56 protein-coding genes and 2 tRNA genes (1 of these 58 running past the window's edge) are annotated in these 57671 nt (G+C 51.2%); 33 read left to right on the forward strand and 25 right to left on the reverse strand.

Annotation, left to right across the window (positions count from 1 at the left end; genetic code table 11):
- Positions 1-125: 125 nt before the first annotated feature.
- Positions 126-202: transfer RNA gene (locus J5224_RS12930), tRNA-Asp, on the forward strand.
- A gap of 172 nt (positions 203-374) precedes the next feature.
- The gene (locus J5224_RS12935; protein ID WP_264625765.1) at positions 375-1166 is read left to right on the forward strand and encodes an endonuclease/exonuclease/phosphatase family protein; all 792 of its coding nucleotides are present in this window, start codon (positions 375-377) and stop codon (positions 1164-1166) included.
- Positions 1167-1233: 67 nt separating this feature from the next.
- On the opposite strand, the gene mltD is transcribed toward J5224_RS12935, so the two are convergent.
- Together mltD and gloB are read right to left on the reverse strand one after the other, a co-directional pair.
- Positions 1234-2613, reverse strand: coding sequence for a murein transglycosylase D (mltD, locus tag J5224_RS12940; protein WP_264625766.1), 1380 nt, complete (start codon positions 2611-2613; stop codon positions 1234-1236).
- 71 nt (positions 2614-2684) lie between these two features.
- Positions 2685-3440 carry a hydroxyacylglutathione hydrolase gene (gene gloB / locus J5224_RS12945; RefSeq protein WP_264625767.1) on the reverse strand — a complete coding sequence of 252 codons (756 nt, stop codon included), beginning with the start codon at positions 3438-3440 and terminating at the stop codon, positions 2685-2687.
- Positions 3441-3643: 203 nt separating this feature from the next.
- On the opposite strand from gloB, the gene J5224_RS12950 reads away from it, so the two are divergent.
- Positions 3644-4366, forward strand: coding sequence for a class I SAM-dependent methyltransferase (locus J5224_RS12950; protein ID WP_264625768.1), 723 nt, complete (start codon positions 3644-3646; stop codon positions 4364-4366).
- A gap of 5 nt (positions 4367-4371) precedes the next feature.
- Here the strand turns inward: J5224_RS12950 and rnhA are convergent, their stop codons facing one another.
- A complete protein-coding gene (gene rnhA / locus J5224_RS12955; RefSeq protein WP_264625769.1) occupies positions 4372-4836 on the reverse strand; it encodes a ribonuclease HI in 465 nt (154 codons plus the stop codon).
- 57 nt (positions 4837-4893) lie between these two features.
- Here rnhA and dnaQ point away from each other — a divergent pair, with 57 nt between their 5' ends.
- The 15 genes from dnaQ to J5224_RS13030 all read left to right on the forward strand — a co-directional run bounded on the left by dnaQ (position 4894) and on the right by J5224_RS13030 (position 19226).
- Positions 4894-5628: a DNA polymerase III subunit epsilon gene (dnaQ, locus tag J5224_RS12960; protein WP_264625770.1), complete on the forward strand. Its 735-nt coding sequence runs from the start codon at positions 4894-4896 to the stop codon at positions 5626-5628.
- A 134-nt stretch (positions 5629-5762) separates the two neighbouring features.
- Positions 5763-5839: transfer RNA gene (locus J5224_RS12965), tRNA-Asp, on the forward strand.
- 920 nt (positions 5840-6759) lie between these two features.
- Positions 6760-7008 carry a Flp family type IVb pilin gene (locus J5224_RS12970; protein ID WP_264625771.1) on the forward strand — a complete coding sequence of 83 codons (249 nt, stop codon included), beginning with the start codon at positions 6760-6762 and terminating at the stop codon, positions 7006-7008.
- Between the two features lie 214 nt (positions 7009-7222).
- Positions 7223-8062 (forward strand): hypothetical protein, encoded by an 840-nt coding sequence (locus J5224_RS12975; protein WP_264625772.1) that lies wholly within the window; start codon positions 7223-7225, stop codon positions 8060-8062.
- A 50-nt stretch (positions 8063-8112) separates the two neighbouring features.
- Positions 8113-9516 (forward strand): type II and III secretion system protein family protein, encoded by a 1404-nt coding sequence (locus J5224_RS12980; RefSeq protein ID WP_264625773.1) that lies wholly within the window; start codon positions 8113-8115, stop codon positions 9514-9516.
- 37 nt (positions 9517-9553) lie between these two features.
- A complete protein-coding gene (locus J5224_RS12985) occupies positions 9554-10702 on the forward strand; it encodes a hypothetical protein (RefSeq protein WP_264625774.1) in 1149 nt (382 codons plus the stop codon).
- Between the two features lie 68 nt (positions 10703-10770).
- Positions 10771-12048 carry a CpaF family protein gene (locus tag J5224_RS12990; RefSeq protein ID WP_264625817.1) on the forward strand — a complete coding sequence of 426 codons (1278 nt, stop codon included), beginning with the start codon at positions 10771-10773 and terminating at the stop codon, positions 12046-12048.
- Positions 12045-12947, forward strand: coding sequence for a type II secretion system F family protein (locus tag J5224_RS12995; RefSeq protein ID WP_264625775.1), 903 nt, complete (start codon positions 12045-12047; stop codon positions 12945-12947). The genes J5224_RS12990 and J5224_RS12995 overlap by 4 nt, the downstream gene beginning before the upstream one ends.
- 7 nt (positions 12948-12954) lie before the next feature.
- Complete coding sequence (locus tag J5224_RS13000; protein ID WP_264625776.1) at positions 12955-13803, forward strand: type II secretion system F family protein; 849 nt, start codon at positions 12955-12957, stop codon at positions 13801-13803.
- Positions 13791-14966, forward strand: a complete 1176-nt coding sequence (locus J5224_RS13005; RefSeq protein WP_264625777.1) for a tetratricopeptide repeat protein — start codon at positions 13791-13793, stop codon at positions 14964-14966. The genes J5224_RS13000 and J5224_RS13005 overlap by 13 nt, the downstream gene beginning before the upstream one ends.
- A gap of 155 nt (positions 14967-15121) precedes the next feature.
- Positions 15122-15547 carry an A24 family peptidase gene (locus J5224_RS13010; protein WP_264625778.1) on the forward strand — a complete coding sequence of 142 codons (426 nt, stop codon included), beginning with the start codon at positions 15122-15124 and terminating at the stop codon, positions 15545-15547.
- Positions 15548-15563: 16 nt separating this feature from the next.
- Positions 15564-16058, forward strand: coding sequence for a TadE/TadG family type IV pilus assembly protein (locus J5224_RS13015; RefSeq protein WP_264625779.1), 495 nt, complete (start codon positions 15564-15566; stop codon positions 16056-16058).
- A gap of 1 nt (position 16059) precedes the next feature.
- Positions 16060-16686, forward strand: a complete 627-nt coding sequence (gene tadF, locus J5224_RS13020) for a tight adherence pilus pseudopilin TadF (protein WP_264625780.1) — start codon at positions 16060-16062, stop codon at positions 16684-16686.
- Between the two features lie 22 nt (positions 16687-16708).
- Positions 16709-18511 (forward strand): TadE/TadG family type IV pilus assembly protein, encoded by a 1803-nt coding sequence (locus J5224_RS13025; protein ID WP_264625781.1) that lies wholly within the window; start codon positions 16709-16711, stop codon positions 18509-18511.
- 25 nt (positions 18512-18536) lie between these two features.
- Positions 18537-19226 carry a hypothetical protein gene (locus tag J5224_RS13030; RefSeq protein WP_264625782.1) on the forward strand — a complete coding sequence of 230 codons (690 nt, stop codon included), beginning with the start codon at positions 18537-18539 and terminating at the stop codon, positions 19224-19226.
- Positions 19227-19307: 81 nt separating this feature from the next.
- Here J5224_RS13030 and nrdF read toward each other — a convergent pair whose 3' ends face one another.
- From nrdF to J5224_RS13065, 7 genes are all read right to left on the reverse strand, one after another.
- Entirely contained in the window at positions 19308-20270 is a 963-nt protein-coding gene (gene nrdF, locus J5224_RS13035; RefSeq protein ID WP_264625783.1) for a class 1b ribonucleoside-diphosphate reductase subunit beta, read from the reverse strand.
- 24 nt (positions 20271-20294) lie between these two features.
- The gene (nrdE, locus tag J5224_RS13040; protein ID WP_413544675.1) at positions 20295-22436 is read right to left on the reverse strand and encodes a class 1b ribonucleoside-diphosphate reductase subunit alpha; all 2142 of its coding nucleotides are present in this window, start codon (positions 22434-22436) and stop codon (positions 20295-20297) included.
- On the reverse strand, positions 22436-22840 hold the full coding sequence (gene nrdI / locus J5224_RS13045; protein WP_264625785.1) for a class Ib ribonucleoside-diphosphate reductase assembly flavoprotein NrdI: 405 nt from the start codon (positions 22838-22840) through the stop codon (positions 22436-22438). Before nrdI ends, nrdE begins: the two co-directional genes overlap by 1 nt.
- Positions 22841-22849: 9 nt before the next feature.
- The gene (gene nrdH, locus J5224_RS13050) at positions 22850-23086 is read right to left on the reverse strand and encodes a glutaredoxin-like protein NrdH (protein WP_264625786.1); all 237 of its coding nucleotides are present in this window, start codon (positions 23084-23086) and stop codon (positions 22850-22852) included.
- A gap of 281 nt (positions 23087-23367) precedes the next feature.
- Complete coding sequence (gene speD / locus J5224_RS13055; protein ID WP_264625787.1) at positions 23368-24162, reverse strand: adenosylmethionine decarboxylase; 795 nt, start codon at positions 24160-24162, stop codon at positions 23368-23370.
- A gap of 29 nt (positions 24163-24191) precedes the next feature.
- Positions 24192-25046 (reverse strand): polyamine aminopropyltransferase, encoded by an 855-nt coding sequence (gene speE / locus J5224_RS13060; protein WP_264625788.1) that lies wholly within the window; start codon positions 25044-25046, stop codon positions 24192-24194.
- A 132-nt stretch (positions 25047-25178) separates the two neighbouring features.
- Positions 25179-25526 (reverse strand): YacC family pilotin-like protein, encoded by a 348-nt coding sequence (locus tag J5224_RS13065; RefSeq protein WP_264625789.1) that lies wholly within the window; start codon positions 25524-25526, stop codon positions 25179-25181.
- A 295-nt stretch (positions 25527-25821) separates the two neighbouring features.
- Between J5224_RS13065 and J5224_RS13070 the strand changes: the two genes are divergently transcribed.
- Together J5224_RS13070 and J5224_RS13075 are read left to right on the forward strand one after the other, a co-directional pair.
- Positions 25822-27372, forward strand: a complete 1551-nt coding sequence (locus J5224_RS13070) for an ABC transporter permease (RefSeq protein WP_264625818.1) — start codon at positions 25822-25824, stop codon at positions 27370-27372.
- Positions 27369-28445, forward strand: a complete 1077-nt coding sequence (locus J5224_RS13075; RefSeq protein ID WP_264625790.1) for an ABC transporter ATP-binding protein — start codon at positions 27369-27371, stop codon at positions 28443-28445. Before J5224_RS13070 ends, J5224_RS13075 begins: the two co-directional genes overlap by 4 nt.
- Positions 28446-28449: 4 nt before the next feature.
- Here J5224_RS13075 and J5224_RS13080 read toward each other — a convergent pair whose 3' ends face one another.
- Positions 28450-28758, reverse strand: a complete 309-nt coding sequence (locus J5224_RS13080) for a hypothetical protein (protein ID WP_264625791.1) — start codon at positions 28756-28758, stop codon at positions 28450-28452.
- A 276-nt stretch (positions 28759-29034) separates the two neighbouring features.
- Between J5224_RS13080 and hpt the strand changes: the two genes are divergently transcribed.
- Entirely contained in the window at positions 29035-29571 is a 537-nt protein-coding gene (hpt, locus tag J5224_RS13085; protein WP_264625792.1) for a hypoxanthine phosphoribosyltransferase, read from the forward strand.
- Between the two features lie 192 nt (positions 29572-29763).
- On the opposite strand, the gene can is transcribed toward hpt, so the two are convergent.
- Positions 29764-30405, reverse strand: coding sequence for a carbonate dehydratase (gene can / locus J5224_RS13090; protein ID WP_195315906.1), 642 nt, complete (start codon positions 30403-30405; stop codon positions 29764-29766).
- Positions 30406-30519: 114 nt separating this feature from the next.
- On the opposite strand from can, the gene J5224_RS13095 reads away from it, so the two are divergent.
- Positions 30520-31473: an ABC transporter ATP-binding protein gene (locus J5224_RS13095; protein WP_222157840.1), complete on the forward strand. Its 954-nt coding sequence runs from the start codon at positions 30520-30522 to the stop codon at positions 31471-31473.
- The gene (locus J5224_RS13100) at positions 31470-32240 is read left to right on the forward strand and encodes an ABC transporter permease (protein ID WP_264625793.1); all 771 of its coding nucleotides are present in this window, start codon (positions 31470-31472) and stop codon (positions 32238-32240) included. Before J5224_RS13095 ends, J5224_RS13100 begins: the two co-directional genes overlap by 4 nt.
- Positions 32241-32273: 33 nt before the next feature.
- On the opposite strand, the gene panD is transcribed toward J5224_RS13100, so the two are convergent.
- The 9 genes from panD to thpR form a co-directional block, all read right to left on the reverse strand.
- Positions 32274-32654 carry an aspartate 1-decarboxylase gene (gene panD, locus J5224_RS13105; RefSeq protein WP_264625794.1) on the reverse strand — a complete coding sequence of 127 codons (381 nt, stop codon included), beginning with the start codon at positions 32652-32654 and terminating at the stop codon, positions 32274-32276.
- Between the two features lie 34 nt (positions 32655-32688).
- A complete protein-coding gene (gene panC / locus J5224_RS13110; RefSeq protein WP_264625795.1) occupies positions 32689-33543 on the reverse strand; it encodes a pantoate--beta-alanine ligase in 855 nt (284 codons plus the stop codon).
- Positions 33544-33602: 59 nt separating this feature from the next.
- Complete coding sequence (panB, locus tag J5224_RS13115; RefSeq protein ID WP_264625796.1) at positions 33603-34397, reverse strand: 3-methyl-2-oxobutanoate hydroxymethyltransferase; 795 nt, start codon at positions 34395-34397, stop codon at positions 33603-33605.
- Positions 34398-34495: 98 nt separating this feature from the next.
- Positions 34496-34987: a 2-amino-4-hydroxy-6-hydroxymethyldihydropteridine diphosphokinase gene (gene folK, locus J5224_RS13120; RefSeq protein WP_264625797.1), complete on the reverse strand. Its 492-nt coding sequence runs from the start codon at positions 34985-34987 to the stop codon at positions 34496-34498.
- Positions 34984-36387: a polynucleotide adenylyltransferase PcnB gene (gene pcnB / locus J5224_RS13125; protein WP_264625819.1), complete on the reverse strand. Its 1404-nt coding sequence runs from the start codon at positions 36385-36387 to the stop codon at positions 34984-34986. The genes folK and pcnB overlap by 4 nt, the downstream gene beginning before the upstream one ends.
- Positions 36388-36630: 243 nt before the next feature.
- Entirely contained in the window at positions 36631-37488 is an 858-nt protein-coding gene (gene gluQRS, locus J5224_RS13130) for a tRNA glutamyl-Q(34) synthetase GluQRS (protein WP_264625820.1), read from the reverse strand.
- 101 nt (positions 37489-37589) lie between these two features.
- Positions 37590-38045: an RNA polymerase-binding protein DksA gene (dksA, locus tag J5224_RS13135; RefSeq protein ID WP_196905643.1), complete on the reverse strand. Its 456-nt coding sequence runs from the start codon at positions 38043-38045 to the stop codon at positions 37590-37592.
- 180 nt (positions 38046-38225) lie between these two features.
- Positions 38226-38957: a DNA/RNA nuclease SfsA gene (sfsA, locus tag J5224_RS13140; RefSeq protein WP_264625798.1), complete on the reverse strand. Its 732-nt coding sequence runs from the start codon at positions 38955-38957 to the stop codon at positions 38226-38228.
- Between the two features lie 4 nt (positions 38958-38961).
- The gene (gene thpR, locus J5224_RS13145) at positions 38962-39504 is read right to left on the reverse strand and encodes an RNA 2',3'-cyclic phosphodiesterase (RefSeq protein WP_264625799.1); all 543 of its coding nucleotides are present in this window, start codon (positions 39502-39504) and stop codon (positions 38962-38964) included.
- Positions 39505-39638: 134 nt separating this feature from the next.
- Here thpR and hrpB point away from each other — a divergent pair, with 134 nt between their 5' ends.
- The 5 genes from hrpB (at position 39639) to fhuB (ending at position 48659) form a co-directional block, all read left to right on the forward strand.
- Positions 39639-42101 (forward strand): ATP-dependent helicase HrpB, encoded by a 2463-nt coding sequence (gene hrpB, locus J5224_RS13150; protein WP_264625800.1) that lies wholly within the window; start codon positions 39639-39641, stop codon positions 42099-42101.
- A 149-nt stretch (positions 42102-42250) separates the two neighbouring features.
- Positions 42251-44728: a bifunctional glycosyl transferase/transpeptidase gene (gene mrcB / locus J5224_RS13155; RefSeq protein ID WP_264625801.1), complete on the forward strand. Its 2478-nt coding sequence runs from the start codon at positions 42251-42253 to the stop codon at positions 44726-44728.
- A 214-nt stretch (positions 44729-44942) separates the two neighbouring features.
- Positions 44943-45770 carry a Fe3+-hydroxamate ABC transporter ATP-binding protein FhuC gene (fhuC, locus tag J5224_RS13160; RefSeq protein WP_264625802.1) on the forward strand — a complete coding sequence of 276 codons (828 nt, stop codon included), beginning with the start codon at positions 44943-44945 and terminating at the stop codon, positions 45768-45770.
- Between the two features lie 2 nt (positions 45771-45772).
- Positions 45773-46687, forward strand: a complete 915-nt coding sequence (fhuD, locus tag J5224_RS13165; RefSeq protein WP_264625803.1) for a Fe(3+)-hydroxamate ABC transporter substrate-binding protein FhuD — start codon at positions 45773-45775, stop codon at positions 46685-46687.
- Positions 46671-48659, forward strand: coding sequence for a Fe(3+)-hydroxamate ABC transporter permease FhuB (gene fhuB, locus J5224_RS13170; RefSeq protein ID WP_264625804.1), 1989 nt, complete (start codon positions 46671-46673; stop codon positions 48657-48659). Before fhuD ends, fhuB begins: the two co-directional genes overlap by 17 nt.
- Positions 48660-48835: 176 nt before the next feature.
- Here fhuB and hemL read toward each other — a convergent pair whose 3' ends face one another.
- A complete protein-coding gene (gene hemL / locus J5224_RS13175) occupies positions 48836-50116 on the reverse strand; it encodes a glutamate-1-semialdehyde 2,1-aminomutase (protein WP_264625805.1) in 1281 nt (426 codons plus the stop codon).
- A gap of 157 nt (positions 50117-50273) precedes the next feature.
- Here hemL and clcA point away from each other — a divergent pair, with 157 nt between their 5' ends.
- Positions 50274-51671 carry a H(+)/Cl(-) exchange transporter ClcA gene (gene clcA, locus J5224_RS13180; protein WP_264625806.1) on the forward strand — a complete coding sequence of 466 codons (1398 nt, stop codon included), beginning with the start codon at positions 50274-50276 and terminating at the stop codon, positions 51669-51671.
- 92 nt (positions 51672-51763) lie between these two features.
- Positions 51764-52111 carry an iron-sulfur cluster insertion protein ErpA gene (erpA, locus tag J5224_RS13185; protein WP_264625807.1) on the forward strand — a complete coding sequence of 116 codons (348 nt, stop codon included), beginning with the start codon at positions 51764-51766 and terminating at the stop codon, positions 52109-52111.
- 84 nt (positions 52112-52195) lie between these two features.
- On the opposite strand, the gene J5224_RS13190 is transcribed toward erpA, so the two are convergent.
- From J5224_RS13190 to mtnN, 3 genes are read right to left on the reverse strand one after another with little or no spacing between them, the layout of a single operon-like run.
- The gene (locus J5224_RS13190; RefSeq protein WP_264625808.1) at positions 52196-52453 is read right to left on the reverse strand and encodes a hypothetical protein; all 258 of its coding nucleotides are present in this window, start codon (positions 52451-52453) and stop codon (positions 52196-52198) included.
- Between the two features lie 18 nt (positions 52454-52471).
- Positions 52472-53293, reverse strand: coding sequence for a vitamin B12 ABC transporter substrate-binding protein BtuF (gene btuF, locus J5224_RS13195; RefSeq protein WP_264625809.1), 822 nt, complete (start codon positions 53291-53293; stop codon positions 52472-52474).
- Positions 53293-53994, reverse strand: coding sequence for a 5'-methylthioadenosine/S-adenosylhomocysteine nucleosidase (mtnN, locus tag J5224_RS13200; RefSeq protein ID WP_264625810.1), 702 nt, complete (start codon positions 53992-53994; stop codon positions 53293-53295). Before mtnN ends, btuF begins: the two co-directional genes overlap by 1 nt.
- 129 nt (positions 53995-54123) lie before the next feature.
- Between mtnN and dgt the strand changes: the two genes are divergently transcribed.
- The 3 genes from dgt to J5224_RS13215 form a co-directional block, all read left to right on the forward strand.
- On the forward strand, positions 54124-55635 hold the full coding sequence (gene dgt / locus J5224_RS13205; RefSeq protein WP_264625811.1) for a dGTPase: 1512 nt from the start codon (positions 54124-54126) through the stop codon (positions 55633-55635).
- Between the two features lie 202 nt (positions 55636-55837).
- Entirely contained in the window at positions 55838-57271 is a 1434-nt protein-coding gene (gene degP, locus J5224_RS13210) for a serine endoprotease DegP (RefSeq protein ID WP_264625812.1), read from the forward strand.
- Positions 57272-57476: 205 nt separating this feature from the next.
- Positions 57477-57671, forward strand: partial view of a CdaR family transcriptional regulator gene (locus J5224_RS13215; RefSeq protein WP_264625813.1) — the 5' portion only. Its footprint extends 963 nt past the window's final position; 195 of the gene's 1158 nt are visible here — the first part of the coding sequence; its start codon is at positions 57477-57479; its stop codon lies beyond the right edge, outside the window.

Genomic DNA, 57671 nt, shown 5'->3' on the forward strand with positions numbered 1-57671 from the left:
GCCGAACTCAGAAGTGAAACGCCGTAGCGCCGATGGTAGTGTGGGGCTTCCCCATGTGAGAGTAGGGAACTGCCAGGTTTTTATATCGATTATCAGACGGTGTCTGGTAATGAAAAAGTATCGGTGGAGCGGTAGTTCAGTCGGTTAGAATACCTGCCTGTCACGCAGGGGGTCGCGGGTTCGAGTCCCGTCCGTTCCGCCACTAAAAAGAAAAGCCCTGAGCAGTTGCTCAGGGCTTTTTACTTTGTGCTGTAGCCGACTCATTCTGTAAAAATCTGTTATGCAGTGCAAGTCTTACTGAATATCCCTGTCACTCAGGCCATTCTTTGCTTAAAGTAATAGCGTGTAGCACTGAAGAGACAAGCAGGTTCGTTGTGCGAAAGAAAACCTATGCGGTGAGGTACAGTGCGGGGCAACCCGTCGAGAGAATTTTTTCTTCTGGCGTACAGTATCCTGTCATGCAGGCACTGCCAGAGGAGCCGCTGCTTGAACAAAACGACGTGCTGCGTGTGTTGGTGTGGAATATCTATAAACAGCAGCGCCTGCACTGGCTTTCGGTATTACAAAACTTTGGTAAAGATGCGCATCTCGTTTTACTGCAAGAGGCGCAAAGTACGCCTGAGCTGATTCGCTTTGCAACGGCGAATTATGTTGCTACCGATCAGGTTCCTGCCATTGTTCTCCCCCAACACCCTTCTGGTGTGATGACGCTGTCTGCGGCACAACCGTTATATTGCTGCCCGCTAAGAGAGAGAGAGCCTCTGTTGCGCCTGTCTAAATCGGCGCTGATTACGGTTTATGCCTTGCAGAGCACTCAGCAACTGATGGTGATTAATATCCACGCCATTAATTTCAGCATTGGTGTTGAAGTCTATGGCAAACAACTGGATGCGATTGGTGAGCAGGTCAAACGTCATGCTGGGCCAGTGATTATGGCGGGTGATTTTAATGCCTGGAGCCGGCAGCGTATCAACGCGCTTTATCAATTTGCCAGTGAGATTGCTTTGCGCGAGGTTCGTTTTGTCGACGACCAGCGGCGTCGAACGTTCGGCCGCCCGTTAGATTTTGTTTTTTATCGGGGGTTACACGTCATGCAATCTTCTGTTTTGGTTACCCAGGCTTCTGACCACAATCCGTTGTTGGTTGAATTTCAGTTGCCTGCATGAGGTTAAAATACTAAGAAAAAAGCCACGGTGGTTAACCATCGTGGCTTTTTTATAGGCTATGCAGTACTTAAGAATCTGGTGATGTTGCCGTATTCACGAACAACGTTAACCGATCTCCAGGCTGAATATTTGCCTTTTTATTGATGACGGAATTCCAGCGCATAACATCTGCGATATCTACCCCGTGACGTTTGGCGATACTCGCGAGAGAGTCTCCTTTACGCACCTGATAGGTAATGGAATTACTGTTACCTTTTTTACTGCCCGCAGAGGCTTGAGCCACCTGAAGTGATTGACCAACCTTGAGCGCGTTAGCGCTGGTCAGGTTGTTCCACTTGCGCAGGTCCTGCGCGCTGACCTTCAGTTTCGCCGCAATACCTGACAAGGTATCGCCTGAACGAACCTTGTATTCCGTGCTTGCAGATAGCTGCGCCAGTTTAGTGGGTTGCACAGCAGCGATATCGCCATCCGCCAACGAATCCTTCAACTGCTCAACATGTGCCTTAGGCACCATTATGTAATGTGGCCCGTTCGGAGCAGTCACATCACGTTTGTAGCCTGTGTTGTAGCTCTTCAGTTTTGTTAGCGACAAGCCTGCCATTTCAGCCGCTTGCGTTAACTCCATCTGTTGACCCAGGTCTACCTGCGCCAGTGCCCGACTTTCGTTGGGCTTAGGTAACTCAATGCCGTATTTTTTGCTGTTCTTAAGAATATCGCTTAAGGCCAACATTTTTGGGACATAAAGTGACGTTTCACGTGGTAACGCCAATGCCCAGTAACTCGTTGATCTGCCTTTCGCCTTATTTGCTTTTACTGCTTGCAATACACGACCTTCACCGCTGTTATAGGCGGCGATGGTAAGTAGCCAGTCACCATCAAACATTGTGTTGAGGCGCTGCATCATGTCTAAGGCAGCCGTCGTTGATGCAACAACATCGCGACGACCATCATACCACTGGTTCTGTTTCAAACCGTAGTTACGCCCAGTGCCTGGCACAATCTGCCAGAGCCCTGCGGCATTGGCGGATGATGTGGCCTTGGGATCAAAAGCGCTCTCCACTATGGGTAGCAGTACCAGTTCCATCGGCATTTTGCGCTGCTTAATCTGCTCGACTATCCAGTACATGTACGGCTCTGCCCGTAATGTTACATCGTGGAGATAGCTCTTATTTTTTAAGTATCGTGTTTTTTGCTCGCGGATCCGGACGTTATCCGGAACCTCCATCTTCAGCTCGTCGCTAATGAAGTTCCACAGGTCGCGCTGCGCTAGGCCATTATTATCCAGCCAGCGTGCGGATGTCTCTCGACTTCCCGTGTACTTTCCTGCTTCACCTTGACCTGCTGAAGACAGACTCTGCCCATGTTGTTTCGGTTGCGAGGTGTCTTGATAGACCCCTTGGCAACCTGCCAACAAGACTGAGGCGATAATAATCGCTTGAGCCTTCATATGTGTGTCAATAGTTTGCTTAAAAGACGAGCAATAATACTTTGATTAGCCGATCAGCACAACAAAAACCTTCAGAAGCAATCTTTCTTGCTACGTAATTGGGCGAAAACTTGCCAATCCTCTATGTTACCGGGTTTTATTTTTAATTTTTCTTTTAAATCAATATCATAACACCTTAGGAAAAGGTTGATTTTTCGTTCAAGACCAAGGGTGGTTGGCAGCGTTGATTGAGATTTATCTCGTAATAGCCTGATTTTAGAAAGGTAAGCGGCAATATTGCATTCTTCAGGCCAGATAGTGTGAGCAAACTCCAAATTTGACAGGGTGTACTCATGTGCGCAGCAAATTTGTGTTTCATCGGGGAGCTTTGATATTTTATCAATTGATTCATGTAGTTGCTTCGGTGTTCCTTCAAAAATGCGTCCACATCCAGCCGAAAACAGCGTATCTCCACAGAACAAATAGGGGGCGGAGTAGTACGAAATATGACCTAAAGTGTGACCTGGCACGGAAAATACGGAGAAATCCGAATTGAGTAACTGAATGTGATCGCCGTCGCGCAAAATGCGTGTTGCTCCGCGTTGCGCTGTCTCTTCGGGTCCATAAACTGGCAAGTCGGGATAAGCCTTCTGAATGTCAGGCACCCCCGCTACATGGTCACTGTGATGGTGGGTGAGTAAAACGGCTACCGGTGTGAGTTGGTGTTTACGTAGCGCTTGCAATACTGGTTCTGCTTCACCGGGATCGACAATGACACAACGGTGCTGTGCGTCATGTAATAGCCAAATGTAGTTGTCCGAAAGCGCGGCAATACTGATAAGATTCATGCGATACCCCATTTATACACGTCATACTTCAAGCTGCATGTGCGTTGGCTGTGTTCACTCACCTGAACCATTTACCTGAGTAAGCATATCGGGATGGATGAACCTCATTTGTCCTTCACTTGCCGCCTTCCTGCAACTTGAATTATTTAGGGTATATTACGTGGTCTGAGATTGCTATTGAGTCTGAGGGAGAATACTACTATATGAAGCCAGCGCATACGCCTCAGGCTTATTCTTCACCAGCGTGTTGGGAGGATATCCCTTGGGGCGCACATTACCAGCAGGCGCTTGAACATGCGTTGGCGGCATGGTGGCCGCGTGTGTTCGGTTTCCACTTACTGAAAGTCGGCGCGCTCAGCAACGCGATTGCGACGGACGCGTGTGCTATTTCTCATCAGGTCAACGTTAACCCGTGTGTTGCTGATGATGTGCATGTCTTGGCCGATGCTTACCAACTGCCCTTTTCTGAGAAGTCTATCGATGCCTGTTTACTGGCGCATACGCTCTCCTATTCGTCGGATCCACACCGTGTTTTACGCGAAGTGGATCGGGTATTGATCAATGATGGATGGTTGTTGCTGAGTGGGTTTAATCCCATAAGTCTGCTCGGCGCTGGAAAACTGACGCCCGGCCTTCGTCAATGCCAGCCCTATTGTGCGCGTATGTTTACGCAGATGCGTATGATCGATTGGCTCAGCTTGCTCAATTATGAAGTGTTGTATCAGGGAACCTTCCACGTGGTGCCGTGGAAGATACCGCAGATGATAACAACATCAGCGCCTTTAGGCTGCCTGATGCTTCTTGTTGCGCGTAAACGTACCATCCCGCTTACCATGTCCCCCTTGCGCCAGAGGTTCAACAAGCTACCGGTGCGCAGAGCCGTAGGGGCAACCAAGAGCTATCGCAAAGGATACCGACCGCTCTGAGCGTGTTATTCCGGCTGATACCCGGTATCGTCCTGCGTCGGGTGCGAGGCTGCCTGGCGTGCCAGCTCATCGCATTTCTCGTTTTCAGGATGTCCCGCATGGCCCTTAACCCACTCCCAACGCATCGTATGCCGCTGAATGGCGGCATCCAGGCGCTGCCAGAGATCGATATTCTTAACCGGCTTTTTGTCAGCGGTTTTCCAGCCTTTAAGTTTCCAATTGTGGATCCAGCGCGTGATACCCTGCCGCACATATTGGCTATCGGTACTCAGTACCACCGTACACGGCGTGGTCAATGCTTCCAGAGCGGCAATTGCCGCCATTAACTCCATGCGATTATTGGTCGTCAGGTGATAACCTGCACTCAAGGTTTTTTCGTGCTGCTTGTAGCGCAGTACCACGCCATAACCACCCGGGCCGGGATTTCCCAGACAAGAACCATCGGTGAAAATTTCTACCTGCTTTGTCATCTCTGGTAGACTCTGCCTTAATCATAAAAACCGTAAGTCTGACATAAAACGAAAGCGATGAGCACTGCAATTACACGACAGATCGTTCTGGATACCGAAACCACGGGGATGAACAGGCTCGGCGTCCATTATGAAGGCCATAAAATCATTGAGATTGGTGCGGTGGAGGTCATTAATCGCCGCCTGACGGGACGCCATTATCATGTGTATATCAAGCCTGATAGATTGGTTGATCCGGAAGCGTTCATGGTCCACGGCATCAGCGATGAATTTCTACAAGATAAACCTGCCTATGCTGAGATAGCAGAGGAATTTATTGAGTTCATTCGCGGTGCGGAACTGGTTATTCATAATGCCGCGTTTGATATCGGCTTTATGGACTACGAATTTCGGATGCTAAATCGGGATATCCCGAAAACTGAGACTTTTTGCAAGATCACCGATAGCCTCATGGTCGCGCGCAAGCTGTTTCCTGGTAAAAGAAACAGTTTGGATGCATTGTGCGACCGTTATCAGATAGATAACAGCAAACGAACGCTGCACGGGGCGTTGCTCGACGCCGAAATCTTGGCCGATGTCTATCTGGCCATGACGGGGGGACAAACCTCTTTGGCGTTCGCCATGGAGAGTGACACGCAGCAGGTGAGTGCAGAAAGTGAGAGCGTGCAGCGCATTACACGCCAAACGTCTGCTTTGCCCATCATTTATGCCAGCCCGGAAGAGCTGGCCGCGCATGAAACACGCCTCGATCTGATTGCCAAAAAAGGGGGCAGTTGCCTGTGGCGCCAATAATTATCGTCCGATTGATGATGATTGCAGCATGACGCTGGAATTATAAACAAACAGTAGTAATTGATTATAAAAAGCATTGACGCCATACCCAGATCACCTTAGTATTCATCCCGCTCGCAAGGGCATGTTAATGGGGAGCGGTAGTTCAGTCGGTTAGAATACCTGCCTGTCACGCAGGGGGTCGCGGGTTCGAGTCCCGTCCGTTCCGCCAATAACTAGAAAATGCTGATATAAGTTCGCTTATATCAGCATTTTTTTTTGCTTTTTCGATACGTGCCGAATTTATCAACAGTAAAGAGAGCGAAATTGTATAGTATTCCTTTCGTTGAAAATGCTAAGTATTAGCCACGATACTCGCTTTTAACGCTGGGAAGATGAAATCTGTTCATGAGATCGTCTTAATGTGTGGATTCACCACCGTGTCAGATATTATCGATTATAAGAATGTTGAACGGATAATTTATATTATATTTTCTCAGTTTATGCTATCACTCATTTACTGAATATCATATGCGTTATCCTCTATCCGTTTTTATCATTATGTTTGAATGCTAATAAATTCACAATAAAACAATGTATTATCCATGATAGAATGGCCTGGTGTCACATAAAAAACATGCGTGTGGTTGTTCATCCTCTCATTTCTCTGCTTGTCCGCTTATTTTTATTCATCGTTTTATTAACGAGATCGGTATTTTATTCTTTTATCTTTAAGTTTTTGGTGTGAACTTCTAAATGTTGAACTCTCATTCATTTAATGATGATCTGATGTAGATAGGTGGTTTTTTTAATGTTTTTATGAATGAATATCTGTCTGATTTGATTTTGTTAGTTATTCTTATAACGTATTTAAAGAATGGCTATGTTTATTGTTCTTTGTTTTGTCGGTGTGCTTTTTAGAAGTAAGAAAAATCTTATTATTATTCTGGGTTTGCTAGTGTTTTGTTAATTGATAGGCTATGGCGATTGTTATCGTGCTTTTCTTTGGCAATATGACCATTGTTAATGGTGAAAAATGGATGCTATAAAATCACCGCTCAATAATGAGTGTTAAAGAGCGCTAAGTCGAAAGTAAGACGCTAAGACTAAGACGCGGTGAAATAATAGTGTTAATAAATGGAGAAGATAGGTATGCATTCTTTAGCAAGCTTTGTTCAAGGGAAATCAATCGAAGGTTATGTGTATTTTACTGAGGCTTTGCGTAATTTTAAAAACGACCAACGGGGAGTGACCGCTGTTGAATATGCTATTGTGGCGGCGGGGGTTGGTGGTGTGGTTGCCGTTGCTTTCGGAAAAGAAGGAACATTTACGGTGATGCTAAATAATATTTTTGGTAGCTTGCAAAAGGTTGTGACAGAAAAAATTCTACCCAAACAGTAACCTTGAAATGTCAATTATCATATGGATGAAAGCTTAAAAAAGGCCGATTGACTAGTTTGTTAAAGAAGGCGCTCTATATACATAAAGATATAGGGCCCTGTTTTTCATACACTGATTTTTTTGCCGTACATAGATTGTTTTAATTATTTATTATCAATGATGTTCTGTAAGGGTTTTTATATCAAGCTGAGAGTGAGGTTGGGTTGCAATTAAAATGAAAAAGAGTGCACTGATTATTTACATATTAATGATTCTGATAGGTGTTATCGGTATTTTATTCTATATGAAATCCGAACATACGCCGACACCAGGATCGGGGGAAATGCAGGGGTATTCTTTAACTGAAACCATTGTCGTGGCCGTTGCCCAGCGCGATCTGGCTGCCAACAGCATTCTGGAGAAAGATGATTTCCAATTGAGAAATATATCTGCATCACCCGAAAGTACGGATATGCAGTTCAATATAAAAGAAAATGACCTTATTCATTGGGCACTGAAAAACGCAGTAGCCAAAGGCAGCTACCTTCAACCTACCTCGTTGGTTGAGCCCGGCAGTGATGATTATATTACCATGTTTATAGCGCCTGGAAATGTGCTTTATCCTTTTGATTTGGATGCCTCTGATAATTATTTGCTCACCAATTTAAAGCCAGGAGCCAGTGTGGATATCTATCTTTCATACGGACTCCGCCAAGACGATGACGGGAGTGAAGAGATTATTTCTCCTGCACGATCGATTCGCGATACACGGCTTAAACCTTTGATGATCAATAGGCGGGTGTTGGCGATCCGACGGGTAAGCGGGGATGAAAAAGAGAAGACTCATGAAAGCAGAAGCCAGCTCTTGGTTGAACTGAGAGATGCAGAAATCAAGTTGCTAAAGGGATTAGAAGGAAACGCCAAGATACTGCTATTTCCCACGGTCAGAAGCCCCATTGACTTGCGTTCGAGAGACAGTGAAACGCTTTCCGGCAAAGAGGCAACATGGCCCGTCAGCGGTGCTCCCTTGTTTGATGGACCTCGCTCGCGACCAACAAACGAGTGGCGCGGTTAACAGGCCTTTTTAGGACCTGATTGGGAAATTTTAACAGAGGAAAAAGGTTGATGATGAAGCGCTTCTCATTTCACGTTAGTTTAATGCTAACACTGATTTTATCGTTCCCGTTAATTGCCATGGCCGAACAGTTATTTTTAAAACCAGGGCAATCAAAAACATTACGGACTAAAAACCATGTAAATACCGTATTTATCTCAGACCCCTCCGTAGCAGACTATAAAATATTGAATGAAAATACCATTGTACTGTATGCGAAAGGTCAGGGTATTTCGGAAGTCACTGCTTACGATTCTGACACCAAAATTTTAGCTGATTTACAAATAAATGTTGATTCATTTTTGGGTGATATCAATCAGCGTATTGCACTTGAATTTCCCGGTAGTCAAGTGGTCGTTAAAAGTTTCATTAGCGGTGAAGGTAAATCTTATATCCTGACGGGGACTGTGCCCGATGAGGAAACCCGTGGGGCGGTATATCAGTTAGTGGGCAGTGTCGTAGGGAAAGAAAGCCGAGACCTGAAGGTAAAGTATAATGCTACTGATCGGGAAAGCGCAGAAGTTTTTTTTATGACAAACAAAATTTATAACAATGTAATCAATAGATTGCAATTGCCCTCATCCAATCAAGTTAACGTAAAGCTCAGCGTTGTTGAGGTGAGTAAAAAGTTCACAGACACATTAGGGATTGAATGGAGTAATTTAACCCTGAGTGGACTCATTAAAGGCAGTGGGGCTGTTAATGATCCTGGCGTTTTCAGTTTGATTGGTCTTAAGCGTGGATTCGACGCAGAAAATATCAGTACCACAATCAGTGCTGTTAATAATGACAGTTTGGCTCGGGTTCTCGCTCAACCTAATCTCACCGTATTGTCCGGCGAAGTGGCCAGTTTTTTAGTCGGTGGTGAAATTCCGCTTTTAGTGCAAGGTAAAGAGGGTACAACCATACAATATAAAGAATATGGTATTCGATTAAATGTTGCTGCTAAAGTTGAAAAGAAACAGAAAATAAAATTATTGGTTTCTAATGAAATTAGCAGTGTCTCAGGAAGTTATGCATACAATAATTACAGCATACCTCAGATAAAAACACGGCGTTCCAGTTCTACGATCGAACTGGCTGATGGCGATAGTTTCGTAATTGGGGGCTTACTTAATGAAGAGGATGTTGAATCCCTGACCAAGGTCCCTTTCATTGGCGACATCCCTATTCTTGGGGCGCTAGCGCGTAAATCTCACACGGAAAGAAATAAAACAGAATTGGTGGTCTTTGCGACTGTCGAGCTGGTTAAACCCGTATCTGCGGCATCACGACAGAAAATTCAGTTACCTGAATATCACCGTAGCTCATCCGTTCAACTGTTTTTTAATAGTGGTGTGGATAAAAATACCCGAGAAGGGCGGCTTGCCAGTGATGCGCGTAATTTTATGGCTCGTGGTGGTTTTGCCAAATAGTCACGATAAACCAGAGTGCTAAACATTGGAGTTTCGCATGAAATTATTTTTTGATACTAAATCGAATAATAAAAATACAACAGTGACTTCACAGAAGAAAAAGTTTACACAGCCTATTTTAATTATTTCACCACGTCCTGATGTGATGTCAGATATTATTAGTCAGTTGTTAATGCATCATTTGGCAGATGTCATACCACATGAAGCGGATTTTTTTACTATGAATGATAATCCAGCAGCCAGTGATGCCATTGCGGTCATTGTTGATATTGGCGACGTGGACAATGTTGAACTGATTATACAGATGGTTGCGCTTCTTATCCCTGTGTCGGCAAAACCGATTCTTGTGGGCAATAATGATTCAATCCGCTTTGCACAGGCGTTGATGATGGCAGGAGCCAACTATCGGCATATTGGATCGCAGTTAGCGCAGTTGCCCGATCTGATTCGTGACCCTATTCCGGCCGCACATAACCGATCGATGATGAAAATCAGCATTCTGGGATGCAAGGGCGGGGCCGGAGCATCCACCGTGGCATATCAGCTTTTCAAGGCTGCGGGAATGTTGACCTCAATACCCATGCTGTTAGTGCAGGGGAGCAGTGGCAGCCGGGATTTGGATTTATTGTTAGCGAAAGCGTTACCCAGTGACGGCAGTATTGTTGATCTTACCGCGCATCAGTCGGTAAAAATGGAAACGTGCGATACCGCATGGCTGTATGAGGATACTGCATTTAATCGTTATAACCTGGCCTTCTTTGATCATGGAATTCATACACACGTCGAACAGCAACTGGAACAGGTATTTATGCAGTCCCATGTCATCGTGCTGGTGATTTCACGGGCGTTGGCCTCATTGCGTGTGGCAAAAAATATACTTGAAGCGCATAAACGTTTCTTGCTGGCAAATCCACTAAGAGAAGTGCGTATTTTGCTGTGTTTAAACGAGAGTCATCCCAAAAGTACCGATGAGCTTGCTAATGCTGACATTGAAGAGTATCTCGGGATCGCTATTTTTAGCATTAATGCCTACAACGTTCACCGTAGTCCACTCTCTTCAGAGAGCCCATTTTATCGACTTGCTGCTCATTTGTTAGGCAAGTCGTTGGACCCTAAGCCTTCCCGTAAACTCCTGTTTGCCCTACCGACTTTCCGTCGTACTGCGCGTCAAAATGCAGCCGTGTGATTTGATATCAGCGAGATAGGGAATGGAACAGGTAAAAGGAGAAAAAGGCGGTGAATAGCGAAACTGAAATGACCAGTACACTGCTCTATTTTCGTGAGCAGGTGCTTAAGAATATAGATATTGAGCGCATCGATGAGTTAAAAAATCAACGCGATGCGCTGTTGCGAGAAGTTAATGACGCCATCCAACGTGTAATGAATAACACCGGGCAATATCTTTCAAGCCGCGTTTGTAACTGCTTAAGCGAGCTTATTGCTGATGAGATTACGGGGTATGGACCGCTGCGTGAGCTGATGGAGGATGAAAGCGTCAGCGACATTCTGGTTAACGGACCTGAACGTATTTTTGTCGAGCGCGCGGGAAAGTTGGAATTAGTCGATAAACGTTTTATCAGCAACGAGCAGTTGATTGATATTGCCCGCCGGCTAGTTGCACGTGTGGGGCGCCGCGTTGATGACTCGCAACCGCTGGTCGATGCGCGCATGCCTGATGGTAGTCGCCTGAACGTTGTTATTGCGCCTGTTGCGCTGGATGGCGCTTCGATCTCAATTCGTAAGTTTGGTTCCGGGCAGAGAACGCTGGCCAACCTGATTGAGTACGGCAGCATGAATGAAATGATGGCTAACTTTTTGGTCATCGCGAGTCGCTGTCGCGTCAACATTATCGTTTCAGGCGGAACCGGGTCTGGGAAAACAACGCTGCTAAATGCCATGTCCCAGTATATCGATGAAGGTGAGCGGGTACTGACGTTAGAAGATGCCGCTGAGCTACGTTTACAGCAACCGCATGTTGTCAGGTTGGAGACCCGCATGGCCGGTGCCGAGAACCAAGGCCAGATTACGATGCGTCATCTCGTCGTTAATGCACTGCGTATGAGACCCGATCGCATCATTATCGGGGAGTGCCGGGGAGAAGAAGCGTTTGAAATGTTGCAGGCAATGAATACCGGCCACGATGGCTCCATGTCAACCTTGCATGCCAACTCACCGCGCGATGCTTTGGCGCGTCTGGAAAGTATGGTGATGATGTCAAGTGCAGCGCTTCCTCTTGCGGCAATCCGCCGCAATATCGTATCGGCCATCCATATCATTGTTCAGGTATCGCGTTTGCCTGATGGCTCTCGGAAGGTCATTAACATTACCGAAGTGATGGGGATGGAGGGCGATAACATTATCTTGCAAGATATTTTTAGCTACTCCGCTCAGGCTGAACGTACTGAAACGGGCGATATTCAGGGATGCTTTACCTCTTTTGGTTTATTGCAGCGTTCAGCCGTATACCAACAGGCGATAATCCATAATATGCAAGAGCCTTTGAAGCAACTGTTTGGAAGTAAATTACCATGATCTTTATTTTCATAAGCATGCTTCTGCTGGGGTTGTTGCAACTCGTGTTAGCGCTCAAGAAGAGAAAAAATATCCGGCGATTGCGTCATATTGCAACCGTACCGACAGCCAACAGGCTAACCCATCTACTCCAGCAACACCTATTATGGCAACGGTTAGTGGTGCTTTTCAGTGATGTTCCACGGTATTTAATAGGTAAGGAGTATAACCTGGCGTTAAAAAATGGTTTGGTTGTCTTCTTTGTCCAGGGAGTAAGCATTTATAGCAGCCTAACGTATTTACATCTTGATGTACTTATTGTGTCACCGCTCATGTTGCTATTGACTCTGTATGTGCTTTATCAACGGAGTAAAAAAGTGGCTCGAACCGTATTTGAAACTGCTTTTTCAGAGGCCTTGAACATTATTAATAGCGTCATTAGCGCTGGGAATTCAGTAACGCTCGGTATTGAACAGTGTGGTGATAAGATTGTAGGTACACTTGGCGAGGAATTTAGACGAATATCTCAGCGTCTTGAGATCGGTGAGGAGGTTGAAAATGTTTTGATGGAGTCGTATCGACGTTTACCTTACAGAGAGTATTATTTTTTTATTGTTACTGTCTTGGTGAATATGAAAGGGGGAGGGCAAATAAAGGATGTCATGACGCGATTGGCTCTCATGATCTCCAATGGAAGAATTATTGAAAGAAAAAAAATGGCCATGACGTCTGAAGTAAGAATGTCTGTAAAAATACTAACGGCTATCCCCATTTTATTCTTGTTCTTTATAAAATACACGTCTCCCGAAAATTTTTCTATATTGCTTTATGACCCAGTGGGTAAAGTTATACTTTATTATGCAATGGGTAGCATCTTCTCAGGCTTTTTTATCCTTTGGTTAATGATGAATAAACTATAGGTGCGTTATGTTTTATCTTTTTTCTTTGCTAATGATCGCGCTAGGCTTGGGTGGATTTTCTATTCATTATTTAAAAGATAGGAATAAAAACAAATCGTTGGCACTACTGAATGTACATAAGCACTTATTGACTGAGAAGGTAAACCAGGATGACATATCTCATATTGAAACGATTTTAATAAAGTCGAGTCGTTTAATTCTGATTACTGCATTGTTAGATAAAAATGTGATACTAAAAATGCTAACCGCCGTTACGCTTGGTGGAATGTTATTTTTGCTGAATGTAAGTGGTATCCTCCAGGTATCAGTGAATGTTTTACTCATTTGTTTTTTAATCCTGAGTGTGTCAGTCATTATTTTACCTGATGTGATCAAAAAGCGTATTATCGTAAAACGGTTAAAAAACATATCAAACGATTTACCCTTTATTATTGATATGATGGCGGTTTGTATTCAGTCTGGAATGACGGTTGAAAAATCCATGCGATATATTAGTGAAAACACTAAGCATGTTAATAGGGATATTGCCAGAATTCTGGAGCGTGTCATGCTAAAAACAGAGGTTAGTGGAATCAATGCCGCGTTGGAACAACTTTATCAAGAGATAGCCAGTAATGAAGTGAGAATGTTGTGTACAACATTACAGCAGAGCATAAATTTTGGCTCATCCATTTATAAAATGTTAATTGCTTTAGGCAAGGAAATGAGAGATATACAGTTACTCGATATGGAAGAAAAAGTGGCAAGCTTATCTGCCAAAATGACCATGCCGATGATTGGATTTATTATGTTTCCATTGTTGGCAATAATTGTTGGGCCAGGTTTAATAGGGATGATGGCATTATGGGGAAGTTAGTTTATGTTTTATCGTTACTTTCGATTTTTTTTCTCTCAGGATGTGTTACCCAAAACGGAAATAACAATGCTATTAATGAGGAGCAGAAGGAGTTTATTCTTGCCAAAATGAATGATTATCAAGGGTTAATTAGGTTGTATCGTGAAAAACTAAACCGAAAAGAGAATGAAAAAACACGATATGTTTTGGCGAAATATTATCACTCCGCTATGGATTATGAATCATCAAGGCATTATTTAGCCCCCTTGTTGGCTAATAATCCCGACGAGGATGTGCTGCTGCTTGAAAGCAAGAATTTGCTGGAGCAGGGACATATCTCTGAAGCGCTTGGCCGTGTTAAGGCGGCTTTGAATAAAAACCCTGAAAATGGTGATGCGTTGAACACGCAAGGCGTGTTGCTGGCGCAGCAGGGCGATTATCTTGCCGCCAAGGCATCGTTTGATAAAGCCCGAACGCATTTTGTTGATGAAGATAAAGTGATTAATAACCTGGCGATGCTGGCCATTATGCAAGAGGATTATCCTACTGCGCGGGATTATCTGGCACCCTTGTATTCGCGAGGGTATACGGGCGAAAACCTGTTACATAATTTAGTATTTGTACTGGTGAAATTGCGCGATTTTGAGGGAGCGGAGGCGGTGCTGCATCGTGCGAAGAACGCTGATGTCAGTGATGGTTTACTTGAGTCGTTATCAAAAATCAAACCTCGCTCCCAACGCCAGTTACAGCAACGCGAATTGCTGGCTAAACAAGATGTGTCGATAAAAAAAGGGCAGGATGAAGAAGGCACTACGTCCACATTACCGTTATCAAAAGAACGAAATAACGAGATTATTGCGGTTCGAGCGGGACAACATGAAAAATATTTCCGCATGACAATGGAGTCACGGGAACGAATGGCCATTAAAAAGCTAGTCGATAGAGAGCTTGACCAGTTAGTTTATGAGTTACAAGGCGTGACGGCGAGTGATGATATATTGCGAGTAGGGAATGGTTTGATGGCTGACGGCAACGTAAAGTCAATTTCAATCATTCACAAAGATAAAAATACCATTTTGGTTACGTTCTTATTAAAGAAAAATATTGATAAGGTGAAGGTATTCCATCTTGCCGCTGAAAAATCAGCCCCAGAGAGATTGATATTTGATTTTTATCACGGCTAGTTTTTAGTTTGGTGTTTTTTTTCATATTCACTGCGTTATACGTATCGACTGGTTTTTATTATATTAGGTTAATTACCGGATCGTCTGCCGATTCATTATACTATACTATTTCGTAGGCTATAAACGCATATGGTATGTTTAAGGGATTAAGTAAAGTGAAACTAGAAGGGATGCTTGCAATGACCATCAGTGTAATATTGACATTCGTCTGTTATACGGATATTCGTTATCGGAAAATTACCAATGCGACGACATTGCTCATTTTTTCTCTTTCACTTTTATTAACTTTTCACCATCTTGAAGAATGCTCTTTACCATTACTGTTGCTATTGTTTGGTGTCGGTTTTGTTTTCTCTATAGTCGGTGTGATCGGTGCAGGTGATGTTAAACTGGTATGTGCATTATCAACGGGGCTTTCAACGACAGATATAGGTAATTTTTTATTTTTGATGGGAATGACGGGGATTCCACTCACGTTGCTTACGTGTTTATATTATAAGCTATTCTCAAAAAATAACGTCATTACTATACCCTATGGTGTTGCTATTTGCTCTGGCTATTGGTTGTTGTGGGCAGTGTAAGTAAAAGGAATGAAAATTGAACAACAAGAGAGAAAGTGTGTTGTTATGGTATCGTTCAAGCAATGGAAGTGCTGCACTTGAGTTTTCTTTACTCTTTATTCCCTTTGTTATGGCATTTCTTTTTCTCGCAGAGCTGTGTCGGGTGGTTTATATTTCATCAGCTCTGGATTTGGTACTGGCTGAGTCCAGTTATAGTGCATCGCTTCGTCAGTCTGATAGAGATTATAACGCTTATTTTAAGAAGGCTTTGAATATGCGTTTAGATGTATGGCCATTATTTACCAAAGAAAATATTATAAGTACGTCTGTAAAATATTGTGATGACATTGCTGCATTAATTGAGAATGACAAACATTGCTTATCCCCCAATGCAGTTGGAAAACCGTTGGCATTGTATCTCGTGAATATTCATTATCGGCCTCTCTTCTTTCTGTTTCCGAAAGTGATGGTTGAACAGCAATGGAAGAGAAAGGTTGCTTTTGTTCAGGAATTTCAGCGAGGAGAATTGTAATATGTCTTCGCTTTGCAGAAATGGAAAATGGCTGTCTGAGATAAAAAGTGAGAAAGGAAGTGTAGCGATTGAGTTTTTTTTCTACTTTCTTTCTGTCGTACTACTCTGTTTTTTATTGGTTGATTACGGTCGATATTTTTTAAACAAAGGCTATATGGAACGTATCAATCATTCTCTTGCCACAGTGCTGCGTGAACGCACTGTACTTTATCATGGGAAGGAGAGGTTAACACAGGATGATGTCAATCAGTTAGATTTATTGGCAAAGATGCTTTTGGCTGAATCTCACATTGGGGAAAAGTATAATCTTTATGTGGATGCTATCTATTTTGATGAGGGTGTCAAAACAGAGAAAAAAATGAAAGGTAAGCCCATATCCTTTACTGTGCTTCATGTGACCGATAGCAGTTGCCCAAAGTCCGCGTTTGCAGCGGATTTGACTAAACGTATTCCTCTTTCCCCTTTTTCTCATGCTGGTACTGGGTCGACGCGAACTGAGCATTGGCTACCTGTTTATCAAGTCACTCTTTGTACTCAAGGTCAGTATAGCGTGTTAATGAAAATATTACGTGCCATTGATCTATCTATAGGAAATATCTCTGTGAGTAACGCGGTAATTCCTCGGTAAGTTTCTCGGAGTTCGATAAGTCATGAAGATAAAACATGCTGTTGATTTCTTTCTGTTGGTATTCCGCAGAGAGTCTGGGGCAATGACATTGCTGTTTGCTATTATGTTTCCAATGTTATTGATGTTTTTTTCTTTAGCACTCGATGGAGCACATTTTCAGGCAAACCGTGCCCGATTGGCCGATGCGATGAATCAGGGGGTGTTAGCCATCGCGATAAACGATCGCTGTGATTACGTCATGGATAAAGAGTGTGCTGTTAAGCATGGAAATGAGACAGCCAATAAAACGATTCTTAGCCACTATCTGAACTATTATTTGCCCAATGTAAGGTTTACTGATAACGATATGGAGGTTATTGTCAGTCTGAATCGTGATAATGAAAAATTAACCTCAATTGATTATAATGCATCAGGGATTGCGACATTACATCCTATCTTTAAAAAATACAACGAAGTTGGATTTAGTGATAATGTCCTCGTTCGAGCAGACAGTTCCGCCGGTACAGTAAGAAAATCGATGGAACAGAAAAGTCTCCCTACGGATTTTGTTTTTGTTGTGGATGTTTCTTCCTCAATGGGGCTGGATATTAATGGTAAAAGTACAAAGGTTGAAAATGATAAAAAATATACTATTTTAAAAAATGCTGTTGTGAGATTTTCTAAAACCATTCTTAATAGTAACGAGAAAAATGCTATTGGTATCGTTCCTTTTAATGTCGGCGTTCCTGTTAAATTGAATAAAAAAGACATTTTTGGTGGCAAAGAAACTGGGTGTTCTTTTGTTGGTAAGCTTAAAAAAAAGTATGAGGGGGTTAGAAATAAAAAAGTCGACTTTAATTTTTGGTATAACAAAAATTTCAATGAGAAAAATAAGGATTTCAATCAGCAGGATGAGATTATCACCTCTTATTACAAATCAATCGTCTCACCTGCTTTGAGGCTTACCATGGAGCAAATGGTTAATGATAAGAAGTGGTGCGCTGAAATTTATAATATAAATGGTTCCTACAGTTGTGATGCTGATTCTCGCGCTAATCTTCGGGCGCACCCTGAAGAATTTACTCTTTATTATAATAAGGCAGAAGAATTATCCACACTGGCAGAAAAATATTTCAATGTTGTAAATGTTGAAACTATTGATTTCGATGAAACTTTGAAGGATGACTATTTGTTCTCTGATAAATCAGTTACTACTTATACTTACTTTCCTTATCATGGTAATGATGGGATGTTTCACAATATGTGTTTTGATCATTGGCATAGTGTACTACTACCAAAATATGATGATGTAAATGATATTAAAATTATAAATAAAATAATGGATTATACTGATTTTATGCGAAAAAGAGAGTCTCCTTCCTCTTATTTGATTGAGTTAACCAGCAGTGCTGAGGTTATCTCGAATTTTAAGGAGATGAAGTTCCATGGGGGGGAGACCGACACCAGTAGTGGTTTGTTGCGGTCGCTACCTGTTATCGCAAAGGGGAATAACCCTAGAAAAGTCATTATTATGGTTACTGATGGGGAAGATAGCAGTGAGCCGCAAAAGTTGGCTACAGCACTTCATAAGAAATACCATATTTGCAAACGAATCAAAGAGGGGTTATTAAATCACAATAAACTTCATAAGACGGTTGAGGTGGATATGTTTTTTATTTCACTGGCGAAAAATGGGGTTGATGGTGACGAGGTTAAATTTTGGCGCGAATCCTGTGTTGGAGACGATAATGCCTTTGTTGTTAGTGATTATCAAAGTCTGATGAATATACTGGCAAAGATCGCTAAAAAAGAGCAAATAAACTTTATCGATAAAAGTGATTTTTAATCGATAAAGTTTATTTGGGAGGAATATGAGGACAATAGTCATTGCGGATGCACTCTATTATCGTTATGTAGGGCTAAGCGCTCTTTTTTATAAAAAATTCGACGGCAATCCTGATGTGGATGTGTTCGATCACTACAATGAGAAAAAGCTAACGCGCAGAGGGGAATACCGTAATGCGCTGGTCATTGGTAATCAAACCATGCATGAGATGGAGAGAACCAATCGATTATTGCTCGCCAATAACAGCGATATCATCGTTTATCGTATTTTTTTTTCCGATATGATCAAACTGCGGCGCTTGAAGCGACATTTGGTGCTGAGTCCTTATTGTATCGTGGTGTCTTCAGATATCGCCAATCGTGATTTATTTATGCTAAGCCATTCTTGGCTGGGGTGTTTAGATAAAGAGAAATTCGCTTATGTCAGGTTTAATTCACACGAGCGACAACTGTTACTGTATTGGGAGGCGATAACACAGGGTCATATTCCTGATGGGCTTAAGGATATTGCCTACTCCGTTGTTAGCCGTTTAAAGCGAAAGCTGGATATTCGCAGTGAATACTCCCTCTATCTGCTGTGGCGGATAACGCATCTGGGGATTTTTTCTTTGAACAATTTTTCAATCAGCAGTAACTGCAGCCGGGGCAGGGCACCTGTATCGAGTAAACCCTCGGCTACGCCCCGGATTCCCCACGGCTATTTTTTTCTGCGCTAAACCTATTGCGTTGTGCGCCTATTGCGTTGTGCTGAAGGGATGAGGGCCGGGGAGCATCGCTCCCGGGCCGCGTTCTGTCGCTTAAAAATCCCAGTCATCATCTTCGGTATTAACTGCCTTGCCAATGACGTATGAAGAGCCTGAACCGGAGAAGAAATCGTGATTTTCATCCGCATTGGGTGATAATGCGGAAAGGATTGCCGGATTGACATCGGTCATGTTGGCAGGGAACAGCGCTTCATAACCAAGGTTCATTAACGCTTTATTGGCGTTGTAATGCAGAAACTTTTTCACATCCTCAGTCCAGCCCACACCGTCGTACAGCGCTTCAGTGTAAAGGATTTCGTTGTCATAGAGATCCTGCATTAAATCAAAGGAGTAGTCCTTTATCTGTTGTTGTCGCGCAGCGTCAGCGGTGGCGAGACCTTGCTGGAATTTATAGCCAATATAATAGCCGTGCACGGCTTCATCACGGATAATCAGGCGAATCAGATCGGCGGTGTTGGTCAGTTTGGCACGGCTGGACCAGTACATCGGTAAATAAAAGCCGGAATAGAACAGAAAAGATTCGAGAAATACGCTGGCGACCTTTTTCATCAGGGGATCGCTGCTGCGGTATTGCTCAAGAATCAGTGTGGCTTTTTTTTGCAGCGTGGCGTTTTCTTCACTCCAGCGATAGGCATCATCCACTTCGTTGGTGAGGCAAAGCGTCGAAAAAATCGAACTGTAAGAACGGGCGTGCACTGCTTCCATAAAGCTGATGTTTGACAGCACCGCTTCCTCATGCGGGGTGACGGCATCGGGCATCAAGGTGGGAGCGCCCACGGTGTTTTGTATGGTGTCTAGCAGCGTAAGCCCAGTAAAAACGCGGATGGTCAACTGGCGCTCCTGGGGAGTTAGTGTGCTCCAGGAGGGAATGTCGTTCGATAGCGGCACTTTCTCCGGTAGCCAGAAGTTACTGGTCAGACGATTCCACACTTCCAAATCCTTGTCGTCTTCGATTTTATTCCAGTTGATCGCTTTTACGCGAGTGAGCAGAGTCATCGTTAAATTCCTTCGAGAAACCTATCAGAGCGCACAGGAAACACAGCCTTGCACTTCAGTACCTTCCAGTGCCATCTGGCGTATGCGCACGTAATAGATGGTTTTAATACCTTGTTTCCAGGCATAAATCTGTGCCTTGTTGATATCTCGGGTGGTGGCGGTATCGCGGAAAAACAGCGTTAACGACAGCCCTTGATCGACGTGCTGAGTGGCGGCGGCATAGGTGTCGATGATTTTTTCCGGGCCTATCTCGTAAGCATCCTGGTAGTAATCCAGGTTGTCATTGGTCATGTACGGGGCTGGGTAGTACACGCGACCAATCTTGCCCTCCTTGCGGATCTCAATACGCGACACGATGGGATGAATGCTGGAGGTGGCGTGGTTGATGTATGAGATCGATCCAGTGGGTGGCACCGCTTGTAAATTCTGGTTATACAGCCCGTGCGCCATCACGGAATCGCGTAACTCGGTCCATGCTTGCTGTGAAGGAATAACAATTTGCGCCGTCTTGAACAGTTCGCGTACACGTTCCGTTTCCGGCTGCCAGGCGCGTTCGATGTATTTACTAAAATACTCACCGGATGCATAGGTCGATTGTGCAAATCCAGCAAAGGTGCGCCCACGCTCAATCGCCAGTTGGTTAGAGGCGCGCAGTGCATGATATGCCACGGTGTAGAAGTAGACGTTGGTAAAATCGATGCCTTCCGGTGAGCCATAAAAAATTCGCTCGCGAGCCAGATAGCCGTGCAGGTTCATTTGTCCAAGGCCAATGGCGTGGGAGTCGTCATTGCCTTTAGCGATGGAGGGCACAGAACGGATGTGGCTCATATCAGAGACCGCCGTCAAGGCGCGAATGGCGGTTTCCACCGTATTGCCAAAATCAGGTGAATCCATGGTTTTGGCGATGTTCAACGATCCCAGATTACACGAGATATCCTTGCCGATGTGGCGATAGCCTAAGTCATCATCGTACAGGCTGGCTTCGTTGACTTGAAGGATCTCCGAGCACAGGTTGCTCATGGTGATTCGGCCATGAATCGGGTTGGCGCGATTCACCGTATCTTCAAACATCATGTAGGGGTAGCCAGACTCAAACTGTATTTCGGCCAGAATCTGGAAGAACTCACGCGCCTTGATTTGCGATTTACGGATGCGCTTATCGTTTACCATTTCATGGTACTTCTCACTCACGCTGATTTCCGAGAAGGGCACGCCATACACCTGTTCCACATCGTAGGGAGAGAACAGGTACATCACCTGGTTGGCTTTCGCCAATTGGAAGGTGATGTCCGGGATCACAACGCCAAGAGAGAGCGTTTTGATACGAATTTTCTCATCGGCGTTTTCACGCTTGGTATCCAGAAAACGCAAAATATCAGGATGGTGCGCGTTGAGGTAGACCGCTCCTGCACCTTGCCGAGCACCCAATTGGTTGGCATAGGAAAACGCATCCTCCAGCATCTTCATGATGGGGATGATACCGGAGGACTGGTTTTCAATACGTTTGATCGGTGCGCCAGCTTCGCGGATGTTGGTCAAGGTAAAGGCAACGCCGCCGCCGCGCTTGGAGAGTTGCAACGCTGAATTGATGGCGCGCCCGATAGACTCCATGTTGTCTTCAATACGTAACAGAAAACAGGAGACCAACTCACCGCGCTGTTTTTTACCGCAGTTGAGAAAGGTTGGGGTCGCGGGCTGAAAGCGGCCGCTGATGATTTCATCGACCAGCGCGCTGGCAAGCTGGGTATTCCCCTTGGCCAATGCCAAAGCAACCAGACAGACCCGATCCTCGTAACGTTCCAGATAGCGTTTGCCATCAAAGGTTTTCAGCGTATAGCTGGTGTAATATTTGAACGCGCCCAGGAAGGTTTGGAAACGGAATTTGTGCGCATAGGCTTGCTGAAACAGGCTCTTGATAAAGCTGAATTGATACTGTTCCAACACGTCAGCTTCATAGTAGCCTTCTTCCACCAGATAGCGCAGTTTCTCCTCCAGATTGTGGAAGAACACCGTATTCTGGTTTACGTGCTGAAGGAAATAGCGCCGTGCTGCCAGCCGGTCTTTTTCAAACTGAATGTGCCCGTCAGCGTCATAGAGATTCAGCATGGCATTGAGCGCATGGTAATCGAGCGTGTTGTCGCTTTTTCCCTGCGCGGGGGCGTTGATTACGGATGTTGTTGCCAAAATTGGGTTACTCCTTTGCGCACATTGATGACATCTTCCGGTGTGCCGAGCAGTTCAAAGCGATACAGGTACGGCACCTGGCATTTCTGCGCGATAATGTCGCCAGCTAGGCAATACGCGGTGCCGAAGTTCATATTACCTGCGGCAATCACGCCGCGCAGACCGGCCCGGTTGTTGGCGTCGTTGAGGAAGCGAATGACTTGGTGCGGCACGGCACCTTTGCTGCTTCCTCCGCCGTAGCTGGGTACAACCAGAATGAACGGTTGTGCCACGTTGAGTACCGGCTGGTCTTCTGCTATCGGAATGCGCAGAGCGGGCAGACCCACGCGAGCGATAAACCGATGCGTGTTTTCCGATTGGCTGGAAAAATAGACCAGTGGATTCATTGCGCCCCCTTACTGCAACTGCGCTGAGCGCAATGCACCGATCTTATCCGGGCGAAAACCGCTCCAGTGATCGTCCTCTGTCATCACCACCGGTACCTGTTGATAGCCCAATGCCCTTACCCGCTGTAATGCCTGCTCATCTTCCGTCAGGTCGATAAGCTGATAGGTGATACCTTGTTTATCCAAAGCACGGCACGTCGCATTGCACTGAACACAGTGCGGTTTAGTGAAAATGGTAATGCGCATGATTCGTATTTACCTTTTGGGTTAAAGTCAGTATGGTAAAGCGGCCTTGTGACACCCTTGCGCTGCCGCCTTTCTGCGAAACGCGCCTCATCGATAACCGTGGCGTGATTAAATACTAGATGTAGATGTTTTTAATTTCAACCATACAATATATGGTGTTTAGTGCGGATTGGTTCAGGTGGACACTTGGATAGGGGGAGTGGGTTGTGCTACCGAGGGAAGACGCGTAGCGCTGCTGAGAATAAAAAAAACGGGCCGCTGTCGGCCCGCAGGTGCGTTATCTACAAAATCGGAAGATTCCTACCGTAGTAGATCTCGCGCATTTCATGATAGAGCAGATCGGTGATCCTTTTACGCTCCGCCGCTTCCAGATTTTCCGGCTCGGCGTTGAACAGATAGTGCCGTAGATCGAAATCCTTGAGCAGCATTTTGGTGTGAAACATATTCTCCTGATACACATTCACGTCCATCAGGTGATACAGCGACTTCATATCTTCCGACATGAAGTTCTGAATAGAATTGATCTGATGATCGATGAAATGTTTCACTCCATTGATATCACGCGTAAAGCCGCGCACGCGGTAGTCAATGGTGACAATGTCGGATTCCAACTGGTGAATCAGGTAATTCAGCGCTTTTAGCGGGGAAATCACGCCGCAGGTTGATACTTCAATATCGGCGCGAAAGGTGCACAGGCCGCCCTCGGGATGGCTTTCCGGGTAGGTGTGTACACAAATATGGCTTTTGTCCAGATGGGCAACCACGGAGTGGGGTAGCGGTCCGGGATGTTCGGAGTTATCGACATCGCGCGGATCCATCGGCTCCTCGCTGACCAGAATAGTCACGCTGGCGCCCTGAGGATCGTAGTCCTGCCGTGCGATATTCAAAATATTGGCACCAATGATCGTGCAGGTTTCCGTCAGGATCTCTGTTAAACGATTGGCGTTGTACTGTTCGTCAATATAGGCGATATAGCCATCGCGATCGTCAGCGGTTTTGGCATAGCAGATATCGTAGATACAAAAACTCAGGCTTTTGGTCAGGTTGTTAAAGCCGTGCAGTTTCAGCTTGTGCAATTTTCGTCACCCCCTTATGGCTGCAAGCGTCAGGCTAATGCATTGAGTAGATATTGTGGCAGCGCAAAGCTGCCGGTGTGGATTGCCGGATTGTAGTAACGGCAGGGGATACCCGAAGCGTGATAACGTGCCGCAAGCGTGTCCTGCGCGACCTGGCGCAGTGCCGGATCGTTACTGGCCCAGGCAAAGGTCATGATGCCACCGTAATAGGTAGGGATCGCCGCCTGATAGAAGGTGACGTCCGAAAAAGAACGGTTGAGCAAACGGTGGCTGTTGATGGCTTCATCCTGTTGCAGAAAACAGACGCCATTTTGCGCGACAAACAGACCGCCGGGATTCAGGCTGCGCGCACAACCATCGTAAAACGCTGAGCTGAAAAGACTTTCTCCTGGTCCGGTAGGATCGGTGCAGTCAGAAATGATCACATCAAACCTGTCGCGGTTTTGACTGACAAAATCAACGCCATCGGCGATCACCAGCGTTAAACGCGGATCGTCATAAGCCCCGGCACTGTGGTTGGGAAGATACTGGCGACAGAAACTGACCACACCCGCATCAATCTCCACCATGGTGATGTGTTCTACTTCCGGATGGCGACATACTTCGCGCAGGATGCCCCCATCGCCGCCGCCAACTATTAGCACGCGCTTGGCCGCGCCATGAGCCAGCAGAGGAACATGGGTAAGCATTTCATGGTAGATAAATTCGTCGCGTTCGGTGGTTTGCACCACGCCATCCAGCGCCATCACCCGCCCCAGTGCCGCATTTTCGAAAATAATCAGATCCTGATGTGCGGTTTTTTCATGAAACAGCACCTGGTCAATGGAAAAATATTGGCCGAGGCTGGCATGTAATGTTTCATGCCATATCTCTTTTCGGGACATGTCAGGGCTTCCTCTGCGATAACCGCCGTAAAAATGAGCGCGCCATCATAGCTAACTCGCTGATGGCTTGCACAGTGAAATTTCAGGCAGTGCAGGAAACGCTACACGAGCGCTATTTCGCCGGCACCAGCACTATTTCGCGTACGCGAGCAGACCGAGCGAGTTTTGCGCCAGCGATTGACACTTCTTGGGGGTAGGGATGGGGATATTACTCAGATCGCGGTAGCTGTCTTCACCCAGGCTGGTCATATCAAATTCACTGTAATTGTTGAGATTCCAACGGTTTTGTTGCGCGAAAGCGATCAGAACGCGTCGAATATGGTCGTTGGGAATGTCTTGATAACCACAGTTGTTTTTCAAATAGACGAAAATGGCCGTCAAGTCAGCGAGATCTTCCGCCTCAAATTCATTCAGTGCGTTACTGGCTGACGAAAATCCCATCAGACTCATAAGCAGCAGTGCCAGCGCAGAGCGTTTCATGATTAAACCTGTATCAACAATCGTAAAATGACGTTATCACAGATGGGGGAAGTGGGTTCAAGGTTTATTTTACGCGTTCACGTTAGTAAAACTCGTTATTCCCTGATGTGCCAATCAGTAGGGGAAGACCAATGGCCGGATTAAGCCCCATTTATTCCGTGTTGATAACATGACGCCGTGCGCAGCCTCTGTTATTAATAGATGATGGTCAATAAGATTTACCGTTGCTGGTGTGATGATGTCGGGTCTCTGGCGTATCAGTTATTGGGTCATTAACGGAGCTTTTTTGCTTCCCGTGGGGATCGTCTTTGCGCTGGCATTTTGGCCTGAGGCTGGTGGCATACAAGCACTTTGGCAGCAGGGGATGCCACTTTATCTGCTGCATACGACGATTCTGGTCTGTGGCGCGGTGGCGCTGAGCTTGCTGATTGGGCTGCCTGCTGCCTGGGTCATGGCCTATTACCGTTTTCCTGGCAAACGCGGCGTCGCCTGGGCCTTGTGTTTGCCGCTGGCCATGCCTGCCTTTTTGATGGCTGATTTTTATGCCGATGTGCTGGGGCAACATGGCGTGCTGTGGGCGCTGTTTGACCTTCCTGCATTCAGCGAAGAAAGTGCATACCGCCGAACGCTACTGGGCGCCTGCGCCGTGCTGGCGCTGGCGTTTTACCCTTACGTTTATCTGCCGGTGCGCCATGCGCTGGAATCCCAACCGCCGCACTGGTTACAGGCCGCGCAACTCCTCAAACTGACGCCGCGCCAGGTCTTCTGGCGTTTGTCTTTTCCGCTGGTGCGCCCGGTTATTGGAATGGGGGCCATGCTGGTGGCCGTTGAGGCTTTGAATGATTATGGTACTGCGCGCTTACTGGCACTGCCTACGCTGACAACGCGTTTGATCGATGCAGGCGTGTTGCAAGGTGATACTCAGGCTGTCGCTCATTGGACGCTCTCTCTGTTGCCTTTCATTGTGCTGCTTACCTGGCTTGGGCTGCGCTTTGCCCGCCAGCAACGGCAAAATACCTTTCCGGGGATCGCGGATTACGTCGCCAAGCCAGTGCTGACGGTCGGTAAGGGGCGGTTGGTTACGCTGTTATGCTGGGGGCTGGCGCTGTTGGCTTTCGGCTTGCCGCTCGGTCGCTTACTGTATTGGCAACTCGTGCATGTTCTCGACGGCTGGAACGCAACGCTGCTCGATTCGCTGTTGAACAGTCTGACCATGGCATCGCTGGCAGCGGTTATTCTGTGTACGATGATGGTCCCTTTTCTGCTGTTTATCCGTCTGGCAGGCTTGCGCGCCGGACGCGTTTCCTTCGTTCTGGCGCAGTGGGGTTATGTGTTTCCGGGAGCCGCGCTGGCGACGGGTATTGCCATTCCATTGATTGCACTGGATAACGGGCTTCGTTCTCTGGCGATGCTGGCGGAGATGCCGTTTTCCCCCCCGCTGTTTTCCAGTGTTTGGTTGATCATGGTGCTGGTTTACTGCGCCAAATTCAGCCGCTTTGTGCTGGAGCCACTCAGTGTGGGTATGGCAAACATTCCGAGCATCCTGGATCGGGCCAGCGAAGCTGCGGGTCTTTCGCTCTGGCAACGCTGGACGCGCGTTTACTTCCCATTGCTGAAACCGCAGGTGATGATGGGCGCGGTTATACTGTTTTTCGAAGGCATGAAAGAGTTAAATGCCGCATTTTTGTTCCGCACGTTTGGGTGGGAAACCTTGCCGACGTATGTTTTTCGTCTTGTTGCCGATAACGGGTTGCAGTGGGGGGCTCTGCCAGCGCTGTGTTTAGTGCTGATTGGCGGTGTGCCGATGTTATGGTTTCAATGGCTTTGGAAGGGAAATAATCGATGACGCCCACCACGGTTTTGGCGGTGCAAAGCGTGTCTTGTCATTTCAGGCAGCAGCCCGTGCTGGACGCGATAACATTTTCAGTGCGCGAGCAGGAGCTTATTTGTGTATTAGGCCCGCACGACAGCGGAAAGAGCACGCTGTTGCAAGCGATCGCGGGCTTGTTGCCGGTGACAAAAGGGGAGATAGCGCTTGTGGGTGAGCGCATGAGCACCCCGATGGTGTCTGTTCCCGCGCATCAGCGTCCTGTTGGGTTGGTTTTTCAAGACTACGCCTTGTTTCCACATCTGACCGCGCAGGAGAATCTGGCCTTTGCCCGCCCGGTTCCCATGACGCAAGAATATAACGATGCGGTGCAGGAGATGCTGACGCTGTTGGGGTTGACCGCGTGTGCGGCACGCTATCCTCGCGATCTCTCTGCCGAGCAGCAACTGCGCGTGGCGTTGGGGCGTGCGTTGTTGTGTAAGCCGCGCCTGTTGTTGCTGGATGCGCCGTTCCCCGCCATGGATAGCCAGCAGCGCGACCGGCTGATTGCGGAAATTCGCGATTTGCTCAAACAGCGTCAAATTGCCGCCATTCTGGCGACGGTTAGTCGCGAAGAGGCGTTTGCCTGGTCAGATCATGTGGTGTTATTGCATGAAGGCAAGGTGATACAGCAAGGCAATCCTTACGAACTCTATTACCGACCTGTGCAGCGCGTAGTGGCTGATTTTCTGGGCAACACCAACTATCTGCCGATCACCGTGCTGAGCGAACATCAGTGGCAAAGTTCGATGGGGGATTTTCATGCCAACTATCCGCTTGGTTTCCCGATTGGCAGCCAGTGTGACTGGTTGGTGCGGCCGCAAGAAATTGCACTGGCGCTCGATCCGGATGGCGCAGCGCTGATTGAAGACCGCGTGTTTCTGGGAACCTCAAACGTGTACCGGGTTCGACTGGCGGAACGTGTGCTGACGGTACAAACCAGTAACTGGTTTGAGCCGGGGCAGCAAGTCAGAGTCAGTATCCGACCGGATCAGCCCATTTTGTTTCCCGCGTTACCGCCTGAACCCGTCACTGAAGAGAACGCGTCCTGAGGGGCTATTTGTCGGCCTTGCTCATCTCCACCGGTGGTGCTGGCAGCTCGCGAATCATCACCCTCACTTCATAGTTTTTGTTCTCTGCCTGAGGGGCATTGGCAATCAGCTTACTGAGTGCTTCAGCGGGCTGGTGGGTTTGCATCGATGCCTCGTAAAGCGGTGGTGCGGGGGGCGGAGGAAGCTCACCCTTGGCAAAGGGCGGTGCCCCCATCGGCAGTGGTCGTGGTGTTTCTGGTGCTGCCTGCGCTGTCCACGCGATCCCTAACAGCAGGGTAAGCAAAAGTGCAGGGTGCGAATGTGTGATGTTCATAAAAGACCTTTCTCGCTGGCTGAATTCAGGCCCTATCAAAGCCGCTCTGGCAGGGTGACGCAATGCGTTTTACCCAGTTTTATGCTGCGATAACGCTTCATTTACACTCCTGTCATTTTGCGATCGTCTGGCAACGAGAGGCGCATAAGCCTTTCCCTGTATCATTGAGAACCCTGCCCTGTGGCGTTATACTGCGCGCCTCAAAGAGACCGTGAACAGGCTGCGAAAAGCTGCGTAGCGCTGTGGTGTCGCCCTTTTTAAAAACGAGTGATGTGTATGATGAAACATACTGTGGACGTCATGATTGCCGAAGCGGACGTTCGCGCGCGCGTGAGCGCATTGGGTCAGGAAATCAGCCAGCACTATCGTGACAGTGACAGCGATTTGGTGTTAGTCGGGCTGCTGCGCGGTTCGTTTATTTTCATGGCCGATTTGTGCCGTGCCATCGATGTCTCCCACGAAGTGGACTTTATGACGGCGTCCAGCTATGGCAGCGGAACCAGTTCCACGCGAGACGTCAAGATCCTCAAAGATCTGGATGAAGACATCCGTGGTAAACACGTGCTGATCGTGGAAGACATTATCGATTCCGGCAACACCCTGAGCAAAGTGCGCGAAATTCTGCGCCTGCGTGAGCCTGCGTCACTGGCTATCTGTACGCTGCTGGATAAGCCGGAGCGTCGGGAAGTGGACGTGAAGGTTGAGTGGGTCGGTTTTTCTATTCCTGACGAATTTGTGGTGGGATACGGCATCGACTACGCACAGCACTACCGGCATTTGCCTTATATCGGTAAGGTGATTCCGCAGGAATAAGATCCTATCCCATTAGGGCTATTTTACTTGCCATTTTGGCCCTGGGCAGTGCTCGAAATCCTCACGTACTCCGTGTATGCTCCGGTTTCTGCGCGCTGTCCGTGACCAAACTGGCTGCGCTAATTACGCCTACTGGGATAGGCTCTACGTGGTCGCGCCAAATCGAGGGGCACATAGCGTGCCCCTGTAACATCAGATCAGGGAAGAGATGGCACGGCGATAACGCTGTTCCAGCGTTTCGCGGCTGGTGGCGGTCACCTCAAGGTCGCTTAACAAACCGTCCTTGATGCCATACACCCAACCGTGGATCGTGACCTTTTGGCCACGTTTCCAGGCGGATTGCATGATGGTTGAGTGACCCAAGTTGTAGACCTGTTCTACAACATTGATTTCACACAGTTTGTTAAAGCGTTCTTCGGGCGGCAATTCTCCCAGCAGCGAGCTATGCTTGTACCACAAATCACGGATGTGCAGCAGCCAGTTGTTGATAAGTCCCAATTCAGGGTTTTCTACCGCGGCCTGCACGCCGCCGCAACCGTAATGCCCGCATATGATGATGTGTTCGACTTCGAGCACTTCAACGGCGTACTGCACCACGGAAAGGCAGTTTAAATCGGTATGGATAACCAGGTTTGCCACATTGCGGTGAACGAACAGTTCGCCGGGCGCAAGGCTGGTCAGGCTTTCCGCGGGGACGCGACTGTCAGAACAGCCAATCCATAAGAAACGGGGTTTTTGTGCCAATGCCAGACGTTCAAAGTAACCCGGATCTTCTTCAACCATGGTGTTAGACCAACGCTGGTTGTTGGCGATGAGCGTTTCAATATCTTTCATGAAAGTAAATGGCCTGTGACAAAAAAAGGGCAGTGAAAGGTAATATAAGGCAAGCGTGAATGTTTTAAAATCGAAACTGAGTCACTCATTGATAATAGGGCTAGTTAACTTGTTATGACATATGCACTTGAACTGGAGAAACTGACCAAAACGTACCCAGGGGGCGTTAAGGCAGTGCGCGGTATCGATCTGCGCGTGGAGGCCGGGGATTTTTATGCGCTGCTGGGACCGAACGGCGCAGGGAAATCGACCACGATTGGCATCATCAGCTCACTGGTAAACAAATCTTCCGGTAAGGTGCGTGTTTTCGGCTACGATTTGGAGCGAGACATCGTTAACGCCAAGCGCCAACTCGGGCTGGTGCCTCAAGAGTTTAACTTCAACCCGTTTGAAACGGTGCTGCAAATCGTTACCCATCAGGCGGGGTACTATGGCGTGTCGCGTCAGGATGCCTTGCAACGGGCGGAAAAATACCTCAAGCAGCTCGATTTGTGGGAAAAGCGCCAGGAAAAGGCGCGCATGCTTTCCGGTGGGATGAAGCGCCGTTTGATGATTGCGCGCGCCCTGATGCATGAACCCAAACTGCTGATCCTCGATGAGCCAACCGCCGGAGTGGATATCGAACTGCGTCGTTCCATGTGGGGGTTTCTCAAAGCGCTGAACGCGCAGGGCACCACCATCATTCTCACCACGCACTATCTGGAAGAAGCAGAAATGCTGTGTCGCAATATCGGCATTATTCAGCATGGTGAACTGGTGGAAAACACCTCGATGAAGGCATTACTCGCTAACGTGCAATCGGAAACCTTTATTCTCGATCTCGCGCCGAAAAGCCCGCTGCCCAAGCTGGAGGGGTACGCCCACCGTCTGACCGATACCTCAACGCTGGAAGTGGACGTCATGCGTGAGCAGGGGCTTAATGGCGTATTCAGCCAATTAAGCACGCAAGGGATTCAAATATTGAGTATGCGCAATAAGGCGAACCGTCTGGAAGAGCTGTTCGTCTCCATGGTTAACGGTGAAAAGATGAAGCATGTGAAGACCAGCGGGGAGGCGAAAAAAGCATGACGCAGTTATATTGGGTCGCCCTGAAAAGTATCTGGACCAAAGAGATCAACCGCTTCAGTCGCATCTGGATACAAACGCTGGTGCCGCCAGTGATCACCATGACGCTCTATTTCATTATCTTCGGTAGCCTGATTGGCTCTCGTATCGGTGAAATGCACGGTTTTGACTACATGCAGTTTATTGTGCCTGGGCTCATCATGATGTCGGTGATCACCAACGCCTATGCCAACGTCGCAGCGTCTTTCTTCAGCGCAAAATTTCAGCGCAACATTGAAGAACTGCTGGTAGCGCCCGTGCCAACACACATCATTATTGCCGGTTACGTGGGGGGTGGGGTAGCCCGCGGCGTGTGTGTCGGCGTGCTGGTCACGGCGGTATCGCTGTTTTTTGTTCCGCTGCATGTGCATGCCTGGTGGGTGGTGGTGGCGACGCTGCTGCTGACTGCGGTACTGTTCTCGCTGGCCGGATTGCTGAATGCGGTATTTGCCAAAACCTTCGATGACATCAGCCTTATCCCGACGTTTGTGCTGACGCCGTTAACCTACCTTGGCGGCGTGTTTTATTCGCTGACGCTGCTGCCGCCATTCTGGCAAGCCGTGTCCAAGCTCAATCCCGTGGTGTACATGATAAGCGGCTTCCGCTACGGCTTTCTCGGCATTCAGGATGTACCGCTGGCCTTCACCATGACGGTGTTGCTGGTGTTTATTCTGGTGTTTTACGTGCTGGCGTGGTGGCTGATCGAACGCGGGCGTGGTCTGCGGAGTTGATAAAAAAACGGGGCCTTACTGGCCCCGTTGCTTTTAGGCGACCTGAACCGGAATCGCCTTCGCCTGGCGCGACATCACGTTGTCGCCAGAGAAATAGGCGACTTTCGGGTGATGCGTGCGTGCTTCTTCGTCTGACATCTGTACATAGGAGCAGATGATCAGTTTGTCGCCAACGCAGGCGCAGCGTGCCGCCGCCCCATTGACAGAAATAATGCGTGATCCTCTTTCTGCCGCGATGGCATAGGTAGAAAAACGCGCCCCGTTATCCACGTTGTAGATATCGATGGCTTCGTATTCCAGAATGCCCGCTGCATCCATGAAATCCTGATCGATGGCGCAAGAGCCTTCATAGTGGAGATCTGCCTGGGTGACTTTTACCCGGTGCAGCTTACCTTGTAGCATGGTGCGTATCACTGTCGGTTACCTCGGTTAATGTCTGTCATGCCAGTCAATCGACTAGCGCAACCTGCTGATTATCAATCAAGCGGGCCTTACCCAGCCAGGCTGCCATCAATACCACCGCGCGCGTGCTGGCCACGGTCAGTTCTTGCAGCGTATCCGCATCGCGAATGTAAAGCTCATCGGGCGTGAACCCGGCTTCGCGTAACGCTTCTGCGGCACTGGTTACTATTTCCTCAAGCTGGCGATCGCCGTTGCTGAGTTTCTCCACCATCTGATCCATGATGCGTTTGAGCGCTGGCGCAGACTGACGCTCTTCCGGGCTAAGATAACCGTTGCGCGAGCTGAGTGCCAGCCCGTCCGGTGCACGGACAATCGGCACACCAACGATATCAATGTCATAGCCCATGTCGCGCACCAGTTGGCGAATCAGCGCTAACTGCTGATAATCCTTTTCACCAAAGCAGGCGATATCGGGTTGTACCATGTTAAACAGCTTACTGACAATGGTGGCTACACCGCGAAAATGGCCCGGACGGCTGGCGCCTTCCAACATGGCTGACAGACCTGGCACCTCGACAAACGTTTGCTGGCCCAGTCCATGGGGATAGACCGTGTCTGGCGAAGGAGCAAACACCAGATCCACGTTACGGCGGGTTAACTTTTCGCAATCCTCTTGCAAGGTGCGCGGATAACGTTTCAAATCGTCAGGTTTATCGAACTGCATCGGGTTGACGAAAATGGAGACGATAACAATATCGGCGCGTGCACGCGCCTCGTCTACCAGCGTCATGTGTCCGTCATGCAGATTGCCCATGGTGGGCACCAATGCAATGCGTTTCCCCTCTTGACGCCAGCGGCGAATCTCTCGGCGTAATAGCAAAGGGGTTTCAAGAATCAACACGGTCTTGCTCCTTTGTACTCATCATTGTTATCAATACTTGCTGTGGTAAAGGGTCTAGCTTAACGGAACGAATGTTCCTCGGCAGGGTAAAGTCCCTGCTCAACTTCCTGTACATAAAGGCGCGCGGCGGCGGGGATGTCGGCGCTTTGTGCCAAAAAGTTTTTGGCAAATTTTGGGGTATTCTCGCCAGTGATGCCGAACGCATCGTGCATCACCAGAATTTGTCCATCGGTGACGTTACCTGCACCAATGCCGATAACCGGGATCGACAATGCCTCGGTGATACGCTGGGCCAGTGGAACAGGCACGCATTCCAGCACCAGCAATTGGGCTCCCGCCGCCTCCAGCGTTAACGCGTCATCCAGTAATTGCGCTGCCGCTGCATCATCGCGTCCCTGAACCTTGTAGCCGCCGAAAATATTCACCGATTGCGGTGTCAATCCCAGATGGCCGCACACGGGTACCGCGCGCTCGGTCAGCATCTTCACCGTGGGAGCAAGCCATTGACCGCCTTCCAGTTTGACCATATTGGCACCGGCGCGCATCACTTCCGCCGCATTAGTAAACGTTTGCTCTGGCGTGGTATAAGCCATAAAGGGCAGGTCGGCAAGCAGCAGACACAGCGGCGCACCGCGCCGTACACAGCGGGTGTGATAGGCAATGTCACTGACGGTGACTGGCAGCGTGGAATCATGGCCTTGTAACGTCATGCCCAGCGAATCCCCCACCAGCATCACGCGAATGCCATTGTCGTAGAATAAGCGGGCAAAACTGGCGTCATAGGCGGTAATGGTCGCGAATTTACGCTTCTCCTGCTTACATTTGCGTAGGTAGGTCAGGGTTGTCGGTTTCATAGGCAGCCTCCCAGAATCGAAAAAGTCAGGAGAGCATCTTAAAGGAAGCCTGCCTTAAGGCATAGCGGTTGAAGGGGGGAAATGCGACGTGGGTGATATCAGCCTTGCTCATCCCACAGCGTCATGCCGTTGCGCGGCACGACAGACAGGCGCAACGCCAGCGCTTCACCGTCAGGGAAGTGCAAATCCGGGGCGATGTCGGCCAGCGGGTACAGCATGAATTCCCGGTTTTTCATGTCGTAATGAGGCACGGTTAAACGCGCAGTGTGCAGGGTTTCATTGCCATACAGCAGAATATCCAGATCCAGCGTGCGCGGCCCCCAGCGGTGCGCTTTGCGCTCGCGGCCATGCTGCTGCTCAATGGCTTGGGTGTGATCAAGCAGAATTTCCGGCGCGAGCGTAGTGTCCAATGCCACCACTGCATTGAGATAGTCGGGCTGATCTTGCGGACCCAATGGGCGGCTGCGATAAAACGGTGAACAGCACAGCACGCGGGTGTGCGGCACGGTATCCAGCGCCGCCAGCGCGGAGTTGACCTGTTGTAGCGGATGCGCCAGGTTGCTACCCAGCGCCAGATAAACGCGTGTCACGAGGTTCTTTCTCTGCGCGGCGCACTCGGCTTACGGCGTCGGGAATGGCGGTGTGGCGTAGGCCCATCATCCAGCGTGCTGAGCATGGCTTGCTGGCGCGGCAGCGTGGCGACCTGGAATTCTCCCCACCATTGAGAGAGACGTTGCAGCTCTGGCTGGCGCTCTATTTCGGCGCGCAGGCTCAACAAATCGTAGGCAGCCCGGAATTTGGGGTGCTCCATCAGCTTGTAGGCGCGTTTTCCCTGACGGCGCGACAGGCGCAACTGCAACTGCCAGATATCACGCACTAACGAGGTGATACGCTTGGGAATGGCGAGAGAGCGGCACTGTTCGTCCAGAATGTCGTTCATGGCGAGGGCGAAGGAGTCGAAGTAGGTTAATCCACTCTCCTGCGCCAGTTTCTGTGCATGCTCAATCAACGGATACCACAGCATGGCGGCAAACAGAAACGCCGGGTTAACGCGCATATCATTTTGCAGCCGCTGGTCGGTGTTCTTTAACACCAACGCCACCATTTTTTCCAGATGGCTATCGCCGTTAGGCGTAAAGTGGCGGCTGATCAGTGGGAACAGCGGCTGAAACAGTTGGTATTCGCACAGCAAACGGTACGTCGGGTAACCGTAGCCCGCTTGCAACAGCTTCAGGGATTCTTCAAACATACGTGCAGCGGGGATATCGTGCAGCAATGCCGCCAGACGCGGAATCGGCTCGGCGGTTTCCGGACTGATGGTCATGTTCAGTTTGGCGGCAAAACGCACGGCGCGCAGCATGCGTACCGGATCTTCCCGATAGCGGGTTTCTGGATCGCCAATCAACCGGATCACGCCCTGGCGCAGATCGTTTAACCCGCCGGTGTAATCACGCACGCTGAAATCAGCCACGCTGTAATAGAGGCTGTTAATGGAAAAATCGCGGCGTTGCGCATCTTCTTCAATGCTGCCGAAAATATTATCGCGTAACAGCATGCCGCTCTGCGCCTGCTGAGAGGTGGTTTTTAGCTGCTGCTCCTGATGTTGCTCGTGATGGCCGCGAAAGGTCGCGACTTCAATCACTTCAGGGCCAAACATCACGTGCGCGAGGCGGAAACGGCGGCCAACCAGGCGGCAATTGCGAAATAACTTACGCACCTGTTCCGGCGTCGCATTGGTGGTGATATCGAAATCTTTTGGCTTTTTCCCCAGCAGCAGATCCCTGACGCCGCCGCCAACCAGATAGGCTTCATAGCCCGACTTGTTCAGGCGATAGAGTACCTTCAGCGCATTTTCGCTGATATCACTGCGCGAAAGGGTATGCTGGTCGCGCGGAATCACGGTCATAGCCTGACGCACGGGCTCCGCGGAGGCCACGTCATTGTCGCGGCTGAGTACCTTGCGACAGAAATTAGCGACTCGGGTAAAGATGGTACACCTCGATAGTGATGAAAAAATAACGCTACAACAAAAAATAGCGGCTAATCATAGCTCACCGCGCCACCTTTGAGAATGCCGATGTTGCTTCAGCCACATCGGATGCCCCGATTAACGGAATATATCCGTCATACTTCAAGCCGCAGGTGCGTTGGCTACACTCTTTCACCCGAATCACTTACTTGAGTAAGCTCATCGGGATTCACTCGTTTGCCGCCTTCCTGCAACTCGAATTATTTAGGATATAGACGCGAGTGACCAATGGCTAACGGCCCACTGCAAAAGGACCGGCAACGCCATATCCTGCCAGTGCTCCGGCACCGGCTGATTAAGAAAGCGCAGCGCGCTTAACAGCACTGGGCGCGGATCGCCATCCGGTAGCGCTGGCGCGTGGTTCTGCTTGGAAAGCTTATTTCCCTGCGCATTGAGCGCCAGCGGTAAATGGATGTAATCCGGTACCGGATAACCTAGCTGTTGATACAGTGCGATCTGCCGGACGGTGGGAGCAATCAGATCTGCGCCGCGCACAATTTCCGTTACCCCTTGATCGTGGTCATCCACCACAACGGCAAGATTATAGGCGAATAATCCATCGCGGCGATGAATGATAAAATCTTCCTGTGCCAGCGCCGGATCGGCATACAGCTCTCCGCGCAACCTGTCGTGAAAGTGCAACACCGGGTTGTCTTGGCGTAAACGAAGGGCGGCGTGGGTGGGGCCCAACTGGCGCGTACGGCAATGACCATCATACTGCCCGCCCAGTGAGTGAATGCGTTGGCGCGTGCAATCGCAGTAGTAGCATTGGTGGCGGGCTTTCAGTGTGGCCAGTACGTCCAGATAACGCGCATGCCGTTGGGATTGATAAAGCACAGGGCCATCCCACAGCAAACCGTAGTGTTCCAACTGTGAAAGAATGCGGCTTGCCGCACCAGCGACTTCGCGCGGCGGATCGATGTCCTCAATGCGCACCAGCCAGCGGCCACCCTGGGCGCGTGCCTGTAGATAGCTGCCTAATGCTGCGATCAGGGAACCAAAATGAAGATCGCCGGAAGGCGATGGGGCAAAGCGGCCGGTATAACGATGGGTGTCAGGCATACGGGTGAACAATGCCAGCACGTCACTCCCGCATTCGGTGCCGGGAGATGACGCTACGGCAAAAACGTAAAGCGGAACAGCTTTTCCGCCCTACAGTGGGATTACCCCGCCATCTGTTTCTCGCGGATTTCCGCCAGCGTTTTGCAGTCAATGCATAAATCGGCGGTAGGACGCGCTTCCAGGCGACGGATACCAATTTCAACACCACAAGAATCACAGTAGCCGAAGTCCTCGTCTTCGATTTTCTGTAGTGTTTTGGAAATCTTTTTGATCAACTTGCGTTCCCGATCGCGGTTACGCAGTTCCAGACTGAACTCTTCTTCCTGTGCGGCGCGGTCGACCGGATCCGGGAAGTTGGCTGCTTCATCGCGCATATGGGAAACGGTGCGATCCACTTCATCCCTGAGTTGATTGCGCCATGCTTCAAGAATACGCTTGAAATGAGCCAATTGGGCGTCGTTCATGTACTCTTCGCCCGGCTTTTCCTGGTACGGCTCCACTCCAGCAATTGCGAGAATGCTCAGAGAAGATGTCTTACGGTTTTGCTCTTCTTGCATGTTGCTTCTCCTACATAACACGACACGCACTATCGATCCCTAAGGGGGGAGAAAAACAGGCCGCTATAAATAGCAGATGGAACTAGGGTTGGCAATAATTCCTGTCACAGGCCTGATAAGGTGCCAGGAACCTCGTCGTCACATCCGATAATAAACAACAGGTAAAGACACCTACCGTCTTTATCGCGTTACGGTTAACGGCAACGGGTACGTGAGCGTAATACCGTCAGGGCATAATGTGGTGGCATAGCAAAAAATTTCAACCCCCTTTTGCCGCGCTTCGCAAAATAATTCTGCATAACGGGCATCGATGTGCTGTGCAGGCGCTACCTCGGCGATGCCAGAGTGCAGTACCGCGAAAAACAGCACGGCACGTTCGCCGTTTTCAGCCACCTGCATCAATTCGCGCAGGTGCTTTTGTCCACGCTGCGTCACGGCGTCGGGAAAAAATCCCTGGTGAGGCGACATATGCAACGGCGTTTGTTGCAATAATGTAACTGACTTCACCTCAATATAGCAGTTAATCTGCCCCGGTGCCCGCAACAGCAGGTCAATGCGGCTGTTCTCCGTGCCGTATTTCACTTCAGTAGCGATCTGGCTGTAACCGGCTAACTCAGGAATGCGTTGTGCCAGCAGCGCTTCATGCACCAGATGATTGGCGCGCAACGTATTGACACAAATCCAATGCCCCTGCGCGGTTTCTGTCAGTTCCCAACTGTGCGCGTATTTACGCTTGGGGTTATCCGAGGTGGAGTACCACACCGTATCCCCCGGCGTGGCGCACCCGGTCATCGCACCGGTGTTGGCACAGTGCAGCGTAAAAGTTTCTCCTTCGGGCGTAACCACATCGGCAAGGAAGCGTTTGTAACGCTTAATCAACCGTGCCGGTTTGAGCGGAGGCGTAAAGTTCATCGGGTTATCCTGCGTTAGGGGGGGGCAACGGCCATTCTGCGACCTGTTGATAGCGGGTTTTTCCCTGTTCCCAGCGAGATTCATACAGGGCAAAGCGCTCGGCCGATAACGTCCAGTCAAAATTGGCGGGGGGAAGCGCCACCGGGCGCGTGGCACCGCGCAACAGTGTGATATGCGGGTGAAAGGGCTGCGGGCTTTGGTAGCAACCGCTGCGTGCCGCTTGCGATCGCAGCAGTGCGGCCAATTGCAGCAAGCCGCGCGGTGCCTGGCGGCAGCCCAACCACACCACGCCGGGGCGCGGCCACTGGCCTGCATCGTTAAGATGCAACTGAAAAGCGGGCTGACGAATCCTGTCGGCCAGCAACCGAAGGGCGCGCTCTTTTTGCTCGCTCACGTCACCCAAAAAGGCCAGCGTCACATGCATATTGGCGGCAGCAACCGGGCGTCCCACCTCCGGGGCAAAGTGCTGGGCACGCCACTGAACCAGCGTTTGTGCCAGTGTATCGGGTATGGATAAGGCAAAAAACAGGCGGCGTGTGCTTAACATGGCTCTCTCTCTACGCGGATAACCGAGGATGCTACAATGCCGATTCGCAGGCGACAACCACCGCTTTCGCGCAATGCCCTATTTTGTGCGAACATGCGTTGCGCCAGGAAGACGCTATTGTTGAGGAGAATGCTGTGAGTTTACCGCCGGTCAGCGCTGTGCTGAATGAGGTGATTGATGCGTTAAGCCGTGCGCCCCAAGTCCTATTGCACGCACCCACCGGGGCGGGAAAATCCACCTGGCTGCCGCTAAAATTGCTGGAAATGGGCGGGTTCTCTGGTCGGATCATTTTACTTGAGCCGCGTCGCTTAGCGGCCAAAAACGTGGCGTGGCGTTTAGCGGAACAGTTGGGTGAAACGCCGGGCGGCACTGTTGGTTACCGCATGCGCGCTGAAACGCGCGTCGGCCCCCAAACGCGCATCGAAGTGGTCACCGAAGGGGTGTTGACGCGCATGCTGCAACGGGATGCCGAACTGACGGGCGTGTCGCTGGTGATTCTGGATGAATTTCACGAGCGCAGCGTGCAGGCGGATTTGGCGCTGGCGCTGCTGCTTGATGTTCAGCAAGGGCTGCGCGAGGATCTGGCGCTGCTTATTATGTCCGCCACGCTGGACAACGCGCGTCTGGCGGCGTTATTACCAACGGCGGAGACGGTGGTGTCACAGGGGCGGGCTTTTCCGGTGGATCGCCACTATCAGCCGTTGGGCAACCAGGAACGGTTGGAAGAGGGCATCGCCCGGCAGATTCGCCGTTTACTGACGGAACAGCCCGGATCGGCGTTGGTGTTTTTACCCGGCGTGGCGGAGATCAAACGGGTTGAAGCCATGCTGCAAGAGACGCTTACCCGCGATGTGGACATTTGCCCACTGTACGGTGCGTTGACGTTGGCAGATCAGCAGAAAGCGATTCTTCCTGCCGCGCCGGGGCGGCGTAAAGTGGTGTTGTCCACCAATATTGCAGAAACCAGCCTGACCATTGAAGGTATTCGGCTGGTGGTCGATAGTGGACTGGAGCGCGTTGCCCGTTTTGATGTGAAAAGCGGGCTGACGCGCTTGGTGACGCAGCGCATCAGTCAGGCGTCGATGACGCAACGGGCGGGGCGTGCTGGACGACTGGAAGCGGGCCTGTGCGTGCACCTGTGCGCCAAAGATCAGGCGGAACGTGCCGCCGCACAAAGTAGCCCGGAAATAGTAAACAGCGATTTGAGCAGCGTCTGGCTTGAACTGTTGCAATGGGGTTGCACCTCCGCTGAGTCGCTCAGTTGGCTGGATGCCCCACCTGCGCCTGCTCTTGATGCTGCACGTCGTTTGCTGACGCAATTGCAGGTAACCGACAATGCCGGGAAGCTCACGACCCGCGGACGCCATATCGCCCGACTGGGCATCGAACCGCGTTTGGCGGCGATGCTGCACAGCGCCGCACCGCAGGATGCGCAAACGCAGGCCACCGCCTGCTTGCTGGCGGCACTGTTGGAAGAACCGCCGCGTATGGGGCCACTGGATATTGAGCGTTTGCTTGCGCGGCCGTCGCCCTCCTGGCGGCAGCGTGCCACGCAGTTAATGACGCGTCTGGCAGGAAAATCGGCAAGCTGGCGTGAGCCACAGCACGTCGCCGCATTGCCTGCGTTGCTGGCGTTTGCCTATCCCGATCGTATTGCCCAACGGCGCAGTGCCGATGGCCGTTATCAGTTGGCGAGCGGGCTGGGTGCACGCTTGCCGTTGGATGAGCCGCTGGCGGCGCAGGAGTGGCTGATTGCACCGGCACTGATGTTGGCGGAAGGCACTCAGAGCGCTGATGCGCGCATTACGCTGGCATTGCCCATTGATATTGATGCGCTTATCGCGCAGCGTCCTGATCTGGTATCAGAACAGAACATCGTGCACTGGGATGAAGAAAAAGGTACCCTGCGCGCCAGTCGGCGTGAGTGCATTGGCTGCCTGACATTGCGCCATCAGCCGCTGAATAAGCCCTCCGATGAGGCGATGCAGCAGGCATTGCTCAACTGGGTGCGCGAGCAGGGGCTGGCTGCGCTTAACTGGCAAAATGACGCGGAACAGCTACGGATACGCGTGGCTTGTGCGCAGCGTTGGCTCGCCGAGGGAGGCTGGCCTGCCATGGACGATGAGGCTTTGCTGGCAACGCTGGATACCTGGTTGCTGCCGTCGCTGCACGGTGTGCGAGATGTGCGTACACTGCGACAGATTGACCTTTACGAGGCGTTGCTGCGCCTGCTGGATTGGCCGCTGCGACAGCGGCTGGAAAGCGCGCTGCCGCGCCATTACACCGCCCCGGGCGGCAGCCATCTGCCGTTGCGCTATCATCACGATCAGCCGCCGGCGCTGGCGGTGCGTATGCAGGAGATGTTTGGCGAGCGGCAAAACCCCACCGTGGCAGAAGGGCGCGTTGCCGTGGTGTTAGAACTGCTCTCTCCGGCGCACCGGCCTTTGCAGATCACGCGCGATCTGGCCGCCTTCTGGCAAGGGGCGTATCGTGAGGTGCAAAAAGAGATGAAAGGGCGTTATCCCAAACACGTATGGCCGGACGATCCTGCCAACACTGCGCCTACGCGGCGCACGAAGAAATATCAAACGCTCTGATACGGTAGCCCTGATACGGTAATGCAACGTATTTCAGACGGTTCTGCTTTCCTCAAACCGGGCGGAACAACAGAGTAAGCGACGACAGTCAGCACCTACGTCTATCGTGGAGCTGTTATTGTCATTAACCTGACGGAGAAGTAACCGCAATGTCACAGGACGATCGTGAACCTATCGGACGCAAAGGAAGAGCGTCAGGACGAAAACCGCCACGCCCTCAGGCGAACCGGCGTCGTAGTCGAAGGGATGACTATGAAGAAGAGGATGACGTCTATCAGGATGACATTGATGAAGAAGACGATGAGTACGACGATGAGGACGAGATGAGCAAAAAACCGCGTAAAAAAAGACGCTGGCTTGGGTTGTTCATTAAGCTGTCACTGGTCTTCGCCGTGGTGCTTGCGCTGTATGGCGTCTATCTTGACAGCCAGATTCGCAGCCGTATCGAAGGCAAAGTGTGGCAGCTGCCTGCGGCCGTTTATGGTCGCATGGTGAACCTCGAACCGGGCATGTCCTACAGCCAGAAAGAGATGATCAGCCTGCTGGAAGGGATGCAATACCGTCAGGTATCGCGTATCACCCGGCCGGGTGAATTCAGCGTGCGTGGCAATACCATTGATATACTGCGCCGCCCGTTCGATTTCCCCGATGGCAAGGAAGGGCAGATCAACGCCCGACTGATCTTTACCAACGATCGTCTGGCGCAGATCCAAAACCTGGAGAACCAACGTAATTTTGGTTTCTTCCGCCTCGATCCGCGTCTGATCACCATGATGCAATCCCCCAACGGGGAGCAGCGGCTGTTCGTGCAGCGCTCTGGTTTCCCGGATTTACTGGTTGATACGCTGGTCGCGACCGAAGACCGCCATTTTTATCAGCATGACGGCATCAGCTTCCTGTCGATTGGCCGTGCTTTCTTGGCGAACATCACAGCCGGCCGCGCGGTGCAGGGTGGGAGTACCCTGACGCAGCAGTTGGTGAAAAACCTGTTTCTCACCAATGAACGATCCTTGTGGCGTAAAGCGAACGAAGCCTACATGGCGCTGATCATGGATTACCGCTACAGCAAAGATCGCATTCTTGAGCTGTACCTGAACGAAGTGTATCTCGGTCAGAGCGGCAACGATCAAATCCGCGGTTTCCCGCTTGCCAGCCTTTACTACTTTGGTCGTCCGGTGAATGAACTGAGTCTCGATCAGCAGGCGCTGTTGGTGGGAATGGTAAAAGGGGCTTCGCTGTATAACCCGTGGCGTAACCCGCAGCTGACATTAGAGCGCCGTAATCTGGTGCTGCGTTTGCTGCAAAACCAGCAGATTATTGATGAAGATCTCTACAACATGCTGAGCGCCCGTCCGTTAGGGGTGCAGCCGAAAGGGGGCGTGATCACACCGCAGCCTGCCTTTATGCAACTGGTGCGTCAGGAGTTGCAGCAGCGACTGGGAGATAAGGTCAAAGATCTGTCCGGCGTGAAGATTTTCACCACGCTGGATCCGGTGTCGCAGGATGCGGCTGAAAAAGCGGTGGAAGAGGGGATTCCGGCGCTGCGCGCTGCGCGCAACGTTAGCGATCTGGAATCTGCCATGGTGGTTGTCGATCGTTTCAGCGGCGAAATTCGCGCCATGGTGGGCGGGGCTCAAACCCAATATGCCGGTTTTAACCGTGCGATGCAGGCGCGTCGGCCTGTGGGTTCACTGGCAAAACCGCCGACCTACCTGACCGCACTGAGTCAGCCTGACACCTTCCGCCTCAATACCTGGTTGGCGGATGAGCCGCTCTCGCTCAAGCAGCCGAACGGGCAGGTGTGGCAACCGAACAACTACGATCGCCAGTTCCGTGGACGCGTGATGTTGGTGGATGCATTAGCCAACTCGCTTAACGTGCCGACGGTCAATCTGGGGATGACGGTTGGGCTGGATCAAATAAGCAACACGCTGCAACGCTTGGGTATCCCGAAAGAGGTGATCCAACCGGTGCCCGCCATGCTGCTGGGGGCCATCAGCCTGACACCCATGGAAGTGGCGCAAGAGTATCAAACCATCGCCAGCGGCGGTAATCGCGCGCCGTTATCAGCGCTGCGTTCGGTGATTGCGGAAGACGGCAGCGTGCTGTATCAGAGCTTCCCGCAGGCTGAACGCGCGGTGCCGGCGCAGGCAGCGTACTTGACGCTGTATGGCATGCAGCAGGTGGTTGAGCGCGGAACGTCACGCTCATTGGCGGTGAAGTTCCCCAATTATCATCTGGCGGCGAAAACCGGGACCACCAACGATCTGCGTGACAGCTGGTTTGCCGGTGTTGATGGTAAAGAGGTGGCGATCGCCTGGGTGGGGCGCGATAACAACGGTCCGGCAAAACTGACCGGTGCTAATGGTGCGTTAACCATTTATCGCCGCTATTTGGAAAACCAGACGCCGCTGGCGCTGATGCTGACGCCGCCGGAAGGTATCGCGACCATGACCGTCGACGGCGGTGGCCAGTTTATCTGCAATGGCAGCGCAGGCCGGGCATTGCCGGTGTGGACGGAAAACCCGCAGGCGCTGTGCCAGAGCGCACAGCAGCAGCAACCAGCGCCCGCGCAGCAAAATGACAGCGGTGTCGCTGACTGGATCAAAGAGATGTTTGGTCAGTAACCACGCCGTTTATGCTGATGAACAACGCCCCGACGCGATCTGCGCCGGGGCGTTGTGTTTTTTGGGTTTAAAACGCTTGCGAGAGGGATCCCGTCCGCCTATCATTCCCGCTCTTGATAATAATCATTATCGTTCTCTTTTGCGTCGGTAGCACCACGGTGAAACGCGCTGCTACCTGACAAACGGCGAACAGCAACAGCGGGTTACCACGGTTATGCAAAATCCAGACACCTCTTCTCGTGAATCGGTGCGGGCTGATACTGGGCCGGATACCACTTTTCGGCTCGACGATGTCAGCTTCTCTGTGCCGGGCCGCACCCTGCTGCATTCGCTTTCTCTGACATTTCCCCTCGGTAAGGTGTGTGGCTTGATTGGTCACAACGGCTCAGGTAAATCAACGTTGCTGAAGATGCTGGGGCGTCATCAAACGCCAAGTAGCGGCGTGATTTCGGTCAAGGACACCCCGTTGCCCGGCTGGGACAGCAAATCCTTTGCCCGACAGGTTGCCTATCTGCCCCAACAGCTCCCCGCTGCGGAAGGGATGACGGTGCGAGAACTGGTCGCGCTAGGGCGTTACCCATGGCACGGCGCACTGGGGCGTTTTGGCAGCATCGATCGCGAAAAGGTGGAAAACGCTATTGCCGTCGTAGGATTGAAACCGTTTGCTCACCGTCTGGTGGACAGCCTGTCTGGTGGCGAGCGTCAACGTGCCTGGCTGGCAATGACGGTGGCGCAGGACAGTCGCTGTCTGCTGCTGGATGAGCCGACATCGGCGTTAGACATTGCGCATCAGGTTGAGGTGCTGGCCCTGATCCAACGCATGAGCCGTGAGCAGGGGCTGACGGTGATCGCCGTGCTGCACGACATCAATATGGCGGCACGCTACTGTGATTATCTGGTAGCGCTGCGCGGTGGGGAAATGATTGCGCAGGGGACGCCTGATGCCATCATGACGCCGCAGGTGCTGGAAGCGGTGTACGGCATTCCGATGGGGATCCTGCCGCATCCTGGCGGCGGTGCGCCAGTAAGTTTTGTGTGCTAAAGATGGCGTTGTTATCCCCTCACATTAATCATGATCGTCGTCGTGTGCTGACGGCGCTGTTGCTTTCCCCCCTGTGCTTCTCCGCCTGGGCAAAAACCGAGGCACCGCCAGACCTGCATCGCATCGTGGCGCTCGAGTGGTTGCCTGCTGAGCTGCTGCTGGCGCTGGGCATTACGCCGCTGGGCGTGGCTGAAATCCCGAATTACCGGCTGTGGGTTGCTGAGCCGCAACTGCCCGCATCGGTGATTGATGTCGGTTTCCGTACTGAACCCAATATGGAACTGTTGGCACAGTTGCGGCCCTCGTTGATGGTCTACTCTGCGGGCTATGGTCCGTCGGTGGAGAAAATGTCACGCATTGCCCCGACCATGGGTTTCAGCTTTAACAACGAAGCCGGACGGCCGCTGACCATGGCAAAAGCGTCACTGTGTCAGTTAGCGCAGCGGTTAGCCATTCCAGATGTTGCGGAACAGCATCTGCACACCTTCTCAACTTTTATGCAGCAGGCTAAGGCACAGTTGCAGCCTTACACCCGTCGCCCGCTGTTGCTGTTCTCTTTTATCGACAGCACACACGTTTTGGTTATCGCCAAGAACAGCCTGTTTCAGGAAGTGATGGATGAACTCGGCATTGAAAATGCGTGGCGTGAAGAAACCAGCTTCTGGGGCAGCGTAGTGGTGGGCATTGAGCGCCTGGCGGATATTCAGGAGGCCAACGCCATCTGTTTTGGTCACGGTGACGAGGCCACGATGGCGCAGGTGGAACGCAGCCCGTTATGGCAGGCGCTGCCGTTTGTGCGCCAGCAACGCTGGCAGCGCGTACCGGCGGTGTGGTTGTATGGCAGCACGCTGTCTGCAATGCGTTTTTGTCAGGTATTGCAGGATGCACTGGAGGCTCGCCATGACGCCAACGCCTAAGCGCTCTGGCGCGGTGCTGACGGTTGCCAGCCTGCTGACGGTGCTGCTGTTGATGATGGTCGTCAATTTGCGCCACGCATTGCCAGTGGCGACATGGTGGCAGGCCGCCACCAACCCCGAAATGGAGGATTTGCGCCAACTGCTGTTCCATTACAGCCTGTTGCCGCGCGTGGCGCTCTCGCTGCTGGTCGGGGCGGGGCTAGGGCTGGCGGGGCTGCTGTTTCAGCAGGTGCTGCGTAATCCGCTTGCAGAACCGGCTACGCTGGGCATTGCCACCGGCGCTCAACTCGGGGTGACGGTGGCAACCTTAGGGATGCTGCCGGGCGGTGACGTTGCGCAGCAGTGGATGGCGATGGCGGGGGCGCTTGGTATCGGCGTACTGGTGTTTGGCCTCTCATGGGGCAAGCAGATGTCGCCGATTACGTTGCTGCTCGCGGGTCTGGTGCTGAGCTTCTACTGTGCTGCCGTCAATCAGCTGCTGGTGTTGTTTAATCATGAACAGCTACAAAACCTGTTTTTGTGGAGCAGCGGCATGCTCAACCAGCAGGATTGGAACCGCGTGGCGTTTCTGTTTCCCCGCTTGCTGGTGTGTTTTGCGCTGGCGTTGCTGCTGCTGCGTCCACTGACGCTGTTGGGATTGGATGATGGCGTGGCGCGTAATCTGGGGTTGGGACTGGTGCTGGCACGCTTAGTCACGCTCGGCGTTGCGATTTTCCTCAGTGCGCAACTGGTGAACGTGGCGGGGATTATCGGTTTTGTTGGCCTGTTTTCCCCGTTGCTGGCTCGCATGCTGGGTGCTCGCCGCCTGTGGCAACGGCTCTGGCTGGTCCCATTATTGGGGGCGTTGCTGCTGGGATTGACCGATCAAACCGTGCTGTGGCTGACCCGCGTCTGGCGTGAAGTACCAACCGGGGCGGTGACGGCGTTGATTGGTGCTCCACTGTTGTTATGGTTGCTGCCGCGCTTACGCACCACGCACCAGCCTGCGCTGGTGCCATCCGTGGACAATAACGCCGTGGCCCCCCGTTGGGGACGCTGGCTGCTGGCTGGGTTTATTCTGTTGTTGGGCGCTTTGGCGATAGCACTGATGCTGGGGAAAGGTGCTCAAGGCTGGCAATGGAATCACGGCGAGGAACTGGCGCACTTGTTGCCTTGGCGTTGGCCGCGCGCGCTGGCGGCACTGACGGCGGGCATGATGCTGGCGATGGCAGGCACGTTGATCCAGAAACTGACGGCAAACCCGATGGGCAGCCCGGAGGTATTGGGCATCAGCGCGGGGGCGGCGACCGGGGTTATTCTGTTGTTGTTCCTGATGCCGGGAGACACCAGCGCATGGCAGTTGCCAGCGGGCAGTGCAGGTGCGGCGTTGACACTGCTGGTGATGATCACCATCGCCAGCCGCGGTGGGTTTTCCACGCAGCGCATGCTATTGGCGGGAATTGCGCTGAGCACCGCATTTTCTACCGTGCTTACGCTGCTGCTGGCGAGCGGCGATCCGCGCATGAGCGGCGCCATTACCTGGATTTCGGGGTCGACATACGGCGTTGAATCTGAACAAGCGATCAACACCGCAGGTGTGGCACTGGTGTTGGCGCTACTGGTGCCAGTGTGCCAACGTTGGCTGCGCATTTTGCCGCTGGGCAGCGTGACGGCTCAGGCGCTGGGAGTGGCTGTCACGCCAGTACGCTTGCTGATTTTGCTGCTGGCATCGGTGTTGACCGCGATGGCAACCCTGACGGTGGGGCCGCTCAGCTTTGTCGGGCTGATGGCACCGCATCTGGCGCGCATGATGGGATTCTCCCGCGTGATCCCTCAGCTCTGCTGTTCTGCGCTGATTGGCGGCATATTGATGCTGTTGGCCGATTGGGCGGGCCGTATGATCCTGTTCCCTAATCAGGTACCTGCTGGCCTGCTGGCGACCTTTATCGGCGCGCCTTATTTTATTTATCTGCTGCGCAAACAAGCCCATTAACAACCTGTTGGCAGGGAAACGTTTACCAACAGGTATTTGCTGGATAAGCGCTATTACACGCCCTCAGTGACAACGATGCCTATGGCGCGCCGCGCAGCGTGTCCATGAGTGTGAATTATAACTTCTGATGCGCAGACGCCCCGATCGTACGATCGGGGCGTTTCTCTTAGTTGCGATTACAACTGGGCAAAACAGCGACGTGCTGCCGCGATGGTATGCTCAATATCCTGCTGGCTGTGCGCCAGTGACATAAAGCCCGCTTCAAACGCAGACGGCGCCAGATAAACGCCTTCGGCCAGCATCAGGTGGAAGAAACGCTTAAAGCGCTCCACATCGCACTGCGTCACATCCTGATAGCACGTTACGCTCGGTGCGTCAGTGAAAAACAGACCGAACATACCGCCCACGTGATTCACCACCAGGGGAATGTGCTGTGCTTTGGCCGCTGCTTCCAACCCCTGCGCCAACTGCGTGGTCAATGCGGTGAGCGTGTCGTGCACGCCGGGTTTAGCCACTTCGCTCAGGCAGGCAAAACCCGCTGCCATGGCAATCGGGTTACCGGACAGCGTTCCAGCCTGATACACCGGGCCGGTTGGGGCCAGCGCTTGCATCACATCACGCCGTCCACCAAAAGCGCCGACGGGCATGCCGCCACCAATGATTTTTCCCAGACAGGTCAGATCGGGCACAACGCCGTAGTGCGCTTGGGCGCCGCCCAATGCCACGCGAAAACCCGTCATCACTTCGTCGATGATCAGCAGCGCACCAAATTCATCGCACAGTGCGCGTAATCCCGGCAGAAACTCTGGCAGTGGTGGAATGCAGTTCATGTTGCCTGCCACTGGTTCAACGATAATCGCTGCAATGTCATCAGGGTATTGCTCGAAAGCCTGACGGACTGAATCCACATCGTTATAGGTGCAGGTCAGTGTGTGGCGGGCGAAATCAGCGGGTACGCCGGGAGAATTAGGCTGGCCCAGCGTCAATGCGCCAGACCCGGCCTTGACCAGCAGGCAGTCCGCGTGGCCGTGATAGCAGCCCTCAAACTTGATGATTTTGTCACGGCCCGTGAAGCCGCGCGCCAGACGAATGGCGCTCATGGTCGCTTCGGTACCGGAATTCACCATGCGTACCATATCCATCGACGGCACCAGTGAGGTCACCAACCGCGCCATATGCACTTCCATTTCGGTTGGCGCCCCAAAGCTCAATCCACGTTCTGCGGCGGCGATCACCGCCTGACGAATGGCGGGGTGGTTATGCCCCAGCACCATGGGGCCCCAGGAACCGACATAATCGATATAGGCGTTACCGTCCGCATCGTAAAGATGTGATCCTTCCGCGCGCTCGATAAACAACGGCACGCCGCCGACGCCGTTGAACGCGCGTACCGGCGAGTTGACGCCGCCGGGAATAAGCTGCTGTGCCGCAGCATAGAGACTTTCTGATTTATTCATGGAAAGGGTCCTGAAAAGGGAGCGGAGTTTTGCCTATTGTAAACAACGCTGTCGCGTTATCAAATTTGCGTCGTTGATGGCAGAGGGAGAGAGAGGCGTTATGTGATGTATGGGCGTATACTGTGCCTCTTTAGTATTAGCTGCTTTGGTTTATCCTGTGACGACTTCCCGAGAGAGTTCCCTGATTGACGTGCGCCGTGCCGCGATTCGACAGTTCCTACGCCGTGATAAAACGCCGGTGATGATTCTGGTGCTGGCTGCCTTAGTGGGTACGTTAGTCGGTCTGGTTGGGGTGGCCTTTGAGAAAGGGGTCAATGCGCTGCAAGCACTTCGTTTGGAAACGGTAACGCAGTGGGCGCACGCTGAGTGGCGTTGGCCGCTGGCATTTCTCCTCTCTGGGTTGATGGCGGCCGGTGGATATTATCTGGTGCGCCGTTTTGCGCCGGAAGCGGGAGGTTCGGGGATTCCTGAGATTGAAGGCGCGCTGGAGGATCTTCGCCCGGTACGCTGGTGGCGCGTATTGCCGGTGAAGTTCTTCGGAGGCTTGGGAACACTTGGCGCTGGCATGGTGCTGGGCAGGGAAGGGCCCACGGTGCAGCTCGGCGGCAACGTGGGCGGGATGATCGCAGATGTGTTGTCGGCCAGACGTGCAGATGTGCGTCATTCTCTGCTGGCAACCGGTGCGGCAGCCGGGCTGTCAGCGGCGTTCAACGCCCCGTTGGCGGGGATCCTGTTCATTATTGAAGAGATGCGGCCGCAGTTTCGCTACAACCTTATCTCCATCAAGGCCGTGTTTATTGGCGTCATCATGTCCAGCGTGGTGTTTCGTGTATTCAACGGTGAGGCAGCGGTTATCCACGTAGGCACACTGCCCGATGCCCCGGTTAACACGTTATGGTGTTACCTGCTATTAGGCATAGTATTTGGTGCGGTTGGCGTGGTGTTTAACCGACTGGTGTTGGGGACGCAGGCGCTGTTTTTACGTTTTCATGGGCAGAGTCTAACGCGCTTTATGCTGGTCGGGATGCTCGCCGGTGGGCTGTGCGGTGTGCTTTCGCTGGCATTCAGCGACGTTTCCGGTGGAGGTTTTGCCATCATTCCCGACGTAACGGCGGCGCATTACAGCGTGGGTATGCTGCTGTTGATCTTTTTGTTGCGTATGCTGCTAACGTTGTTGTGCTTTGGTTCTGGTGCGCCAGGTGGGATCTTTGCGCCGATGCTGGCGTTGGGCACCGTGCTCGGTGGGGCTTACGGGCTGATATTACACGACGTATTCCCTGACTACGCATTAGGTGCTGGCACCTTTGCCATCGCAGGAATGGGCGCATTGTTTGCGGCATCAGTACGCGCACCGCTGACCGGGATTGTGCTGGTGTTGGAAATGACAGACAACTATCAGCTGATCCTGCCCATGATCATCACCTGTCTGGGTGCGACGTTAATGGCGCAATTTTTAGGCGGACAGCCGCTATACTCAGCCATTCTGGCCCGAACGCTGCAACGGCAGAATGCGTTAGATCAGCGTGCGGAAAATGAACACAAGGCCAAACCTTGAACCTTGTTTCCCGCTGTTGGATAATGAGCGTATGATTGGGATAAGGCAAACGGCGTGCGCCGCCCAATAAAAGACAAGCTGGGAGTACGACAATGAGCGATGAAGTAATGGCTGTGCCGCTGCAATTCACTGATGCGGCGGCAAAAAAGGTGAAAGTTCTGATTGCTGATGAAGAGAACCCGGAGCTGAAACTTCGCGTCTACATCACCGGGGGCGGCTGTAGCGGCTTCCAATACGGTTTCACTTTCGATGATAAAATTAACGACGGTGACATGACCATTGAGAAACAGGGCGTGTCGCTGGTGGTAGACCCGATGAGTTTGCAATATCTGGTCGGTGGTGCGGTGGATTACACGGAAGGTCTGGAAGGTTCGCGCTTCGTGGTCACTAATCCGAATGCGAAAAGCACCTGCGGCTGTGGTTCCTCTTTCAGTATTTGATTATTCTACCGCTGATATCGAAAAAAACCGCGTTCTTCAACGCGGTTTTTTGTTTTAACGGGCCGAATAAATCAACCTGCGCCATCACCACTCAATGGTGATCAGTCGCTGTTCCTGATGGGTTACTGTACGAGCCCCTGCGCGTAGCGATGTTTGCGTAATCTTTGGCATCAGCGCTTTTGCGTTTGGGCACTCAACGCGGGCGGTGGCTGCGGTTTCCTTGACCTCACAGACAGCAACCACGTTTAACCCTACATTGATTTGCCCGCTGGTGCTTGCTGCATACGCTGTGTTGCAGGCCAGCATCAGCAGGCCAGCGTTAAGCAGACTTATTTTTATCACTGTTCTCCCCGCCGTGATTTACTGGGCAGGGAGAGCGGCGAGTTGCTGACAAATGTACTGGGCAGCCAGCAGCATGCGCGGGCTGCTGCGATTAAACCAATCGTCGTCTACCGTAATAATGGGTACGGACAACTGCGGCGACCAAAAATCACGCGTGGCGGCCGCATCGGCAGTGGTGCCCGTCGTAATGATCACCTGCGGGTTGCGCCGCAATACCTGCTCACGACTGACCTGCGGCCAGGGCACTTTGCTGTCGTCGAAAACATTGACGCCGCCACACAGGGTGAGCACCTGGTTTTGCAACGACTGCTTGCCTGACGTAAACAGCGGGTGTGTACCAAATTGCAGAAATACCTGATGTTTTGACGCAGGGGCGTAGCGTGCTTTCAAATCCGCCAACTGCTGGCGAAAAGTCTGCGCATTTTGTTGCGCAACCTCTGGGTGTGCGCTGTATTGCCCAAGCTGCTCCAGTATGGTCGGTATAGCATCCAGTGAGGTGGGATCCAGATACAACACCGGGATGCCAAAGGCAGCGAGTTGTTCAAGCGGGCGTTGCGGGTTCCCTTCACGCCAGGCCAGAACCAAATCCGGCTTTAAGGCCAACACCCGTTCCAGATTGATACCTTGCCAGGACGCAACCTGTTCTCTCTGTTGTGCCTCGGGCGGGTAGTTTGACCAGGCACTCACGCCAATCACCTGGTCGCCCATGCCAGCGGCGAAGGCCAACTCCGTAGCGTGAGGCGCCAGACTGATAATGCGCTGGGCGACAGTATCCGCACTCACCCGTCCGGCCATGAGCAGACACAGTATTGCCAGAAGAGCGAACCCGCGAACGCGCATCAGGCTTTTCCGGCGAGCTCTTGCAACATGGCACTCACCATGCGTGACGATTGCTGAGCCGCCACGGCCAGAAACTCGTCAAAGCTCAGGTGCGAGGCTTTGTCTGCCACATCGGAGATGGCGCGTACGACGACGAAAGGCACACCAAACTGATGGCAAACGTGAGCAATTGCCGTAGCTTCCATTTCGACGGCGACGGCCTGTGGGAAGGTGCGACGGATGCGAGCCAGCGGCTCGGCACCGTTGATAAACGCATCACCACTGACAATCAGCCCCTGCACCGCATTCAATTGCAGAGACACAATGGCACGCTCGGCCAGTGCAATAAGGGATGCATCGGCAGGAAACGCCGCCGGGCAGCCTGCCATCTGGCCTGCTTCATAACCGAAGGCGGTGACATCGGCATCGTGATAGCGCGCTTCACTGGATACCACGATATCGCCAACGTTCAGGGTCGGTGCCAGACCGCCCGCAGATCCCGTGTTGATGACGATGTCAGGGCGGGCATGTTCCAGCAGCAGCGTGGTGCCCATGGCTGCGGAAACCTTGCCAATACCGGATTTTAACAGCGCCACTTCGACGCCATTCAGCCACCCGCTGTAGATTTCGCATCCGGCGCGTGTGAAGGTACTGAGGTTTTCGATGCGATCGCGCAGGATCGTCACTTCTTGTTCCATGGCCCCGATGATGCCGACTTTCATAAGATTCCCCACAAAATTTCGAATAGTATTTCGAATAGTTAGCCGTAGTCTGTGCTGTGTAGTCTATCATGGCTAACGGGGTGAAATGGAACCCAGGCGTGATTTTGGCGGCGGTAAAGGGGGAAGGGGATGTCCGATATCGATTTTTCAAAGAAATTCAGCGTTCAGCGGCCTCTGAGCAAACCGATTACGGCGGAGAGTGAATATGACATCGTCCGTCTGTTCGAAAGCGACAGGGGACGTATTATCAACTCTGCCGCGATCCGCCGTTTACAACAGAAAACGCAGGTGTTTCCGCTGGAGCGTAACGCCGCCGTACGTTCACGGTTGACACACTCCATGGAAGTACAGCAGGTCGGCCGCTACATCGCCAAAGATATTCTGGTGCGGATAAAAGGCGAAAATCGGCTGGACGCCCTTGGCCTATCTCTGTGGCAGACGCCCTTTGAAAGCATGGTAGAAATGGCCTGCCTGATGCACGACATCGGTAACCCGCCCTTTGGCCATTTTGGTGAGTCCGCCATCAACAACTGGTTTAGAAAACGGTTGGATGTTGCTTATATTCAGGATGGCGCATTGCCGCGTGATGATGCTTGTCAGGCTGAAGCCCTGTGCCTGAAAGGCGATGTGCATGACGCATTGCGACGTCAGGTGCGACAAGATCTCAGCCATTTCGAAGGCAATGCACAGGCGATTCGTTTGGTGCATACCCTGCTTAAACTGAATCTCACCTACAGCCAGGTGGGCTGTATTCTCAAATATACCCGGCCTGCGTATTGGGTCGGCGAGGTGCCCGACAACTACCGTTATCTGATGAAAAAACCGGGTTATTACCTTTCTGAACAGGATTTTGTTGCCGACTTGCGCCAAGAATTGTCGCTGGGCGAATATCACCGTTTCCCACTCACCTACATCATGGAGGCCGCAGATGACATCTCCTACTGCGTCGCCGATCTGGAGGATGCGGTAGAAAAAGAGATCCTTACCACGGAACAGCTTTATCTGTACCTGCGGCAGACCTGGGGCACGGTCGATCCCTCGGATCTGTTTGCCAAAACCGTAGAGCAGGCTTATGAAAGCCGAACACGGCACCGCTGGCGTAGCACCGACGATCAATTTTTTATGCAGCTACGCGTCAATACGGTGGCGAGGTTGGTGCCTTACGCGGCGCACCGTTTTATCAAAAATTTGCCTGCGATTTACGCTGGCGCTTTTGATGAGGCGCTGTTGGAAGATAAGGGCGCGCAGGCCAAACTGCTGCAGGTGTTCAAAGAAGTGGCGCGTAAGTATGTGTTTAATAACGCAGAAGTTGAAAAGCTGGAACTGCAAGGCTATCGCGTGATCGGAGGGCTATTGGACATCTATCATCCGCTGCTGGAAATGTCTTATGACGCGTTCTGCCAGATGGTGAATGATGATACGCATCCGCACTATCCCATCGAAACCCGGCTCTACCATAAGCTTTCCAGCAAACATTGCCTGGCCTATCGTGAAGCCACGCTCCAACGCTCCGCGTTGTCTCGTGAGGAGCAGGAGATTTGGGAATACTATTATCGGGCGCGATTGATTCAAGATTATATCAGTGGAATGACAGATCTTTACGCTTACGACGAATACCGGCGGCTGATGGCGGCGGAATAACAATTTATGTAAAGCGCTTCCATACTTACTTACGTTTGGGCCAGCGCGCGGCGATGAACTTTGTGCTTTCTTGTTTATCTGATATAGCACGAACGCCAATTGAGCCTGTTTACGAGCCCGCCAGCACGAGATCGAGAGGGTGGGATGGTAAACAGGTTCGGCGACGTGGGATTCACCTGTTGATACGACGAGATAAGAGATCATGAAAAAAAAATCATTGGTTCTGAGTGCCTTGGCGCTGAGCCTGGCAATGAGCATGGGGCACGTCTTTGCGGCGACTGAGGCGGTAGTATCGACATCCAGCCAGATGCCAAGTCTGGCGCCGATGCTCGAAAAAGTGATGCCTTCCGTCGTCAGCATCTCTATTGAAGGGCATACCGACGTCAAGCGCAGCACTATTCCGCAGCAGATGCAGCCTTTCTTTGGTGAGAATTCGCCGTTCTGTCAGGAGGGGTCGCCTTTCCAAAACTCCCCGATTTGTCAGGGGGCTGAAGGCGGAGAGGAAGAGGGCGCACCTGCAAAACGTGAGAACTTCCAGGCATTAGGCTCTGGCGTGGTGATCAACGCGGAGAAAGGCTATGTGGTAACCAATAACCACGTGGTCGACAACGCCGACAAGATTCAGGTGCGGCTCTACGACGGGCGTAAGTATGATGCCAAAGTAATTGGCAAAGACCCGCGTACCGACGTTGCATTGATTCAACTGATTGATTTTAAAAATCTGACTGCCATCAAGATTGCCGATTCCGATCAGTTACGGGTGGGGGATTATACCGTGGCGATCGGCAACCCCTATGGCTTAGGCCAAACGGCGACGTCCGGTATTGTTTCGGCACTGGGACGCAGCGGGTTGAACATCGAGAATTATGAAAACTTTATCCAGACCGATGCCGCGATCAACCGAGGCAACTCCGGCGGGGCGCTGGTTAACCTCAACGGTGAGCTTATCGGTCTGAACACCGCGATTCTGGCACCGGATGGTGGAAATATCGGTATCGGTTTTGCCATTCCGAGCAACATGGTGAAAAACCTGACCGCGCAATTGGTTGAGTTTGGCGATGTGAAACGCGGTGAACTGGGTATTACCGGCACCGAACTCAATTCCGATCTGGCGCAGGCGATGAAAGTGGATGCGCAGCGTGGGGCATTTGTCAGCCAGGTCAGACCGAAATCTGCTGCGGACGAAGCAGGCATTAAAGCCGGCGACGTCATTTTGACGCTGAACGATAAACCGATCAGCAGCTTTGCGGCACTGCGCGCTCAGGTTGGCTCCATGCCTGTCGGTAGCAAGGTCAAGCTGGGGCTGCTGCGTGAAGGCAAACCGTTAACGGTAGAAGTGACCTTGCAGCAGGTCAGCCAGACACAGGTTGCCTCGGGTAATCTTTACACCGGCATCAGCGGCGCATCGCTCAGCAATACCGAAATCGACGGTCAGAAAGGCGTGAAGGTTGACGAGGTGAAAGCCGGCTCGGCGGCCGCAAAAATCGGCTTGAAGAAGGATGATGTTATCCTCGGTGTTAACCAGCAGACGGTACAGAACCTGGGTGAACTGCGTAAAATTCTGGACAGCAAGCCTCCGGTGTTAGCGCTGAATGTGTTGCGTGGCAATACGACGATTTATCTGTTGGCACAATAAACAGTAGTCCTTTCAGACTGAAAGGAGCGTATCAGGTACGCTCCTTTTTTATTTCCGTCTTAGCAATCCGTCTCCTCGTTATTATTTTGTGATATCTCCCGCAATTCTAAGGAATTGGGCTAATGTTTGTGAAATCGCACAATGTCGAGCTTTCAGGGCAACGTTATGATAGTGCAATTGTCACTTTCTCTTACCAGGGGCGGGAATGGCGTCATATCACCTCAACGCAAAGCTGGCGCAGGATATTGTTGCGCGCACTATGCAAATTATTGATAGCAATATCAACGTGATGGATGCCCGTGGGCGAATCATCGGCAGCGGCGATCGAGAACGCGTGGGCGAACTGCACGAAGGGGCGCTGTTGGCCTTGTCACAGGGGCGTATCGTCGATATCGACGAT

It is taken from the genome of Candidatus Symbiopectobacterium sp. NZEC135 (genome assembly GCF_025962695.1).

Bases quoted from the DNA above. Each gene is read 5' to 3' on its own strand.
- mltD (WP_264625766.1), bottom strand. From the start codon at position 2,613: ATGAAGGCTCAAGCGATTATTATCGCCTCAGTCTTGTTGGCAGGTTGC.
- gloB (WP_264625767.1), bottom strand. From the start codon at position 3,440: ATGAATCTTATCAGTATTGCCGCGCTTTCGGACAACTACATTTGGCTA.
- J5224_RS12950 (WP_264625768.1), top strand. From the start codon at position 3,644: ATGAAGCCAGCGCATACGCCTCAGGCTTATTCTTCACCAGCGTGTTGG.
- rnhA (WP_264625769.1), bottom strand. From the start codon at position 4,836: ATGACAAAGCAGGTAGAAATTTTCACCGATGGTTCTTGTCTGGGAAAT.
- dnaQ (WP_264625770.1), top strand. From the start codon at position 4,894: ATGAGCACTGCAATTACACGACAGATCGTTCTGGATACCGAAACCACG.
- J5224_RS12970 (WP_264625771.1), top strand. From the start codon at position 6,760: ATGCATTCTTTAGCAAGCTTTGTTCAAGGGAAATCAATCGAAGGTTAT.
- J5224_RS12975 (WP_264625772.1), top strand. From the start codon at position 7,223: ATGAAAAAGAGTGCACTGATTATTTACATATTAATGATTCTGATAGGT.
- J5224_RS12980 (WP_264625773.1), top strand. From the start codon at position 8,113: ATGATGAAGCGCTTCTCATTTCACGTTAGTTTAATGCTAACACTGATT.
- J5224_RS12985 (WP_264625774.1), top strand. From the start codon at position 9,554: ATGAAATTATTTTTTGATACTAAATCGAATAATAAAAATACAACAGTG.
- J5224_RS12990 (WP_264625817.1), top strand. From the start codon at position 10,771: ATGACCAGTACACTGCTCTATTTTCGTGAGCAGGTGCTTAAGAATATA.
- J5224_RS12995 (WP_264625775.1), top strand. From the start codon at position 12,045: ATGATCTTTATTTTCATAAGCATGCTTCTGCTGGGGTTGTTGCAACTC.
- J5224_RS13000 (WP_264625776.1), top strand. From the start codon at position 12,955: ATGTTTTATCTTTTTTCTTTGCTAATGATCGCGCTAGGCTTGGGTGGA.
- J5224_RS13005 (WP_264625777.1), top strand. From the start codon at position 13,791: ATGGGGAAGTTAGTTTATGTTTTATCGTTACTTTCGATTTTTTTTCTC.
- tadF (WP_264625780.1), top strand. From the start codon at position 16,060: ATGTCTTCGCTTTGCAGAAATGGAAAATGGCTGTCTGAGATAAAAAGT.
- J5224_RS13025 (WP_264625781.1), top strand. From the start codon at position 16,709: ATGAAGATAAAACATGCTGTTGATTTCTTTCTGTTGGTATTCCGCAGA.
- J5224_RS13030 (WP_264625782.1), top strand. From the start codon at position 18,537: ATGAGGACAATAGTCATTGCGGATGCACTCTATTATCGTTATGTAGGG.
- nrdF (WP_264625783.1), bottom strand. From the start codon at position 20,270: ATGACTCTGCTCACTCGCGTAAAAGCGATCAACTGGAATAAAATCGAA.
- nrdI (WP_264625785.1), bottom strand. From the start codon at position 22,840: ATGAATCCACTGGTCTATTTTTCCAGCCAATCGGAAAACACGCATCGG.
- nrdH (WP_264625786.1), bottom strand. From the start codon at position 23,086: ATGCGCATTACCATTTTCACTAAACCGCACTGTGTTCAGTGCAATGCG.
- speE (WP_264625788.1), bottom strand. From the start codon at position 25,046: ATGTCCCGAAAAGAGATATGGCATGAAACATTACATGCCAGCCTCGGC.
- J5224_RS13065 (WP_264625789.1), bottom strand. From the start codon at position 25,526: ATGAAACGCTCTGCGCTGGCACTGCTGCTTATGAGTCTGATGGGATTT.
- J5224_RS13075 (WP_264625790.1), top strand. From the start codon at position 27,369: ATGACGCCCACCACGGTTTTGGCGGTGCAAAGCGTGTCTTGTCATTTC.
- J5224_RS13080 (WP_264625791.1), bottom strand. From the start codon at position 28,758: ATGAACATCACACATTCGCACCCTGCACTTTTGCTTACCCTGCTGTTA.
- hpt (WP_264625792.1), top strand. From the start codon at position 29,035: ATGATGAAACATACTGTGGACGTCATGATTGCCGAAGCGGACGTTCGC.
- can (WP_195315906.1), bottom strand. From the start codon at position 30,405: ATGAAAGATATTGAAACGCTCATCGCCAACAACCAGCGTTGGTCTAAC.
- J5224_RS13095 (WP_222157840.1), top strand. From the start codon at position 30,520: ATGACATATGCACTTGAACTGGAGAAACTGACCAAAACGTACCCAGGG.
- J5224_RS13100 (WP_264625793.1), top strand. From the start codon at position 31,470: ATGACGCAGTTATATTGGGTCGCCCTGAAAAGTATCTGGACCAAAGAG.
- panB (WP_264625796.1), bottom strand. From the start codon at position 34,397: ATGAAACCGACAACCCTGACCTACCTACGCAAATGTAAGCAGGAGAAG.
- gluQRS (WP_264625820.1), bottom strand. From the start codon at position 37,488: ATGCCTGACACCCATCGTTATACCGGCCGCTTTGCCCCATCGCCTTCC.
- dksA (WP_196905643.1), bottom strand. From the start codon at position 38,045: ATGCAAGAAGAGCAAAACCGTAAGACATCTTCTCTGAGCATTCTCGCA.
- sfsA (WP_264625798.1), bottom strand. From the start codon at position 38,957: ATGAACTTTACGCCTCCGCTCAAACCGGCACGGTTGATTAAGCGTTAC.
- thpR (WP_264625799.1), bottom strand. From the start codon at position 39,504: ATGTTAAGCACACGCCGCCTGTTTTTTGCCTTATCCATACCCGATACA.
- mrcB (WP_264625801.1), top strand. From the start codon at position 42,251: ATGTCACAGGACGATCGTGAACCTATCGGACGCAAAGGAAGAGCGTCA.
- fhuC (WP_264625802.1), top strand. From the start codon at position 44,943: ATGCAAAATCCAGACACCTCTTCTCGTGAATCGGTGCGGGCTGATACT.
- fhuD (WP_264625803.1), top strand. From the start codon at position 45,773: ATGGCGTTGTTATCCCCTCACATTAATCATGATCGTCGTCGTGTGCTG.
- fhuB (WP_264625804.1), top strand. From the start codon at position 46,671: ATGACGCCAACGCCTAAGCGCTCTGGCGCGGTGCTGACGGTTGCCAGC.
- hemL (WP_264625805.1), bottom strand. From the start codon at position 50,116: ATGAATAAATCAGAAAGTCTCTATGCTGCGGCACAGCAGCTTATTCCC.
- erpA (WP_264625807.1), top strand. From the start codon at position 51,764: ATGAGCGATGAAGTAATGGCTGTGCCGCTGCAATTCACTGATGCGGCG.
- btuF (WP_264625809.1), bottom strand. From the start codon at position 53,293: ATGCGCGTTCGCGGGTTCGCTCTTCTGGCAATACTGTGTCTGCTCATG.
- mtnN (WP_264625810.1), bottom strand. From the start codon at position 53,994: ATGAAAGTCGGCATCATCGGGGCCATGGAACAAGAAGTGACGATCCTG.
- dgt (WP_264625811.1), top strand. From the start codon at position 54,124: ATGTCCGATATCGATTTTTCAAAGAAATTCAGCGTTCAGCGGCCTCTG.
- degP (WP_264625812.1), top strand. From the start codon at position 55,838: ATGAAAAAAAAATCATTGGTTCTGAGTGCCTTGGCGCTGAGCCTGGCA.